This is a genomic window from Lysobacter sp. yr284, from assembly GCF_900107375.1.
Classification (GTDB): domain Bacteria; phylum Pseudomonadota; class Gammaproteobacteria; order Xanthomonadales; family Xanthomonadaceae; genus Lysobacter.
Genome location: NZ_FNPT01000019.1, coordinates 1 through 54,646, shown reverse-complemented (window position 1 = coordinate 54,646; position 54,646 = coordinate 1). Strand labels below are relative to the sequence as shown.

Genomic DNA, 54,646 nt, shown 5'->3' with positions numbered 1-54,646 from the left:
TTCGCGCACTCGCGCGCTGCATCGCAGCATCGGCGCTGCTGTCGGGCGCACTGTGCGCGCAGGGCGCGACCGCCGCGTCCGCCGCCGGCCGCGACCGCGGCGTGCCGGCGACCGGCGTGATCGGCATCGAGGAGGGGCAATTGAACGCCGACTACTGGATCCGCCAGCAGCGCAAGCCCGACGCGGTGATCCTCGACGGCCGCGCCATCGCCCGCCAGAACGCGCGCCTGGCCGAACTCGACGCCTCCGTGCACGACATCGAACGGTTGCCGGCGACGCTGCCGCGCGAGCGCGTGCGCGAGTGGATCGAGGCGATCTCGCAGGCGCGCGACGAACCGCTGTTCGACGAACGCGGCGAGGGCGTATCGGCCGCCATGCTGCGCGGCTTCGACGCCGAACTCGCCCTCGACGCGATCCCGGCGCAGCAGCCCACCCGCTACGGCCTGGTGGTGCGCCGCGCCGACCTGCGCACCTTTCCCACCCGCACGCGCGTATTCAATTCGCGCGGCGATACCGACATCGACCGCTTCCAGGAAAGCGCGTTGTTCCCGGGCACGCCGGTGGCGGTGGTGCACGAAAGCCGCGACGGCAAGTATTGGTTCGTGGTCAGCCCGCTGTACGCGGCCTGGGTCGAGAAGGGCCGCATCGCGCTCGGCGACAAGCCGGCGGTGTTCGCCTACACCCGCAAGACGCCGTACCTGGTCGTCACCGGCGCGACCGCGCGCACCGTGCACACGCCCGAGCGGCCCGGCGTCTCCGACGTGCAACTGGAGATGGGCGTGCGCGTGCCGCTGCTCGCCGACTGGCCGGCGGACCAACCGGTCAACGGCCAGCACCACTACGCCTCGCACGTGATCGAGCTGCCGTATCGCGACGGCGACGGCAGCCTGAAGTTCTCGCCGGCGCTGCTGCCGCGCACCGCCGACACCGCGGCGGATTACCTGCCGCTGACCCGCGCCAACCTGGTCCGCCAGGGCTTCAAGTTCTTCGGCGAGCGCTACGGCTGGGGCCATTCGTACAACACCCGCGACTGCAGCGGCTTCGTCTCGGAGATCTACCGCAGCTTCGGCGTGCAGCTGCCGCGCAACACCCGCGACCAAGCGGTCAGCCCGGCCTACAACCGCATCGATCTGGACGAGACGCTCGGCCACGACGAGCGGCTGAAGATCGTCAAGACCCTGGAAGTCGGCGACCTGATCTACATCCCCGGCCACGTGATGATGGTGGTCGGGCACGAGGACGGCTGGCCGTACGTGATCCACGACACCACCGGCATCACCTTCCGCGACCGCACCGGCGATCTCGCCCGGGTCCACCTCAACGGCGTCTCGGTGACGCCGCTGGTGCCGTTGCTGTTCAACAAGGAACAGCCGACGGTGGACCGCATCACCAGCATTCAACGTATTCGTCCATGAGCCGGCGCCCGAAGCTGCTGGTTTCTGTGGGAGGACCTTCAGGCCCGATGCTCTTGTCTCAGGTCGCGGCGATCCGGAACAAAAGCGTCGGACCTGAAGGCCCTCCCACATAAGCCCGCGCTCCCGGCGCCGCCCCTCCCCAGTCACCCGAACACGACGCACCCCACGACACCATCGACACATGAAGATCACCGACATCCGATTCGGCATGCTGCGGGTTCCGCTCAAGACCCCGTTCAAGACCGCGCTGCGCACGGTCGACACGGTCGAGGACATCGTCGTCACCATCCACACCGACACCGGCCACGTCGGCTACGGCGAGGCGCCGGCGACCGCGCCGATCACCGGCGACACCCACGGTTCCATCGTCGAGGCGATCCGCAAGTTCATCTCGCCGCGCCTGATCGGCCAGGAGATCGCCAACCTCAACCGCATCACCGGCCTGATCCAGGGCGCGATCGAGAAGAACTCCAGCGCCAAGGCGGCGGTCGAGATCGCGGTCTACGACCTGTTCGGCCAGCTCTACGGCGCGCCGCTGTACAAGATGCTCGGCGGCGGCGACCCGGTCATCACCACCGACCTGACCATCTCGGTGGACTACATCGAGAAGATGGTCGCCGACTCGATCGCCGCGGTCGACCGCGGCTTCGAATCGCTGAAGATCAAGGTCGGCAAGGACATCGGCGTCGACATCGAGCGGGTCAAGGCGATCTACGCCGCGGTCGAGGGCCGCGCCCTGCTGCGCCTGGACGCCAACCAGGGCTGGACCGCCAAGCAGGCGGTGTACGCGCTGCAGACGCTGGAAGACGCCGGGGTGCGGCTGGAACTGGTCGAGCAACCGGTCAAGGCGCAGGACCTGGAAGGCCTCAAGTACGTCACCGACCGCGTCCACACCCCGATCATGGCCGACGAAAGCGTGTTCGGCCCGGTCGAGGTGATCGACCTGATCCGCATGCGCGCGGCCGACATCATCAACATCAAGCTGATGAAGACCGGCGGCCTGTCCAAGGCGATCCAGATCGCCGACATCGCCGCCATGTACGGGGTCGAATGCATGATCGGCTGCATGATCGAGACCTCGATCTCGGTCGCCGCGGCGGTGCACCTGGCGGTGGCCAAGTCCAACGTGATCACCAAGGTCGACCTCGACGGCCCCTCGCTGTGCGCGTTCAACCCGGTCGACGGCGGGGTGATCTTCAACGAGTCCGAGATCACCGTCACCGATGCGCCGGGCCTGGGCATCCGCGAGATCCGCGGCCTGGAGACGCTGGCCGCCGCCTGACCTGCGCGCCGGCGCGAAGCCGGCTAGGCTGTAGCCACCGCCGCGCCCGGGACCGGACCCCTGCCGATGTCGCCCCTGCTCAAGATCCGCTCAGAACGCGACCAGATGTCGGCGATCGAACGCCGCATCGCCGACTACCTGCTGGAGAACGCGCACCTGCTGCGCGACTACTCCTCGCAGCAGTTGGCCAACGCGCTCGGGATCAGCCAGTCCAGCGTGGTCAAGTTCAGCCAGAAGCTCGGATTCAAGGGCTATCCGGACCTGAAGTACTCCATCGGCGAGGCGATCGCGCGCGGCGACCGCCACGACGACGGCGCCGGCGCCCAGGCCGCGCCGGCCGATCCCAACCAGGCCCTGGCCGAACGCCTGTGGCACGGCAAGGCGCGCGCCGAGGAAGAGACCCGGCTGATCAATCCGCCCGAACGCATCGAAGCCATCGCCGAGCTGATCCAGCACGCGCGCCGGGTCTACGTGATCGGCCTGGGCGAGGACGGGGTGCCGGCGCGCGCGCTGTCGATGAAGCTGACCATGATCGGCATCCTCAGCATCCACCATTTCGATCCGGTGCTGATGGCCGCCAGCACCGCCAACGCCGGCGCCGGCGACGTGCTGCTGGTGCTGTCCGAGCAGGGCAAGCTGACCTCGCTGTGTCACCTGGCGCGCAGCTTCGCCGGGAGCGGCGGCAAAGTCGTTTCGGCCACCCGGCATACGCCCAACCCGCTGCGCGCGCACGCCGACCACGCGCTGCTGGTGTCGGCACACGACGAGCGCGCGCACGTCGAGCCGCTGCTGTACCACAGCGCGCTGCAGCACCTGCTCGACCTGATCTTCGTGCTGCTGTGCGAACGCGGCCAGGACCGCCTGCGCCAGCTCGACCGCCAGGCCGAGCGGGTGCAGGACATGCTCGACATCTGAGCCGGATCGTTCGCGATGCCGCGCGATCCCCACACCGCACCGACCGCGACGCGGCGCGATCTCCCTGTAGGAGCGGCGCGAGCCGCGACCGCGACACCTCGCTTGCGACGAACGTTGCGCCGCGGGTGCTATGTCGCGGTCGCGGCTCGCGCCGCTCCTACAGCGAGCAACGCGACTGCGCCGCACCACTGTCCAGGAACCAATCCGCCATGTCCCGCTACGTCCCCGCCTTGCTCTTCGCCGCCGCCATGACCCTCGCCGGCTGCGCCAGCACCCGCGCCGACCGCGCCGGGGACGGCGCCGCGCAGCCGCAGCTGGTGCTGGTCACCACCGCCGACTGGAACGCGCCGCAGGGCCGCCTGCAACGTTATCTGTTCGAAGGCGGCCAGTGGCTCGCGGTCGGCGAGCCGGTCGCAGTCAGCATCGGCCGCAACGGCGCCGCCTGGGGCCGCGGCCTGCGCGCCGCGCCCGACGACGGCGGCCCGCTCAAGCGCGAAGGCGACGGCCGCGCGCCGGCCGGCATGTTCGCCGTCGGCACCGCGTTCGGCTACGCCGAGAGCGCGCAGACCGCGCTGCCGTATGCGCCGATGAGCGCCAGCCACTACTGCATCGACGTGCCCGCCTCGCCGCTGTACGACCGCATCGTCGATGCGCGCCGGGTCGGCGAGCGGGCGGTCGAGGGCTCGACCGAACCGATGCGCCGCGACCTGCACGCCGACGGCGATCCGCGCTACCGCCTGGGCTTCGTCATCGCCCACAACCCGGCGCACACGCCCGGCGCCGGCAGCTGCATCTTCGCCCACCTGTGGCGCGCGCCGGGCGAACCGACCGCGGGCTGCACCGCGATGAACGACGCGGCGATGGACGAACTGCTGGCGTGGCTGCGGCCGCAGGCGCGGCCGGTGTTCGTGCTGTTGCCGCAGGCGCAGTATCGGGCGGTGTGGAAGCAGTGGGGGTTGCCGGCGCCGGCTTCGGAGTAAAGCGTCCGCAACGCGAGCACGACTCAGACGACATACCGCGCAACTCTCCTACCGTCATTCCCGCGAAAGCGGGAATCCGGAGACTTCAGAGTCATGTCACGGTAAAGCCCTGGATTCTCGCGTTCGCGGGAACGACGGTAGGAAGGAACGCGACAAATGACGGCTGCGAAGAGCGCGACACCGGCGCGTCCTCACTTCCCGGCGGCGACAGCAACTGCCGCCGCACGCGATCCAGCGCAGCGGCTCAGCCCGCTTTTTCTTCCGCCGCTTTCTTCGCCGCCTTCTTCGCCTTCATCTCCGCCGCCTTGGCCCGGCTCTCCTCGATGAACCGGTCCACCCGCCGCTCCAGCACCGGCAGCGGCACCGAGCCCAGCGCCAGCACCGCGTCGTGGAAGGCGCGGATGTCGAAGTCCGCGCCCAGCGCCTGCTCGGCCTTGGCGCGCGAGCGCTCGATGCTCATCTGGCCCAGGTAGTACGACAGCGCCTGCCCCGGCCAGCCGATGTAGCGGTCGACTTCGGTCTCGATCTCGTGCTCGCTCAGCGCGGTGTTGTCGCGCAGGAACGCCAGCGACTGCTCGCGGGTCCAGCCCAGGTGGTGCACGCCGGTGTCCACGACCAGGCGGCTGGCGCGCCACATCTGGTAGGTCAAGTAGCCGAAGTAGTCGTAGGGCGTGTCGTACATGCCCATCTCGATGCCGAGTTTCTCGGTGTACAGCGCCCAGCCCTCGCCGTAGGCCGAGATGTAGGTATAGCGGCGGAAGTCCGGCAGGCCCTCGTGCTCGGCCGCCAGCGACATCTGCAGCGAATGGCCCGGCGCGGATTCGTGCAGGGTCAGCGCCGGCAGGTTGAACAGCGGGCGCGAAGGCAGGTCGTAGGTGTTGACCAGATAGACGTCGCGGCCACCGCGGCCGGCGGTGTAGAACGGCGCCAGATCCGGCGGCACCGGCTTGATCGCGAACCGCTGGCGCGGCAGCAGGCCGATGTAGTTGCCGATCTCGCCGTCCACGCGCTTGGCCAGCCACGAGGCGCGCATCAGCAGCTCGTCGCCGCTCTTGGGATAGAACTTGGGATCGGTGCGCAGGTAATGCAGGAATTCCGGGAACGTGCCCTTGAACCCGGTCTTGACGATGGTCTGCTCCATCTGCGCGCGGATCTTCGCCACTTCCTGCACGCCGATCTCATGGATCTGCTGCGGAGTCAGGTCGAGCGTGGTGAATTCGCGGATCTTGGCGCGGTAATAGTCCTGGCCGCCGGGCATCTTCTCCGCGGCCAGGGTGGTGCGCGCCTGCCGCATGTACTCGTCCTGCATGAACTTCAGCAGCGTGCGGTAGGCCGGCAACACCGAAGCGTCGATGACCTTGGCCGCTTCCGCGCGCAGGCGCGCCTGTTCGGCGGCGGGGATGTTGGCCGGCATCTTCTTGAACGGGGTGTAGAGCAGGTTGTCCTCGAGCTTGGCGTCGACGACTTCCTTGATCGACACGTCGCGTCCGGCCAGCGTCACCCGCGGCACGCTGAAACCGCGCTTGAGCCCGGCGCGCATGTTGGCGATCTGCTCGTCGAAGTAGCGCGGGATATCGCGCAGCTGGCCGAGGTAGCGCTCGTAGCCGTCGACGTCGCGGAACGAACGGCGCGCGGTGAAGCCCAGGTTGGTCCAGAACGCGCTGTCGCTGTTGAACGGCATCTCGTACTGGCGCACGCGCTGGTTGGCGAGCAGGCTCTGGACCTGCTGGCGGAACACCTCCAGGTTGACCGGGTCCTCGCCTTCGAGCTGGCGCGCGTCGATGGCGTCGAGTTCCTTGAGCACCTGCGCCCAGTAGCGCTCGCGCTCGGCCTGGGTGGCCGGATCGACCTTGGGCAGGCGCGCGGCCGGCTGGCCCTGCGGGCCGTCCTCGTCGTCGCCGCCGGCGAACTGCGCCTGGCGCCATTTCCATTCGCGCGTGTACAACGCCTGGAACCGCGCCGCGGCGCTGTCGGCGGCCGTGCTGGCGGCCTTGTCGGCGGCGGGCGCGGCTTCGGCCGCCAACGCAGACGCGGGAGCGAGCGCCATCAGCACGGCCACGGACAACGCGGCCAGCGGCGCGCGCACGGAAACGGAACGGATCGAAGGCATCGCGGGACCCTGCGGCTACGGATTCGCCCATGATGCGGGAATCGCCGTGCCCGCGGATATGCCTTTAGGGCTAGAAAACAGCCCGGCGCAGCGAGAAGCGAGCCAAGCCCGACCGGCTCGCTCCTCGCGTCTTTGCGCTGTCGGCTGTTTTCAGGGCACCGGGCGGAACTCCGGATACGCCGGGCTGCCGCGGTCGAACAAGCGCGTCGGCCGGCCCTTCAGATGCAGGTCGAAGAACGCGCGGGTGTGCTCGCGCGTCGCCGCCACGGCCTGGGCCGGGGGCAAGCTGCCGTAGACCGCGACGCCGAAGCCGGGCGGCACCGCATCGCCGAGCGCCGGCAGCACCGCGGTGAAATCGCTGAAGGTGAAATGCTCGCCGCGGGCGACGTTGACCTCGCGCTTCCAGCCGCGCTGGCTGGCCCAGAACTGCGGCCACGAAGGATCATGGGAATCCAGATGGCTGTGCACGCCGGCGCCGACCAGCAGGAACGGCCGGTCCAGGCCGAAGCGCGCGGCCAGGGTCGGGCCGTAGGGCAGGTCCTGCGGCGGGCCGTAGGTGGTGGACAGGCGGCCGTCGTAGTCCAGGCCGGCGTCGAAGCGGCGGTCGAAGAACATCGTCTCGGCCGCGGTGGTGCCGCCGTAGGAATGGCCGAGGAAACCGACCCGCGCCAAGTCCAGCCCGCCGCGCCAGCCCGGCGGCAGCCGGCCGTGTCCGGCGCCGGGATAGAAACCGCGGTTCGACAACGCCAGCGCATCGAGCAGATGGCGCGAATCGCCGACCCGCGTGTCGAGCCACATCTGGGTCGATTCCACCGTTTCCACCAGGTCCTGGCCGCGCACCACGCGCCCGCCCGGGAACGCGGTGTAGAAGGCTTCGTGGGTGTGGGTCATCGACGCGACCACGTAGCCGTGGCTGGCCAGGTCGTCGGTCAGCGCGCTGTAGAGTTCGCGGAAATACTGCAGGCCCGGCGAGAACAGCACCACCGGCCAGCCGCGCGGATGGCGCAGCAACGGCGCGCCCTGGATCGCCGGCCGGCGCGCGCCGGCCCAGTCCACCGCCTCCGGCGCGATGCCGTAGCCGGCGGCGGTGGCGCTCCATTCCGGCACCATCGCCGGTTCCAGCCACGGCGCGCGCGGGCCGCGCGCGTGCGGCGCGATCGGATAACTCACCGTGACCATGTACTCGCGCGGCCCACCGACGAAGCGGTCGGTGCGCGCGCGGTCGACGATGTGCAGGGTGAAGGTGCCGACCTTGTACGGCCCGGTGGTCGGCGGCAGGTCGAAGCGCTTGGGCGCGGCGGCCGGCGCCGCTGCGGGCGTTTGCGGCGGCGCCGCCAGCGCGGGCGCGGCGACGAGCAGCGACAGCGCCGGCGACAACAGCGCGGCGGCCAGCACACGCCTGGGCGCGGCGGCGAAACGAGACAAGCCAATGCGGATTGCGCGGAACATGCGAACCTCCTTGGACGGCGTGTTCAGGGAACGCCGCGCGCAAGGGGCGCAGGCCCCCGCGACGGCGCGGCCCACAGCGAAGCGCGGATCGCACGGCCGCGGCCAGTGCCGCAATGCACGGTCGCAGGCGCAAAGCTTGATCGGCCGCGCAGATACGCAGTTCGGTGCAGGACGGTTGCCGCGCGTTGGCGGGTGGCGCCGTGGCTGCGGATTCGCGGTCGCGGCTTGCGCCGCTCCTACAGGGGCTTGGGTCGGTTTCGTATCCGACTGTAGGAGCGGCGCGAGCCGCGACCGCGCGACCTCAACCCCGGCGCATCTCACCTCGCATGCGAATCAATCCGCGAACGGCCGGTCGATCGCCACCGACGGCTCGGTGAACCAGTGCGCCGCGTCTTCGGTCACGAAGAAATGATCCTCCAGCCGCACCCCGAACCGCTCCGGCACCACGATCATCGGTTCGTTCGAGCAGCAGTTGCCGGCCTCCAGCCCGACCCGGTTGCCGCGCACCAGGTACGGCGCCTCGTGCACGCTCAGCCCGCAGCCGTGGCCGGTGCGGTGCGGCAGGCCCGGCAAACGATAGTCCGGCCCCAACCCACCGCGCTGCAGCACCGCGCGCGCCGCGTCGTCGACCGCTTCGCCGCTGACGCCGGGACGCACCGCCTCGAACGCGGCGCGCTGGGCCGCGTGCTCCAGGTCCCAGATGCGCCGCTGGTCGTCGTCGGCGCGGCCGCAGATGTAGGTGCGGGTGATGTCGGAGTTGTAGCCTTGCACCGCGCAGCCGGTGTCGATCAGCACCAGCTCGCCTTCGCGCAGTTGCTGTTCGCCGGGGATGCCGTGCGGGAATGCGGTGGCGCGGCCGAACTGGACGATGCAGAAAGTGGAGCCGTTGTCGGCGCCGAGCGCGCGGTGCGCTTCGTCGATGAAGCGGCGCAGGGTCGCGGTGGATACGCCTTCCTCGGCCAGCCCTGCGGCGAGGCGGTGCACCTGCAGGGTCATCGCCGTGGCCTGCTGCATCAGCGCCAGCTCCGCCGGCGACTTGCGCGCGCGGCAACCGTCGACGATCGCCGCGGCGTCGCCGAGTTCGAGCTGCGGCGCGGCCGCGCGCAGGCCGGTGAAGACCGCGAACGCGGCGCCGGGGTCCAGCGCCAGCCGGCGCGCGCCCCGCTCGCGCAGGGCCGCCGCCACCAGCGCGTGCGGGTCCTCGTGCTCCTCCCAGAACCGCGCCTGCGCCGGCACCTTGAGCACGTGCGAGAGCGAGCCGGCCTCGAACGCCGGGCACACCAGCAGCGGATCGCCGTCGAGGGTCAGCAGCAGCGCCACCAGCCGCTCGCTCGCGCCCCAGGGCACGCCGGCGAAATAGCGCAGCGACGCGCCGGCGCCGATCAGCAGCGCGTCGAAGCCGTGCGCGCGCATCGACCCGCGGGCGCGTTCGAGCCGCTGCTGGTACTCGTCCGCGTCGATCGCCGGCGCGCGTTGCGCCCACGGCGCGAGCTGCGCGCGCGCGCGCTCCAGGGTGAGTCCGCCGATCTGCACCGCTGCGTTCATGCCGTAGCTCCGCCGGTCTTGGTCGCGATGTCGTCCAGGGTCCAGCCGCCGTCGATCCAGCGCGACAGCCCGCCGGGATTGCGGTCGCGCAACTCGTCGGGCAACGCGTCCTGGCGCACGTGGTCGTAGCAATGCAGCGCGGCGAAGCGGCGGATCGCGCTGGGCATGCCGACCGCGGTGAAGCCCGGATGGCCGGTGCTCGGGTACGGGCCGCCGTGGTTCATCGCCGCGCTGACCGCGACGCCGGTGGGCATGCGCCCATCGATCAGCCGGCCCACGCGCGGGCGCAGCGCGCCGGCGAGACGACGCCAGTCGTCGTCGTCCGCGGCGCTGTCGCCGCCGTAGATGGTGCCGGTGAGATTGCCTTCCAGCGCCGCGGCCACCTGCAGCGCTTCGTCGATGCCGTCCACCCGCACCACCAGGCTGGCCGGGCCGAACGCCTCGGCCTGCAGGCGCCGATCGGCGACGAAGGCGGCCGCGTCGGCGCCGAGCAGCGCCGGCCGCACCCGGTAGCCTTCACCGTCGGCCGCCGCGCCGCCGCCGAGCGGCTGCGCGCCGGCGTCGCGCCAGCCGGCCACGCCGGCGCGCAGGTGATCGAGCACGCCTTGCGAGAACATCGTGCCCGCCGGCGCCGCATCGAAACGCGCCGCCGCGGCCGCGACGAAACGATCGCCAGCCTCGCCGCGCGGTACCACCACCACGCCGGGGTTGGTGCAGAACTGGCCGACGCCGAGCGTGCACGAGGCGAAGAACTCCTGCGCCAACGCGTCGCCGCGCTCGCGCAGCGCGCCTTCGAGCAGGAACACCGGGTTGACGCTCGACAGCTCCAGGTAGGCCGGCACGCCGGCCGCATCGGCCGCGGCCTTGAGCGCGAGCCCGGCGCTGCGGCTGCCGGTGAACGCCAGCGCGCCCAGGCGCGCGTCGCCGGCCAGTTCCAGGCCCAGCGCCGGATCCAGGTGGTACAGCACCTGCAGCGACTGCGCCGGCAGGCCGGCATCCAGCAGCGCGCGATGCGCCAGCTGCGCCAGCCGCTGGCTGGTGCCCGGATGCGAGGGATGGACCTTGGCGATCACCGGGTTGCGCGCGGCGATGGCCGAGGCGAAATCGCTGCCGGCCACCGCATTGAACGCGAACGGGAAATTGTTCGGCCCGAACACCAGCACCGGCTTGCGCAGCGGCGCCAGGTGCGAGCGCAGGCCGGCGGCGGTGTCGATGATCGGCTGGGTCCAGCTGCGCTCGCGCGCCGCGCGCGCGGCCTGGCGCAGTTGGCCGCTGGCGCGCGGCAACTCGACTTCGGCCAGGCGCGGCCGCGCCGGCAGCGCGGTTTCCAGGTGCGCCAGTTCGACCAAGGCCTCGGCATCGGCCTCGATCGCCGCGGCGTAGGCGTCGAGGAACGCCGCGATGCGCGCGGGCGCGCATGCGGCCAGTTCCTCGGCGGCCGCGCACGCGGACGCCAACGCAGCGCGCGCGTCCTGCGCGCCAGAGATCGGGAACGCCGGGCCGACCTCGACCGCGCGGGTCGGGTCGAAAGCGCGGAATTCGCCGGCCGCGTCCAGCGACGGCTGCCAGCGCCCACCCACCAACACCGGTTCGCGCGCGCTCATCGTCACAGCTCCGGTCGCTGCGCCTGGGCGCGTTCGATCACCGCCAGCGCCGCCTCGCGCTCGGCGCCGGTCACCGGCAGGCGCGGCGCGCGAACGTGCTCTGCGCCCATGCCGACCTGGGCCTGCACCAGTTTGATGAGCTGCACGAACTTGGGCACGGTGTCGAGCCGCAGCAACGGCAGGAACCACGCGTACAGCGCCGCCGCAGCCGGCGCGCCGCCGTCGCGGGCCAGCTCGAACAAGCGCACCGATTCCTTCGGATAGGCATTGACCAGGCCCGCGATCCAGCCGGTCGCGCCCATCGCCACGCCTTCGACGATGGCGTCGTCCATGCCGACCAGCAGCTCCAGCCGCTCGCCGAGCAACGCGCGCAGCGCGGCGAAGCGGCGCACGTCGGCGGAGGATTCCTTTACCGCCTGCACGTTGGCGAATTCGCCGGCGAGTTCGGCGATCTGCTCGGGCGAGAAGTCGGTCTTATAGGCGACCGGGTTGTTGTAGATCATGCACGGCAGGTCGGTGGCGGCGATCACCGCGGCCACGTGCGCCTTCATCTCGCGCCAGTCGGTCGAGTACACGTACGGCGGCAGCACCATCAGGCCGGCGCAGCCGATCCGCTTGGCTTCCTGGGCCAGGCGCACGGCCTCGGCGGTGGACAGCGCGGCGATGCCCGGAATCACCGGCGCGCGGCCGTCGAGCGCGCCGACCAGGGTGCGCAGGATCGCCAGCTTGTCGTCGAAGCTCAGCGTCGCCGCTTCGCCGAGCGAACCCAGCGGGACGATGCCGGTGCAGCCGGCGTCGATCAGCTCGCGCGCGTGGCGGGCGAGGAAGTCGTGGTCGATCGCGCCGTCGGCGTGGAAGGGCGTGGTGATGGCGGGAATGACGCCGCGCCAGATGGAAGCAGTGCTCATGGAACGGTTCCTTGTGGGGCTGAGTGCGTGATCGGTGCGGACGCCGTCGGCGACGGCGGGTCGTGCGTGTGCGCGCCGTGCGCGGCCAGGGCCGCCAGGCGCACGGGGAAAACGGGCGGACGCGGGCCCGCGGCGGACAGCGAGGGCGCGAACGCCGGCCCGCGCAACTGCGCCAGCGCGGCGCCGCAGATGCGGCCCTGGCAGCTGCCCATGCCGCAGCGGGTGGCGAGCTTGGCCGCGCGCCAGTCGGCATGGGCGTCGAGTTCGCCCAGGCGCACGTCCTCGCAGCGGCAGACCAGCACGTCCGCCGTCGCCGCGGCCAGCACTTGCGGATTCAATCCGAAATACGCCGGCAGCAACGCCGCGAACGCGCGCGCCCGCTCGCGCTGCGGCGCCAGCGCGCGCGCGGCTTCGGGCGCGCCGGCGGCGGCGTGGCCGGCCATCGCGCCTTCGACCAGCGCGCAGTCGCGCCCGCCGATGCCGCAGGCTTCGCCGGCGGCGAACACCGTGGCGACGCTGGTGCGCAGCAGCGCATCGACCTTCACCCAGGCCTGCGCGTCGTGCGTGTGCAGCTCGCAGCCCAGGCGCTGCGCCAGTTCCAGGTTCGGCACCAGCCCGTAGCCGACGGCGAGATGATCGACCGCGATGCGCTGGCCGTCGTTCAACTCGACGTCGGCCACGCGGCCGTCGCCGTGCGCGGCCACGACCCAGGCGCCGGCGCGGTAAGGCGCGCCGGCCAGGCGCGCGCGCAACGCCGCGGCCTGGGCCAGCTTGCCCGGCCAGCGCCACAGCCGCCGCGCGAACGCGTGCAGCTGCGCGGCCGGCGCCTGTTCGCAGATCGCGACCACGCGCGCGCCGTGGCGGCGCGCGGTGGCGGCCGCGGCCAACAGCAGCGGGCCGCTGCCGGCGACCAGCACGCGCCGACCGGCGATCGGCCAGCCCTGCTTGACCAACGCCTGCAGGCCGCCCGCTCCGGTGACGCCGGGCAGGGTCCAGCCCGGGAACGGCAGCAGCAGTTCGCGCGCGCCGGTGGCCAGCACCAAGGCGGCGTAATCCAATTCGATGGCGGTGCCGGCTTGTTCGATCAACACCTGTCCGGGCTCGGCCGCGACCACCTGCGCCTGCCCGAGCCAACGCACGCGTCCGCCGGCGCGCAGCGCGTCGAGGCGCTCGCGCGCCGGATCGGGCGCGGGCCGGCGCACGTCGCGCCGCCACACCTGTCCGCCGGCGCTGGCCTGCATGTCGACCAGCGCGACCTGCGCGCCGTGCGCGGCCGCCGCCTGCGCCGCCGCCAGCCCGGCCGGGCCGGCGCCCACCACCAGCACGTCGCAGCGCTCAGTCATCGCAGGCCACCTGCATGCCTTCGCGCGCCGGCACCAGGCACGAACGCTGGTGGGCGACGCCGTCGATGCGCACCCGGCATTCGAAGCACACGCCCATGCCGCACAGCGGCGCGCGCGGCTGGCCCAGGCGCGAACGGCGGAAGTGCGGCGCAGCCAGCGCCACCGCGGCGGCGACGCTGGCGCCGGCGGGCACCTCGACCGCGACGCCGTCGATGTCGAGGCGGACCGTCGCGGCGCTCATCGCAGCATCCGCGCCGGCGCGTACGGCGCCGGGTCGATGGACGGCGCGCGGCCGAGCAGTTGTTCGACCAGCAGTTGCGCCGTGCCCAGCGCGGTGGTCACGCCGAGGCCTTCGTGGCCGGCGGCGACCCAGGTATCCGGCCGCGAAGGCAACGCGCCGATGTAGGGGCGCCCGTCCGGCGTGCACGGGCGGAACCCGGTCCACACCCGCAGCGCCTGCAGCTCGCGCAGCATCGGCACGAAGGCGAAGGCGCGTTCGAGCATGCGTTGCAGCATCGGCGGCGAGACCGCACGGTCCTCGCAACCGAACTCGCGCGATGAGCCGATCAGGATCTGCCCGGTCGGGCGCGGCTGCACGTTGAAGGCGACGCTACTGTCGGCGTCGCCGTGGGCGCTGTCGGCGTAGCCCAGTTCCAGCAGTTGATGGCGGATGCGGCCGGGGTAGCGCTCGGTGATGACCAGATGGCCCTTGCGCGCGCGCATCGGCAGTTGCGGCAGCAATTGCGGCAGCGCGCAGCCGGTGGCGACCAGCACCGGCCCGCTGAGTTCGGTCCAGTCGTCCAGGCGCGCGCCCTGCGCGGTCAACTCGACCGCACGGCGGCCGAGGTAGGCCTGCGCGCCGCCTTCGCGCGCCAGTTGCAACAGGTGCTGGGCCACGCGCGGCGGATACACCACCGCCTCGCGCGCCACCAACATGCCGCCGCACAGGCCGGGGACGAGATGCGGCTCCAGCGCGTACAACTCGTCGGCCTCGATCCGCCGCGCGTGCACGCCGGCCGCGGCCAGGCGCGCGACCTTGGCCGCGACGCCCTCCAGCTCGCGCGCCTCGCGCGCCACCCACAAGGTGCCGCAGCGGCTGAATTCGGCCAGCGGCGATTCGGCGAAGCGCTCCCACAACTGCAGCGACAGATGCGACAGCGCCAGTTCGGCCGGGTCGTCGTCCATCGCCACCAGGTGCCCCATCGCCGCCGCGGTCGCGCCGCCGCCGACCGGGCCGGGCTCGACCACCGCCACGCGCAGGCCCTGCGCCGCCGCGCGCTCGGCGCAGGCCGCGCCGACGATGCCGGCGCCCAGGACGATGAGGTCGTAGCGGGCCATGGCAGCGGCGCGGCGCGCTCAGCGCGCGCCGATGCCCCAGGCGAAAGGATCGGCCTCGTCGATCAGCAACTGCGCGCGCGCGGTGATGTGGGCGCTGCCGGTGATGGTCGGATGCACGCCGCGCTCGCCGCGGCGGTAGGAGCCTTCGAACACGCTGCCGAGCACGCTTTCCTGGCGCCACAGCGCACCCGGCGCGAGCTTGCCGTCGGCGGCCAGGCAGGCGAGCTTGGCGCTGGTGCCGGTGCCGCACGGCGAGCGGTCGTAGGCCAGGCCCGGGCACAGCACGAAGTTGCGGCCGTCGATGCCGGGCGTGGCCGAGGCGGTTTCCAGTTCGATGTGGTCGATCTGCGCGCCGTCGGCGCCGGTCACGCCGGCCGCCTCCAGCGCGGCGCGGATCGCCTCGGCGAACGCGCTCAGCTCGCGCACGCGGGCCAGCGCGATGGTCCGCGCGACCTTGACGATGAAGAACCAGTTGCCGCCCCAGGCGACGTCGCCGACGACGCCACCGTAGCCGGGCACCTCCAACGCCACCTGCGCGGCGTGGCGCCAGCTTTCGACGTTGTCGACCGACACCCGGCCGTCTTCGTGCAGGCGCGCGCCGACCGTGCCGACCGGCGTGTCGATGCGGTGATCGCCGGGCTGGATGCGGCCGAGGAACTGCAGCGTGCGCACCAGGCCGATGGTGCCGTGGCCGCACATGCCCAGGGTGCCGACGTTGTTGAAGAAGATCGTGCCGGCGCAGGCGCCGGGCGACTGCGGCGGCAGCAACAGCGCGCCGACCACGGTGTCGGAGCCGCGCGGCTCGCAGGCGACGGCGCTGCGCCAGCCGTCGTACTGCTGGCCGAAGCGCAGGCGCTGTTCGGCGAGGCTGCCGCCGCCGAGGTCGGGGAAGCCGGCGACCACCACGCGGGTGGGTTCGCCGCCGGTGTGCGAGTCGATGATGTCGAGGCTGTGCATCCGCTCATGCTCGCGCTCCATGCGCCCGGGGGTCTAGACGGGCTTGCCGGGCGCCGATGCGGAATTCGGCACAATGGCCGGTGCGGTTGCCGGCATAATCGGCAGGGTCTCCGCTGCCTGTCCGCCGCCTCCGCCATGGCCACCGCCCTGCCCGCGCTCCAGCCCGATCCGGTGCGGATCGACGCCGAACTGATGCAGACCCTGTGCGACGCGCTCGCCGACGTGGTGTTCTTCGTCAAGGACGAAGCCGGCCGCTACACCCACGCCAACCTGACCCTGGTGCGGCGGCTCGGACTGAAGCGGCGCGAGGAGGTGATCGGCCGCGACGTCGCCGAAGTGTTCCCGGCGCGGCTGGCCGCGCGCTACGCCCAGCAGGACCGGCGCGTGCTCGACGGCGGCACGATCGAGAACCAGCTGGAAGTGCACCTGTATCCGAACCGCCGCCCGGGCTGGTGCCTCACCGGCAAGCGGCCGCTGGCGCTGCCCGGCGGCGGCCACGGCCTGGTCGGGCTGTCGCGCGATCTCGGTGCGCCGGACGGGCGCGATCCCACCTACGAACGGCTGCGGCGGGTGCTGGAGCACATGCAGGCGCACTACGCCGGGCCGCTGCGCATCGCCGCGCTGGCGCGGCTGGCGGACCTGTCGGTGGCGCAGCTGGAGCGGCATTTCCAGCGCGTGTTCCAGCTCACCCCGCAGCAGAGCCTGACCCGGCTGCGGATCGAGGCGGCGATGCGCGAGCTGTGCGGCGACGCCAGCATCGCCGAGGTCGGGCTGGCCTGCGGCTTCACCGACCAGAGCGCGTTCGCGCGCCAGTTCAAGGCGATGGTCGGGATGGCGCCGCGCGATTACCGCGCGCTGCACCGCGACGGCAAGTGGAGTCCGATCGGCTGAGCGCGGGCGGGCATACGCGGCGGGCGAAGTGCGGCGGCTCGCGCGGCTGCGCTAGCATCGCCACTGGCCCGCGCCGCCCGGCGCCTTCCGGTAGTGCCGATGAGCGCCGTCCCGACCCATGCCGTTCCGTTCGGCGCCGAACCGCAACGCCGTGCCGCCCCCGCCGTAGTCCGCGCCGTCGCGCTGTCGTGCGCGTTCGCGCTGTCGGCGGCGCTGTGGTCGCCGGCCGCATCCGCCGCGCCCGTGCCGGCCGCGCAACAGGCGCCGGTGGAAGCGCGCATCCCGTGGGCGCCGGCGCCGGTGACCGCCACCGACGGCCGCGCGCATCTGGCCTACGAGCTGCACCTGAGCAACTTCTATCGCGCCACCGGGACCTTGCGGCTGGTCGGGCTGGAGGTCTACGCCGACGACGCGGCGACGCCGCTGGCGCGGTTCGAGGGCGAGGCGCTGCGGCGCCTGGACGCGACGCCCGCGCCCGAGCAAGGGCAAGCGGCCAAGGACCTCGCCATCGACGGCGGCCAACGCACGGTGCTGTTCGTCTGGCTCGACCTGCCCGCCGGCGCGCCCGCGCCGAAGGCGCTGCGCCATCGCATCGAATTCGTCGACGCCCACGCCAAGCGCAGCTGGATCGACGGCGCGCCGGTGACGCTGTCGACGGCCGCGCCGATAGTGTTGGGCCCGCCGCTGGCCGGCGGCGCGTGGATGGCCTACGAAGGCCCGTCGAACGCGCAATCGCACCATTGGGGCAGCGTGGTCGCCGCCAACGGCGAGGCCACGATCCCGCAGCGCTATGCGCTGGACCTGATCGGCCTGGACCGGCACGGCCGCGCGGTCGACGCGCACGGCGGCGAACTGGCCAAGACCCGCCACCGCGACTGGTTCGGCTACGGCGCGCCGGTGCTGGCGGTGGCCGACGGCGTGGTCCGCGCCGCCCGCGACGGCCAGGCCGAGCGCGCGCCGCTGTCGCCGCAGCCCGAACCCGCCGCGCTCAGCGCCGACGAGCTATACGGCAACTACGTGATCCTGCAAATCGCGCCCGCGGTGTACGTGCACTACGCTCACTTGATCCCCGGCAGCGTCGCGGCCAAGGCCGGCGAGCGCGTGCGCCGCGGCCAGGTCATCGGCCGCCTCGGCCAGTCCGGCAACAGCGGCGGGCCGCACCTGCATCTGCACGTGTCCAACGCGGCTACCTTCGAACAATCCGAAGGCCTGCCGTTCGTGTTCGAGCGCTTCGACGCGATCGGCCGGCGCAGCATCGGCCAGGCGCTGGCGCAATCGCCGGACCCGGCCTACGCGCCGGCGCCGCAACCGCGCCGCGCGCAGATGCCGCTGGACGGCGACGCGATCGGCTTCGATCCGCCGCGCTGAGGCGCGCGGCGCGGCGCCGCCGTCGCGCGGACGGCGGCGCGGACGCTCGGCCTCAGTAGACCTCGCCGAAGGCGAAGATCGGCTTGCGGTCCTTCCACTTGCCGTCGGTGAAGTCCGGGAATTCGAGCGTGCGGTGCTCGGCGATGGACTGCTCCGACAGCGGCGTGATCGCGCTCCAGGCGACCGCGTCGAAGATGTCGATCGGCATCGGCGCGCCGGCCTTGAGCGCCTCGACGAAGGCGTTGATCACGAACCAGTCCATGCCGCCGTGGCCGGCGCCGGCGGCGGTGGCGCCGTGGCGCTTCCACAGCGGGTGATCGTACTGGTCCAGCCACACGTCGGCCTTGTCCCACTCGTGCGGCTTGCTCTTGCCTTCGATGTGGATCGAGTCGTTGACGTCCATCCACAGCCCGTCGGTGCCCTGCACGCGGAAGCCCAGCGAGTACGGACGCGGCAGCGAGGTGTCGTGCTGCAGCACGATGGTCTCGCCGTTGGCGCAGGCGATCTGGGTGGTGACCAGGTCGCCGAGCTTGAACTTCACCTTGGCGTTGGGATGGTCCGCGCCGCCCTTCTTGACGATGTAGTCGTGCAGCCCGCGCGGCTTGCTCGACATCGCGCTCAGATACGTGAAGCGGTTGCCGCGATGGATGTTGACCGCCATCGCGCAGGGGCCGATGCCGTGGCTCGGATACAGGTCGCCGTCGCGCTCGACCGAATGCTCGGTGCGCCAGCGCGCTTCCGACCACCCCTTCGGCCCGAACTCCACGCCGCTGCCGTAGGGCTGGTCGGGGTTGCCGTTGTTGAACTTCACCGCGCGCAGGTCGTGCTGGTAGCCGCCCTGCAGGTGCACCAGTTCGCCGAACAGGCCCTGGCGCACCATGTTGAGCACGGCCAGCACGTCGCGGCGGTAGCACACGTTCTCCAGCAGCATGTACGGCGTGCCGGTCTTGAGCTGGGTGCGCAGCACCTGCCAGTGATCGTCGAGCGTGATGCCGGCGACCACTTCGCAGCCGACCGCGATGCGCGCCTGCATCGCCGCGATCGCCATCGGCGCGTGGTACTCCCACGGCGTGGCGACGATCACGCCGTCCAGGCCGCCCTTGGCCAGCATCTTGCGGTACGCATCGACGTCGCCGCCGTCGCCGTAGGTGGCGGGCTTGGGCTTGCCGGCCTTGTCGATCATCGCCAGCGCGCGGCCGAGCATGATCGGCTCGATGTCGCACAGCGCGACCACCTCGACATCGTCGCGGCGCACCAGTTCCTTGAGCAGGACCTGGCCGCGCATGCCGGTGCCGATCATGCCCAGGCGCAGCTTGGAGCGCGTACGCGCGAGCGCCGGGGCGAACGCGTTGGCGGCGAGCAGGGTGCCGGCGGTCGCGGAGTTGGCGATGAAGTCGCGTCGGTTCATGCGGGTGCCTCGGTGGATGCGGTGCGGTGGAAAGAGGGATCGTGCGGTGCGCACGGGCGCGGGCGGAAATCGAAATATTTGGCCCGGAAAATCTTTCTAATTTCTTTCGATAAAATATATTACGAGTATCCGGGATGCATTTTGCGCCGCACAATGTGGCATAAGTATCGAATTCATTAGGATGCACCGGTAAGCCCTGGGCAATATCGAAAGCTATCGCTTGAAAACCACAAGGAATCGAAAGATGTTGCTCGGCCGCCCACCCGCGCTGCGCTCGCTCTACGTCTATCCCTGGGACGTGGCCTCGCAGGGCGCGCGCGAGTTCGCCGCGCAGGCGCTAGCACTGGGCATGACCGCAGCGACCTTGGCCCTGGGCGGCCGCGCCGGCAAGTTCGTCAGTCCGCAGCATCGCGGCTGCCGGGTGGTGTTCGCCGAAGAAGGCGCGGTCTGCTTCGAGCCCGATCCGCGCGGCTATGGCGAGATCGCGCCGGTCGCCCACAGCGATCCGGCGCTGCGCCACGTGGTCGAGGATCTCGCCGCCGACGGCCGCCTGCAGCTGCGCGCGAAGCTGCCGCTGCTGCACAACGCCCGCCTCGGCGCGCAGCATCCGCTGCACGTGGTGCGCAACGCCTGGGGCGACGCCTATGCCCACCACCTGTGCCCGTCCTCGCCGGCGGCATTGGAGTACGCGCTGGCGCTGAGCGCCGACTGCGCGCGCCTGCCGCTGCGCGGGCTGGTGCTGGAAGCGCCGAACTGGCTGTCCTATGCGCACGGCCACGAGCGCGGCTTCGCCCAGGCGCGCGGCAACCTGTGGCTGGAGGCGCTGCTGAGCCTGTGCTTCTGCAGCCACTGCCGGCAACGCGCCAGCGCGGCCGATCTCGACGCCGACGCGCTGGCGGCGCGGGTGCGCGCGCGCGTCGACGCTTACCTGGCCGCGCCGGTCGACGCCGCGCCCGACCAGGCCGCGGCGTGGCTGCTGGCCGACCTGCTGGAGATGCCGCAACTGGCGGCGTACCTGGCGTTGCGGCAGGCGCACGTGGCCGAGGCGGTCGCGGCGATCCGCGCGCGCTTGCCGCGCGACCGCGAAGTCTGGGCGATCGCCACCACCCGCCGGCCGACCGCGAACGCCTGGCTCGAAGGCAGCCGGCTCGCCGCGCTGGCGCGCGCCTGCGACGGCGTGGAAGTGCCGTTCTACGAAACCGACCCCGCGCGCGTGGCCGCCGACGCGTTCGACACCGTGCAGCGCGTCGGCGATCCGGCGCGGGTGCGCGCGATCCTGCGCCCCGGCGACGACGCCGGCATCGGCGCCGCGCTGGCGGCGGTGCAGGCCGCGGGCATCGCCGATGTCGGCTTCTACAACTACGGCCTGCTGCGTCCGCACCGGTTGCAGGCGCTGGCCGCGGCGCTGCGCGCCGAGCCGGCCGGCGGCGCGAACCTGACGGCCGGCGCGGCATGAACGCGCCGCGGCCGGCTGCGATCATCGGCGCCGCCGCGATCGTCGCGCGCGCCGCGTCCTGGCGCGCGCGCACAGACCCACCGCCGCGCGCATCGGATCATCGGCGACGGCGCAGCCGCACCGCCTGCGCCGCGCCGGCCGCGCGCGCGTTCGCCCGCGCGGCCGCATTCCCCGCCCCACCGCCAGCGGTCCGGAGACGACCATGAACCAGGCATTGCGCGCGCTGCACACCCAGACCCTGCTGCCCGGCGTCAAAGGCCTGCCGCTGCAGGCGCCGTTGCGGCAGGACCGGATCGCCGCGCAGGGCTATTGCGTGCTCGACGGCCGCCTGTCGTATCCGGTCGCGGTGCTGCGCCAGTCCACGCTCGATCACAACCTGAGGTGGATGCGCGAGTTCGCCGAACGCGCCGGCGCGCTGCTGGCGCCGCACGGCAAGACCACGATGAGCCCGCAGCTGTTCCAGGCCCAGCTCGACGCCGGCGCCTGGGCGATCACCCTGGCCACGGTCCCGCAGCTGCGGGTGGCGCACCGCTTCGGCGTCCGCCGGGTGCTGCTGGCGAACCAGCCGGTGGCCTATGCCGACATCGAAAGCCTGGCCGCGCTGCTGCGCGAAGACGAAGGCTTCCAGGCCTGGGTGCTGGTCGATTCCAGCGCCGGCGCGGCGCGCTTGAACCAGGTCATGCGCGAACACGCGCCGCAGCGGCGGCTGCCGGTGCTGGTGGAACTGGGCCTGGCCGGCGGCCGCACCGGCGCGCGCGGCAGCGACGCCGCGCTGGCGCTGGCGCGCGAAGTCGCCGCCGCCCCGCACCTGCGCCTGGCCGGCATCGAAGGCTACGAGGGGCTGTGGACTGGCGCCGATCGCGCCGCCGACCTGCAACGCGTGCATGGCCTGCTCGCGCAGATGCTCGAAGCGACCCGCCGCTGCGACCAGGCCGGCCTGTTCGACGGCGAGGACATCCTGATCAGCGCCGGCGGCTCGGCCTACTTCGACCTGGTCGCCGACGCGTTCGCCGGCCTCGACGGCCTGTCGCGGCCGCTGCGCCGGGTGCTGCGCTCGGGCTGCTACCTGACCTCCGACCACGGCATCTACCACGGGCTGCAACAGGAGATGCGCACCCGCCACGGCGCCGAGTTCCGCCACGGCCTGCAACCGGCGCTGGAACTGTGGGCGATGGTGCAGTCGCGGCCCGAACCCGGGCTGGCGCTGCTGACCCTGGGCAAGCGCGACGCGTCCTACGACGTCGAACTGCCGCGCCCGCTGCAGTGGCACCGTCCCGGCGAACCGGCGCCGTGGCCGCTGCGCGAGGCGCGCATCGCCCGCATGAACGACCAACACGCCTACCTGGAACTGCCGCCCGAACACCCGCTGCGGGTCGGCGACCTGGTCGCCGTCGGCATCTCGCATCCGTGCACCACCTTCGACAAATGGCCGTTGATGCTGCTCAGCGACGACAGCTACCGCATCGTCGGCGCGATCAACACCTTCTTCTGACCGGCCCCGCCAATGAGGAGCGCACCCTCGTGTCCGACAACCTGATCCCGGCGATCCGCGGCGCGTTGGACGCGCTGCGCCCCGCCGAACGCAAGGTCGCCGCCGTGGTCCTGGCGGAACTGGATTTCGCCGCCGGCGCCAGCATCCGCGAACTGGCCGCGCGCGCCGGCGTGTCCGAACCCAGCGTGACCCGCTTCAGCCGCGCGGTCGGCTGCGGCGGCCTGCGCCAGTTCAAGCGCCAGCTCAGCCACAGCCTGGCCGCCGGCGTGCCCTACCAGGCGGTCACCATCGACACGCGCGACGGCGCGGCGCTGCTGGTGCGCAAGGTCTGCGACAGCATCGCCGCGGCGCTCGAGGAGATGCGCGAACGCACCGATCCGGCCGCGCTCGACGCCGCCGCGGCGCTGGTCGCCGGCGCGCGCCGGGTGTGCTGCATCGGCGCCGGCCCGGGCTGCGCGGCGGTCGCACAGGAAGCCTGCCTGCGTCTGCAACGCCTGGACATCGCCGCCAGCGCGCACAGCGACGGCGAATCGCAGCGGCTGGCCGTGGGGATGCTCGGCGCGCAGGACGCGGTGCTGGCGATCTCGCTGTCCGGCCGCAGCGCGGAAATCGCCGACTGCGTGCGCATCGCCAGGCGCCAGGGCGCGCGCGCGATCGCGTTGACCGCGGCCGGCACGCCGTTGAGCCGCGACGCCGACGTGCCCCTGCTGTTGCCGCCGTCGAGCGCGGCCGCGCCGTACTCGCCGGGCGTGGCGCAGCTGATGCAGTTGGCGCTGGCGGACATGCTCGCCATCGCGGTGGCGTTGCGCCAGCAACCGGCGGTGCGCGAGAAAGCGCGGCGCGCCTCGGTCGAACTCGATCGCGCGCGATCGGCGGGCGCGCCGGGGAGCGCGCGCGCATGAGCCTGCACGCACCCGCGCCGACGAACGCCGTTGCCGCCGCCCGCGCGATCGGCCCCGCGCCGCGCGCCGGCGTGGACCTGCAGCGCGCGCCGGCGCACGGCCTCGACCCGGACGGCGCGCGCGCGGCGGCGGCGCTCGGCTTGCGCGGCCGCGCCGACGACGCCGCAGCGGCGCCCGCCATCGGCAGCCGCGCGGCCGCGACGCGCACGCCGCCAGGCCCGCAGATCGCCCTGATCGGCGTGGACTGGGGCCCGACGCGGGTGCGCGCGCACGCCTTCGACAGCCACGGCGGCGTGCTCGCCACCCGCGACAGCGCGCACGGCATGGCCGCGCTCGCCAGCGCGGACGAATTCTCCGCCGCCCTGGACGAACTGCTCGGCGCCGACCTGGACGACGGCCGCGCGCCGATCCTGCTGGCCGGCATGGTCGGCGCGCGCCACGGCTGGCAGGAAGCGCCGTATGCCGCGTTGCCGGCCGACGCCGCCGCGATCGCGGCGATGTTGCAGCCGCTGCGCTTCCGCGGCCGTCGCGCGGCGATCGTGCCGGGCGTGTGCGGCCCGGCGGTCGCCGCATTCGGCATCGACCCGGCCCGCGCCGGCTTCGCCGATGTGATGCGCGGCGAAGAGACCCAGGCGCTGGGCGTACCGCCCGGCACCGCGCGCGCGGTCGCGCCGGGCGCGCACAGCAAATGGCTGCGCCTGCGCGCCGGCGCCGTGGTCGGATTCTCCAGCTACCCGACCGGGGAACTGTATTCGCTGCTGCTCGAGCGCAGCCTGCTCGGCCGCGGCCTGCCGGCGCAGGCCTGGTCCGAGCGCGGCTTCGCCCTCGGCCTGGACACGGCGCGCGCGCAGCCGGACTGGCTGCACCAGTTGTTCGGCGTGCGCGCCCGCCACGTGCGCGACGCCGCGCCGGCCGAGCAATTGCCGGCGTTCCTGTCGGGCTTGCTGATCGGCTACGAATGCCTCGCCGCGCAGGCCGCCGATCCCGACGACGGCGAAGTCGCCATCGTCGGCGATGCCCGGCCGGCGGCGATCTACGCGCAGGCGCTGCGCCGCTACGGACAGGCGCACTACATCGTCGAAGGCGACACCGCCTTCTGCCACGGCCTGTGGCGCATCGCCCGCGCGGCCGGATACGCATGAGCGCGGCTGCGCAAGCGCGGCACCGGCCTGCCGCGCAGGCTCCCACCCTGCGATCCGGGCGCGCGGCCCGGATCGCGCGAACGCCCAACCTCGCCCGGAGTGTCCGATGAAGATCCCGCACCGCCTCGCCGCCCTGGCCGTCGCGCTCGCCCTGACGGCCGCGTCCGGCGCCGGCGCGGCCAGCGCCGCAACGCCGCGCTTCGCCATCGACGGCGACCGCTTCGTGCTCGACGGCAAGCCGCACCTGATCCGCTCCGGCGAGATGCACTACCCGCGCATCGCGCGCGCGTTCTGGCGCGAACGCCTGCGCCAGGCCCGCGCGATGGGGCTCAACACCGTCACCACCTACGTGTTCTGGAACCTGCACGAGCCCGAGCCGGGCCGGTTCGACTTCAGCGGCAACCTCGACATCGCCGCCTTCATCCGCACCGCCAAGGAAGAAGGCCTGGACGTGATCGTGCGTCCCGGCCCCTACATCTGCACCGAGCTGGACTTCGGCGGCTTCCCGGCCTGGCTGCTGCGCACGCCGGGCCTGCGCGTGCGCAGCATGGACCCGCGCTATCTCGCCGCCGGCGAGCGCTACCTGCGCCGCGTCCACCAGGAACTGGCGCCGCTGCTGAGCAGCCGCGGCGGGCCGATCCTGATGATGCAGATCGAGAACGAATACGGCTCCTACGGCCGCGACCGCGACTACATGCGGACGGCCAAGCGGCAGATGATCGACGCCGGCTTCGACCTGCCGCTGTTCACCTCCGACGGCGCCGGCCCGCAGTATTTCGAGGGCGGGCCGCTGCCCGACGTCGCCGCGACGATCAACTTCGACGGCGACGTCGCCGACGCCGAAGAAGCGTTCGCCGCGCTGCGCGAGTTCCGCCCGCACGGCCCGCGCATGGTCGGCGAATACTGGGCCGGCTGGTTCGACCATTGGGGCGAGCGGCACCACACCACGCCGCCGCAGCGCGCGGCCTCGACCGTGGACTGGTTCCTGGCCCGCGGCATCTCGTTCAACCTGTACATGTTCCATGGCGGCACCAGCTTCGGCTGGATGGCCGGCGCCAACTACAACCGCGACGCGCCCTACCAGCCCGACACCACCAGCTACGACTACGATGCGCCGGTCGACGAAGCCGGCCGGCTGACGCCGAAGTACCGCGCGCTGCGCGAGACCATCGCCCGCCACCTGCCCGCGGGCGAGACCTTGCCGGCGCCGGTGGAGACCGCGACGCCGACGGTCGCGGTGCCGCGTTTCGAACTGCGCGAATCGGTGGCCCTGTTCGACGCCCTGCCGGCGCTGAGCGCGCCGGTGCGCGCGCAGCTGCCGCGCAACATGGAGGCGCTGGAGCAGAACTACGGCTTCGTGCTGTATCGCGCCACGGTGCCGGACGGCGCGCGCGGCAAGCTGGCGGTGGACGAGGTGCGCGACTACGCCAACGTGTTCGTCGATGCGGCCGCGGCCGGCACGCTGGATCGCCGCTTCGGCGAGCGCGAACTGGCGGTGGATCTCAAGCCGGGGGCCCGGCTCGATCTGTTGGTCGAGAACATGGGCCGGATCAACTTCGGCACGCGCCTGGACGAAGAGCGCAAGGGCATCACCCGCTCGGTGCGCGTGGGCGGCAAGGAGGTGCTGGACTGGACCCACTATCCGCTGCCGCTGTCGGACCTGGGCCGGCTGCGCTTCGAACGCGCCGCCGCCGCGCGGCCGGGCCCGGCGTTCTGGCGCGGCGAGTTCCGCCTGGGCGGCGCGCCCGGCAACACCTTCCTCGACACCCGCGGCTGGGGCAAGGGCCACGCCTGGGTCAACGGCCACCACCTCGGCCGCTACTGGAAGATCGGCCCGCAGCAGACCTTGTTCGTGCCCGCGCCGTGGCTGCGCGCGGGACGCAACGAGGTGATCGTGCTCGACGTGGAAGGCGGCGCGGCGACGCGCAGCCTGCAAGGGCTGGCCGATCCGGTCTACGACACCGCGCCGGGGGCGCTGGAGCCGCGCAAGCGCTGAGCGCGCGAGGACACGCGCGCGCCGCGCCGGCTCAACGGCCCGGCGCCGGCTCGGGTCGCGCCGCGGGCTCGGGCAGCGGGCGGTGCGCATAGCTCAGCGCGCGCGTCACCCGCCACTGCTCGCCGTCGCGGCGCCAGACCATGACGAACTCGCCGCGGCCGTGGCAGGCGCCGCCATCGGGCTTGCAGAAACGGTGCTCGCCGATTTCCATCACGCCGAAACCGGGAATCGGATAGGCGCGCAGGCTGCCGGCCACCAGCTCGCGGCGGAACTTGCCGCAGACGTTGCGGCGCACGCTGTCGACCAACGCCTCGCGGGTCCAACTGACGCCGCCGAGGTCGTGATAGAACTCGACCTTCTCGTCGAACAGCGCGGCATGGCGCGCGAGCTGGGCCGGATCGGTGCAGCGGTTGAACGAGTCGAACAACTGCGCATCCAGCCCGGCGACCAGTTCGTCCAGCGCCGCGCCCTGCGGCAGCGCCGCTTCGGCCGGCGCGGACGCGCCTTCGGCGTCGGCGGGCTTGGCGGCCGCATCGGCCCAGGCCGCTTGCGGCGACGCCGCGGCCGCGCACACCACCATCGCGGCCAACGCCGCCTTGCCTGCGAAACCCAACATCGCCACGCCTCCATCGTTGCGGTCGCCGCAGCCTAGCGCGGCCCGGCGATGCGGACCGCGGGGCGGAGGTCACCCTGTCTTTTGGCCTGTGCGCGCGCAGCCGGCCCCGGCGCCGCATCGCGCGCCCATCGTGGCGGCCGCGGTTGCGATGTGGAAACCGCGCATGCCGGCCTGCGGATCACGCGCGAGCGCGCAGCCGGGCGGCTCGCTCCGGCAAGACCCGTCGCGGCCAAGCGCGTCGCTTCGATGGCGCGAGCTTCGGCCGCGCGCCTCAAGCCGCCGGCGTGTCGCCGCGCGCATCGTCGTTGGCCTGCGCCGACGCGCCGTCCTCGACGATGGCCTTGCGGATCTCCGCCAGCATCGGCAACAGGTTGTAGAACGAATTCGCCACCGCCTTGCGGCCCAGCGCGGTGTAACGGTCGCCTTCGCTGAGGGCGAAGAACGTCGCCTCGCGGATGGCCTGGATCGCGCGGTCGGCTTGTGCGGCGGAAACGGATTGGGTGCTCATGGCGGGCCTTCGTCGCGATGTGCGAGGACGATGCGTCCAGCCTAGCCGAGCCCCGATGCACTGCCTGCGACGGCGGCCCGGATTATGCCGGCGCGGACGGCGGCGACGGATCGGCGTTGGGCTGGCGATCAGTTTCGTTCTCTGCGACGCAACGATGGGACGCTGCGCTTGCACCGACCGACGCGCCAACGCGCCAAGGCCGCGACAGCGGACAACGGTGCGCAGCGAACGAGCACCTGCATGAACGAGCGCCGACGAACGACCCACGCAGCGACCGGCATCGATGCGCCATGCGCGTCCTCGGCGCATCGGCGCGGCATCCGCCATGGGCCGCGAGGGCGATGCCTGAAGCAGCTGAAGCGCGGGGCGCAACCGGTGGCCGTCGAGCCGGCTCCGTTGCGCTCGGACGCATGCGGCGGCGGCGGCATCGGATCGGCCGGCGCGGCCAGGCACAGCGGCTCCGGTCGTCTGGCGTCACAAAATCTAACGCCAGATAAACGGCATTTAGTCACAAATTTGTTCTCCAATCGTCAAGTTATTGATCCTAAATAGAAAACAATCAGGACAAAGAACGTATATGAACTACGATTGGGATCACATTTACTCGATCCGAAAAGTTACGATAGCGTCAAAGCGTTGCGCTTTAACTTTTTATTCACATTTGTGAAACCCGGTACAAGGACGCACGGATCAATGAGCGCAGCTCCCGATTTCGCCGCTCTCACGGCGCGGCACCAGCGCCTGCAGCAGTACCTGCAGGCCGACCCGGACAACCTCGGCCTGCTCGCCGACGCTGCCGCCGCCGCCTTCGACGCCCGCCACCTCGACGAGTGCGACGCGCTGATCGCGCGCTATGCGCGCCACGCCGCGCCGACGCCGTCGCTGCGCAACCTCGCCGGCCTGTCGGCGATGTCGGCCAGCCGCTTCGACGAGGCCGAGACCCAGTTCGCCGGCCTGCTGGCCGAGTTCGACGATCCGCAGCTGCGCTTCAACCACGCCTATGCGGTGGCGATGCAGGCGCGCTACGAACAGGCGCTGGACGGGCTCGACGAGGCCGTGCTGGAACAGGTCGCCGAAGCGATCCGGCTGAAGATGCTGTGCCTGTACCACCTCGGCCGGCTCGACCAGGTCGTCGAACTCGGCGAGCGCTACGCGCAGCATCCGCAGGCCGGCGAACAAGTGCGCGGCCTGCTCGCCACCGCGCTGTTCGACGCCGACGACTTCGAGCGCGCCCAGCACTACGCCGCGCTCGCGCCCGACTCGGTCGGCGGCCTCACCGTTCAGGGCCTGCTGGCGCTGAACGAGGACGACACCGCGACCGCGCGGCAACGCTTCGCGCGCGCGCTGGAAGCCGATCCGGCCAGCGGCCGCGCCCAGCTCGGCGAAGGCCTGGCCTGCCTGGCCGATCACGACTTCGCCGCGGCCGCGCCGCGGCTGGACCGCGCCGCGACGCTGCTGCGCAGCCACGCCGGTTCCTGGCTGTCGGCCGGTTGGGCCTACCTGATGGCCGGGCAGCCGGCGCAGGCGCGCGAGCGTTTCGAGCGCAGCCTGCAGACCGACCGCGGCTTCGCCGAAGCCACCGGCGCGCTGGCCGTGGTCGACGCCTTCGAAGGACACGACGAGCAGGCGCGCCACCGCGCCGAAGTCGCCCTGCGCCTGGACCCGGACTGCCTGTCGGCGACCTACGCCCGCAGCCTGCTGCTGGCGCGCGGCGGACGCGAGCAAGAAGGCGCCGCGCTGTACCAGCAGATGCTGCAGCGCCCGCTCGGCGAAGACGGCCCGAGCATCGCCCAGTTGATCGCGCGCCGTGCCTCGCACGGCGCGCGCGACTGAGCGGCCGCGACCGTCCACAGGGGGACCCATGTCGGCCGACCAAGCGCTGCAGCTGATGGAACAGCTGTTCTGGAACAGTTTCCTGATCGCCTCGCCGATCCTGATCGCGACGCTGCTGGTCGGCGTGTTGATCAGCATCGTGCAGGTGGTGACCCAATTGCAGGAGATGAGCCTGAGCTACGTGCCCAAGCTGGGCGTGGCGGTGGTGATCGTGGTCGTGCTCGGCAGTTGGATGCTCGGACGGCTCACCGGTTTCGCCACCGAGCTGTTCAAGAGCATCGCCAACCTGGGCTGACGCGATGAACGCCTATGTCGCCGCGATCGCCCTGCTGACCCTGCGGATCGGGCCGGTGTTCGTGCTGTCGCCGCCGTTCTCGCTGGTGCGCGTGCCGCAACGGGTGCGGGTGTGCCTGGTGCTGGCGCTGGCCGCGCTGCTGGCGCCGGTGCTGCCGATGGCGCTGCCGGCGAGCGAAGGCGCGTTCGTGCTGTCGGCGCTGTCGGAAGTGCTGATCGGCCTGACCTTCGCGGTGGCGCTGCAGATGGCCTTCGCCGCGCTGTCCTTCGCCGGGCGCGTGCTCGACGTGCAGGCCGGCTACGGCCTGGCGCTGGTGATCGACCCGTCCACGCGCGCGCAGTCGCCGCTGTTCGGCACGATCTTCTCGCTGGCCGCGGCGGCGATCTTCTTCGCCAGCAACGGCCACCTGGAGCTGGTGCGGGTGCTGGCCGCCAGCGCCCACGCCATGCCGATCGGCTTGCCGGTGATGGCCGGCACGCCGCAGGCCCTGATCGGCTACCTGGGCCTGCTGATGAGCACCGCGTTCGGCGCGATCGCCGCAGTCACCGTCACCTTGTTCCTGATCGACCTCACCATCGCCCTGCTCTCGCGCGCGCTGCCGCAGATGAACGCGTTGATGCTCGGGCTGCAGGTCAAGACCATCGCCACCCTGGTGATGCTGACGCTCTCCGCCGGCCTGCTGGCGCCGGTGGCGCTGCGGCTGATCCGCCACGCGCTGGACTTCATGGCCGCGCTCGGCCCGGGAGGCGCGCCGTGAGCGAGAGCGACCTCAACAAATCCGAACAGGCCACGCCGTACAAGCTCGAGCAGGCGCGCAAGAAGGGCATGATCGCCAAGAGCCAGGAACTGGGCCTGGTGGTGGCGCTGGCCTGCGCGGCCGGCTATCTGTACGTGCGCGGCGACCTGTTGTTCGCCCGCCTCGGCGCGCTCAACGCGCGCGCGCTGGCCGAAGCCGCCGCGCTCGACGGCGGCGGCCGCGCGCTGCTGCACTGGCTGCAGCGGCTGATGCTGGAGACCGTCGCCGCGATCGCGCCGCTGATCGGCGTGATCGCGCTCGGCGCGCTGGTCGCCAGCCTGGCCCAGACCGGCCTGCTGTTCGCGCCGGCCGCGGTCAAGCCCGACCCGTCCAAGCTCAACCCGATGCAGGGCCTCAAGCGGGTGTTCTCGCTGCAGACCCTGATCGAAGCGGCCAAGGCCTGCTTCAAGATGCTGGTCTACAGCGGCCTGTGCCTGCTGCTGATCTGGCAGGTCGCGCGCACCCTGGCCGACGCCGACCGCAACGCCGCCGGCATCGCCCTGTCGCTGTCCTCGCTCGGCCTGAAGCTGCTGCTGTGGTTCCTGTTCGCCGCGGCGGTGTTCGCCGCGATCGACCAGATACTGGTGCGGCGCATGTTCGCCCGGCGCATGCGCATGAGCAAGCACGAGGTCAAGCAGGAACACAAGCAGCGCGAAGGCGACCCGCGCATCAAGCAGCGGCGCAAGCAGCTGGCGCGCGAACTGCTGCAGCGCGCGCAGAGCATGCGCAACGTGCGCGGCGCCGACGTGCTGGTCACCAACCCCACCCACTACGCCATCGCGCTGAAGTACGAGCCGACCAAGATGCTTGCACCCACCATCGTCGCCAAGGGTTCCGGCGAGTTCGCCCTGCGCCTGCGCAAGCTGGCCTTCGTCTACGGCGTGCCGGTGGTCGAATCGCGCGCGCTGGCGCGGCAGCTGTTCCACAAGACTCCGCTGGAACGCGAGGTGCCCGACGGGCTGTACCGCGACGTGGCCCAGCTGTACCTGCGCCTGCGCCGCGGCGCGGAGGCGCGCGCATGACCGCGCTCGCCTCCAAGACCTGGCTCGGCAAGCTCGGCCGCCACGCCGACCTGGCCCTGGTCGGCGCGGTGCTCGGCATCCTGCTGATCCTGTTCATCCCGATCCCGCCGGCGCTGCTGGACCTGCTGATCCTGGTCAACTTCGCCTTCGCCCTGTCGATCCTGCTGATGACGTTCTACGTCGCCCGCCCGGTCGACTTCTCCACGTTCCCCTCGTTGCTGCTGATCGCCACCTTGTTCCGGCTGGCGCTGAACATCGCCGCGACCCGCCTGATCATGTCCGGCGCCGATGCCGGCAACGTGATCCATTCGATCGGCGACTTCGTGGTGCGCGGCAACTACGTCATCGGCCTGATCGTGTTCTTCATCCTGATCGTGGTCCAGTACGTGGTCGTCACCGCCGGCGCCCAGCGCGTGTCGGAAGTGGCCGCGCGCTTCGTGCTCGACGCGATGCCCGGCCAGCAGATGAGCATCGACGCCGACCTCAACATGGGCCTGATCGACCAGGACGAGGCCAAGCGCCGGCGCAAGGAACTGGAAAAGGAAGCCGGCTTCTACGGCTCGATGGACGGCGCCAGCAAGTTCGTCAAGGGCGACGCCATCGCCGGCATCGTGATCCTGCTGATCAACATCTTCGGCGGCTGGGCGGTCGGCGTGGCGCAGATGGGCATGCAGTGGCACGACGCGCTGCGCACCTTCACCCTGCTGACCATCGGCGACGGCATCGTCACCCAGGTGCCGGCGCTGGTGATCTCGGTCGCCACCGGCATCATCGTCACCCGCTCCTCGTCCGACAACGAGCTCAGCGCCGAAGTGGTGCGGCAGATGGTGCGCTTCCCGAAGATCCAGCTGATGGTGGTGCTGGCGCTGATGGGGCTGTTGCTGCTGCCGGGCATGCCGAAGTGGCCGCTGCCGATCCTGGCGGCGGTGGCGCTGGCGATCTGGCTGCTGCTGCGCAAGATCCAGCGCGCCGCCAAGAGCGAGCCGGCCGCCGAAGCCGAAGACGCGCCGGCCGACGCCGCCGCGGCCGGCGCGGTGGCGCCGATCGAGATCGCATTCGGCCCGGCCCTGGCCGCGGCCTGGCTGCCGATGCGCAGCGTGCTGACCGACCGCATCGCCTCGTTCCGCAAGCACTATTCCAAGGACATGGGCGTGAGCGTGCCGGCGGTGACCTTCCGCGAGGAAGCGATGCCCGGCGCTGAGGACTACCGCATCTACCTGTTCGGCGACCGCTACGCCGACGCCACCGTGCACGCCGACAAGACCCTGGCGATCCACGCCTCGGACAAGGCCGGCAAGCTCGCCGGCGTCGCCACCAAGGACCCGGCGTTCGGCCTGCCGGCGGTGTGGATCGACAACGAACAGGCCGCGCAGGCGCGCCAGCTCGGCTACACCCCGATCGATCCGGTGACGGTGCTGACCACGCACGCGATCGAGGTGATCAAGGCCAACATCGCCAGCCTGCTGACCCGCGCCGAGACCATGGCCATGCTCGAGAGCGTGCGCGCGCGCCAGCCGGGGCTGGTCGAGGAACTGGTGCCGAACGTGCTCGCGGTCAGCGACGTGCAGCACGTGCTGCAAGGGCTGCTGGAAGAGAGCGTGTCGATCCGCAACATCGACCTGATCGTCGAGGTGCTGGCCGACAGCGGCCGCCACGAGAAGGACCCGGCGCGGCTGGTCGAGGCGATCCGCCGCCGCCTGGGCCACGGCATCTGCCGCGCGCTGCAGGGCGAGCGCGACACGCTGTCGGTGCTGACCCTGGATCCGGCGGTGGAGAACCGCATGCTGCAGAGCCTGGCCCAGGCCGGCGACGCCAGCCACGGCTTCGTGCTCGATCCGCGCCTGGCCGAGAGCTTCCTGGCGCGGCTGCTCAAGCTCAACGAAGCGATGATGCGCAAGAACCTGTCGCCGGCGCTGCTGTGCCGGCCGGAGATCCGCCGCGCGCTGCGCCAGTTCAGTCGCCGCGTCGCCCCGCGCCTGGCGGTGCTGTCGATGAGCGAGATCCCGCATTCGATCAGCCTGACCTCGTTCGGCACCGTCGGCGCCGAGCTGCCGCCGGCGCCGGCCGATGCGCCCGCGCCCGCGCCCGCCGCGCCCGTCTCCTTCAAACCCGTCGCCGCCTGAGGATCGCCATGGACAACCTGATGCTGACGGCCACCCAGATGATCGCGCGCGAATCCCAGCGCGTGGAGGTCTCGGCCAACAATATCGCCAACGTCGCCACGCCCGGCTTCAAGCGCGAACTCGCCTTCCACAGCGTGCTCGGCGCGCAGGCCGCGCAGCAACTGCAGCAGCAGGCGCTCGACGCCGCCGCCGGCGTCGCGCCGGAGCCGGAACCGGCGCTGCGCGAAGGCGCGGCGCAGGCGCCGGCGGCGACCCGCGCGATGCAGCGCGCGACCGATTTCGCCGCCGGCAAGCTGCAGCACACCGGCAACCCCTACGACCTCAGCGTGACCGGCCCGGGCTTCCTGCAGTTGGCGACCGAGCGCGGTTTCGTCTACGCGCGCACCGCCGCGCTGCACCGCGACGGCGAAGGCCGCCTGGTCACCGCGCAGGGCTGGCGCCTGCAGGCCGCCGGCGGCGGCGACGTGAGCGTGTCGGGCGAGGACTGGAAGCTCGAGCGCGACGGCACCGTGGTCGACGCCGGCAATCCGGCCAGCGCGGTGCGGCTGGTCGAGTTCGACCAGATCGAACGCCTCACCCGCGCCGGCGGCAACGCCTTCGCCGCGCCGGACGATGCGCGCATGAGCGAACGCCAGCCCGGCGCGCAAGGCGCGGCGCTCGCCAGCGCCGTGCAGCAGGGTTACCTGGAAGCGGCCAACGTTTCGGTCGGCGACGACATGGTCCAGATCATGGAAGCGATGCGCCGCATCGAATCCGCACAGAAGCTCGTCCATGCCTACGACGACATGGTCGGCAGCGCACTGCAACGCCTCGGAGGCATGTAAGCGATGAACGGAATTTTCTATATCGGCGCGACCGGCCTGGACGCGCAGGGCAAGGCGGTGGAGACGGTGGCCAACAACGTGGCCAACATCAACACCGCCGCCTACAAGCGCGGCACGGTGTCGTTCTCCGAGTTGCTCAGCGCCGATGCCGCCGGCGCCAGCGACGCCGACAGCGTCAAGCGCGTCTCCGCCGGGGTCATGGCCAACCCGACCCTGCACGTGTTCGCCCAGGGCGACCTGCGCCCGACCGGCAACGACATGGACATCGCCGTGCAGGGCGAGGGCTTCCTGGAACTGGCCGGCGGCGACGGCCGCACCACGCTGTGGCGCGGCGGCACCCTGCGCATCGGCGCCGACGGCTTCCTCGCCGCCGCCAACGGGCTGCCGCTGGCGTCGATGATCGCGGTGCCGGCCGACGCCGAGGCGATCCACATTTCCAAGACCGGCGCGGTCACCGCCACGATCCGCAACGAGCGCATTCCGGTGGAGATCGGCCAGATCGAGCTGGCGGTGCCGTCCGACCTGCAGCGCATGGAATCGCTCGGCGACGGCCTGTACGCGCTGCCCGACGACGCGCTGTCGGTGACCCGCTCGGTGCCGGGCGAGGACAAGGCCGGGCTGGTCGCGCAAGGGTTCAGCGAAGCCTCCAACATCAAGCTCGCCGACGAGATGGTCAGCCTGATGATCTACCAGCGCGCCTACGCGTCCAGCGCGCGGCTGGTGCAGATCGGCGACGAGCTGATGGGCATCGCCAACGGGCTCAAGCGCTGAGCATGGCCGCCGTCGCGCCCCTGCCGTCTTCGCCGCGCCTGCGCGCCGCGCTGCTGCTCGTCCTCGCCGGCGCGCCGGCGGCGGCGATCGCGGGCGTGCGCCTGGACCGCGTCGACAGCGCCGCCGCGGCCGTTGCCGCCGACGCCAGCGCGCCGCGCGCGGCAGCATCCGACGCCGCCGCGCCGCAACCCGCGGGAGCACGCGACTGCATGCGCGTGCTGCGCGCGGTCGCGCGCGGCCAGGCCTTCGTCGCCGCCGACCTGCGCCGCGAGCGCTGCGGCCGCGAGGACACCGTGCTGCGCGCGCACTACGACCGCGACGCCGGGCTGGTGCGCGCGCCGGCCGATCTCGCCGCCGGCGCGGCGATCGCGCCGGTCGCGCCGACCCTGCTCGCCGATCTGCGCCGCGGCGACAAGGTCGCGCTCATCTACCGCGACGGCGCCATCGCACTATCGCGCGGCGGCGTCGCCGCGCGCGACAGCAAGGCCGGCGCGCCGGTGCGCGTCGCCCTCGCCGACGGCGCGGTCGTGACCGCGCCGGCTTCCGCCGCCGAACCCGCCTCCGCGCCTGCGTCTTCGTCTGTTTCGCCTTTGTCTCCTTCGTCTTCGTCCGGCCCCGGGGAAACGCCATGAACCGCCGCAACCGCGCACCGCTGGCCGGCGCGCTGCTCGTCCTGTCGATCGCCGCGCCCGTCGCCGGGCCCGCCATCGCCGCCGACCTGTATCGCGAGGAAACCTTCCAGCCGCTGACCTCCGACCGCCGCGCCCAGCGCGTCGGCGACCTCGTCACCATCCTGGTCTACGAGAACTCCAGCGCGCGCAACACCGCCGACACCACCACCAAGACCGACGTCGCCATCGGCGGCAACATCAAGACCCTGGGCGACACCAGCTCCGACTTCAGCGTCGGCCTGGGCGACCGCTACGGCGGGCGCGGCCAGATCCAGCGCTCGGGCAACCTGCTCGCGCAGATCAGCGCCACCGTCACCGGCACCTATCCCAACGGCGACCTCGCCATCTCCGGCGAGCAGCGCATCAACATCAACGGCGAGAAGACCCAGATCCGCCTGACCGGCAAGGTCCGCCCCAACGACATCGGCCAGAACAACACCGTGCTGTCCAGCCGCATCGCCGATGCGCGCATCGACTACACCGGCGACGGCTACGTCAGCGACCGCACCAAGCCCGGCCTGATCCCGCGCATCCTCGGCTGGCTGGGCCTGTGGTGAACCTCATGAATCCGAACTTCGCCCTCGCCAGACACACCCTCGCCGCGCTCGCCCTCGCCGTCGCGCTGGCCTTCGCCGCGCCCGCCGCATGCGCGGCCGAAGACGCCGCCGCCGGTTCGGTCCGGCTCAAGGACCTGGGCCGCTTCCTCGGCCGCCGCGACAACATGCTGGTCGGCTACGGCATCGTCACCGGCCTGGCCGGCTCGGGCGACGCGCCGCGCAACCAGGCCACCCGCCAGGCGATGCAGAACCTGCTCTCGCAGTTCGACCTGACCGTGCCGCTCGATCAGATCCAGAGCCGCAACGTGGCGATGGTGATGATCACCGCAACGCTGCCGGCCACGTCCAACATCGGCGACAAGATCGACGTCAACGTCACCTCCACCGGCGACGCGCGCAGCATCGCCGGCGGCACCTTGATCATGAGCGCGCTGCGCGGCCCGGACAAACGCACCTACGCGCTGGCGCAGGGCCCGGTCACCGTCGGCGGCTACCGCTTCGACGGCAACGGCAACCTGCGGCAGAAGAACCATCCCACGGTCGGGGTGGTCTCCGAAGGCGGTACGGTCGAGGTGCCGGTGCGCGCGCAGATCGCCGCGCGCGACGGCCGGGTGGACTACGTGCTCAAGAACAGCGACGCGGTCACGTCCGAGCGCATCGCTGCGCGCATCAACCAGGCCTTCGGCGCCGGCGCCGCGGTGTCGCTGGACCCGGAAACCGTGCGCATCCGCGCGCCGCAGGACCCGGGCCGGCTCAACGCCTTCGTCGCCTCGATCGAGGCGCTGTCGGTGGTGCCCGACGTGGCCTCGCGGGTCATCATCAACGAACGCACCGGCACCGTCGCCGCCGGCGGCGACACCCGCATCTCGCCGGTGACGATCTCGCACGGCGACCTGCGCGTGTCGATCGACACCGAATACACCGCCTCGCAGCCCAACTTCATCGGCGTCGCCGACGATTCGGTGCGCAGCCTGATCGTCGGCAACAGCCGCCTGGACGTGGACGACAGCGGCCAGCGCGTCGCCCAGACCTACAAGCAGACCACGGTGGCCGAGCTCGTCGCCAGCCTCGCCCGCGCGCGGGTCGGCACCCGCGACGTGATCGCGATCCTCCAGGCGATCAAGGCCGCCGGCGCGTTGCACGCCGACCTGGTCGTCCAGTAACCCAACGCCATCGCCGCACCAACCCACAGGGGAACACCATGACATCGCCGGTACTCGAAGCGATCGTAAGCAAGGCCCTGGACGGCCTGCACCTGCGCGAGATCGCCACCGCGCACAACGTCGCCAACGCCTCCTCGCCCGGCTTCGTGCCGGTGCGGGTGAGCTTCGAAGGGCAGCTGCAGGAACTGGCCCACGCCACCGCCGCGCTGGCGCCGCAGCAGCGCGCCGCCGAACTCGCCGCGCTGCAGCCGTCGGTGGCGGCATCGGCCGACCCGGCCGAGCGCAGCGTCAAGATCGACCAGGAAGTCGCCATCGCCTCGGAGACCTCGGCGCGCTACGCGATGCTGATCGGCATGCTCAACCGCAGCCTGCAGATCCAGCAGCTGGCGATCCGCGGGAGCTGACGGCCATGAGCGATACGCTTTTCGCCATCGCCCGCTCCGGCATGGACGTCGAACGCCTGCGCATGGAAGTGATCGCGCAGAACCTGGCCAACGCCAGCTCGGCGCGCGGCGCCGGCGTGGAGGGCTACCAACCCGTGCGGCTGGTGTCCGGGCCGAACGCGGCCTCGGGCTTCGAGCAGGCGCTCGGCGACGCCGCGCGCGGCTACACCGTGCACGCGCCGGGCGCGCTCGCCGGCGTGCGCAGCTACGGCGTGCAGGCCACCGCCGCGCCGCCGCGGATCGTGCACGAACCGGCCAACCCGCTGGCCGACCGCGACGGCAACGTCGCCTACCCCGGCGTCGACCACGCCGGCGAGATGGCGCTGATGGTGCAGACCCAGCGCGTCTACGAGGCCAACGTGGTCATGTACAACTCCGCGCGCAGCATGTTCATGCGCGCCATGGACATCGGAGGCAACAGCCCGTGAGCATCGACGCCATCGCCGCGCTGAGCGCGGCCCAAGCGGCCGTCGCCGCGCCCCAGGCCGCCGCAGCGGCGGCCGCCCCGCCGGCCGCCGGCCAGGACTTCGGTTCGATGTTGCTGGCCAACCTCATGCACGCCGATGCCTCGGTGCAGGCCGCCGAAAGCGCCGTGCAGGCCTTCGCCCTCGACGGCCAGGCGCCGCCGCACCAGGTCATGCTCGCGCTGGAAGAGGCGCGCATGTCGCTGCATTTCGCCCTGCAGGTGCGCAACCGCCTGGTCGAGGGTTACCAAGAACTGATGCGCATGCAGCTCTGACATGGATACCGCCACTCAATCTCCCGCATCCGAAGGCTTGCTCTCGCGCCTTCCCGGCGACCCGCGCCAGCGCCAGATCCTGGTCGCCGTCGCGCTGTCGCTGCTGATCTTCGCCTTGCTGCTCGGCGGCTACCTGATGCTGCGCCCGAACTACATCGTGCTGTTCCGCGGGCTCAAGCCGCTGGACGCGGCGGCGGTGGTGAAGGAGCTGGAGAAGGAGAAGATCCCTTACCGCTATGACGAAGCCGCCAACGCCATCCTGGTGCCGGAAGGCGAGTCCAAGGCCGCGCGGATCAAGCTCGGCAGCGCCGACCTGCGCCTGCAGGACGTGGTCGGCCTGGAGCTGTTCAAGGACTCCGACCTGGGCCTGACCGAGTTCGCGCAGAAGGTGAACTACCAGCGCGCGCTGCAGGGCGAGGTCGCGCGCACGCTGATGTCGCTGGAAGAAGTGGACATGGCGCGGGTGCACCTGACCCTGCCGGAGTCGTCGATCTTCCGCCGCGACCAGGTCAAGCCGAAGGCGTCGGTGACGATCTTCCCCAAGGGCAGCGCGCCGCTGGGCGAGGACAGCATCCGCGGCATCCAGAAACTGGTCGCCGCCTCGGTGCCGGGGATGGCGCCGGGCGATGTGATCGTGCTCGACCAGCGCGGCGCGGCCGCCACCGCCGACGAGATCGGCGAGGTGTCCGATCCCAAGTTCGCGCTCAAGCAGGCGATCGAGCGCAGCTACGAGAAGAAGATCTCCGAGCAGCTGGCGCGGGTGCTGCGCGAGACCGGCGCCACCGTCAGCGTCAACGCCGAGATCAACTTCGACCAGGTCCAGACCACCCGCGAGACCGGCGTCGCGCCGGCGGCCGAAGCGACGCCGCGCGCGCTGCCGCCGCTGCCCGCGGTGGCCGGCGCCGCCGCCGCGCCGGGCGCCGCCGATCCGCTGCCGCCGCTGCCCGCGTCGGCGGCGGCGCCGGCCGCGCCGGTGCGCACCAACCGCGTGCTCGAGCAGATCGTCAGCGCGCCGGGCACGGTGCGCCGGCTCAGCGTGGCGATCGTGCTCGAACGCGAGCAACCCGCCGAAGTGGTGGAGAAGGTGCAGGCGGTAGTTGCGGCCTCGGCCGGCATCGACGGCAAGCGCGGCGACGTGGTGTCGATCGTGGTCCGCGACCCGGCCCTGCCGGTGGCGGCGATGGCTGCACCGGTGGCGGCGCTGCCCGCGCTGGCGACGCCGCGCGCGCAGCCGGCCGCGCCCGCTGCGGCCATATCCGCGGCGTTCGCGGCCAAGGACGCGGCCCTGCTCGGCGCGGCCGGCGCGTTGCTGCTGGTCGGCGGCGTCGCCTGGCGCGCGCTGCGCCGGCGCGGGCCGGCGCCGCGCCGGCTCAGCGACCACGAACGCGACCAGTTCGCCGCGCGCCTGAAGCGGCTGCTGCACGACCAGGGAGACGCGCATGTCCGGCCTTGAACCGATCCGCACCGACCCCGCGCGCGCCAAGTCCGAGCGCGAGCTGCGCCGCACCGTCGGCCGGCTCAGCCAGTGTTCGATCGAAGACATCGAAGCGATCTGGTCGCAACTCGATCCGCGCGAACAGGCGCAGTTGCGGCCGCTGCTGGCCGAAGCCAGCGGCTCGCTGCCGGAGTCGGCGCTGGGCGCGCTGGCGGCCGCGCCGCGGGCGGAGGGCGATGCGGCGCCCGCGGCGCTTCCGCCGGCGTTCGGACACTACCTGGCGCAGTTGCCCGAAACCGTCGCCGCCAGCGTGCTGGCGAGCTTCGATGCGCCCGCGCGCGAAGCGGCGTTGCAGGCGTTGCCGGACCCGGCCGGGCGCGAAAGCCTGCGCGCCGCGGCCGCGCCGCTGCGGCTGCGTCCGGCCGCGCGTCGCGCCTTGAACGCCGCGGCGCTGGCGGCCGCGCGCGAAGCCGCGCCCGCACCGGTCCAGGCGCCGGCTGAAGCCGCGCCGCGCGGCCTGTCGCGGCTGTGGCGGCGGAGCGCGCGCGCATGAGCGGCGCGTCGTCGGGCGGCGTGATCAAGGCCGGCACCGTCGCGGTCAGCGGCGAGCGCCGCTCGACCCTGCGCGATCCCGCACCCGCGGCATTGCCGGCGACTGCGGCCGCGCCCGACCCGCAGGCCCTGCGCATCGCCGAGCTCGAACAGGCCCTGGCCGCCGCGCAGGCGCAGTCGGCGAGCCAGGCCAAGGCCGCCGAGACCCGCGAGAAGCAGGCCTTCGAACGCGGCCGCGCGCACGGCGAGCAAGCCGGCCAAGCCGCCGCGCAACAGCGCTACGACGAACGCGTGCAGGCGCTGACCGAAGCCGTCGAAGGCGCCCGGCAGCGCCTGGAAACGCAGCTCGTCGAGGTCGCCCGCGACTGGTCGCTGCAACTGGCGCAGGCGGCGTTGGCGCGGATCGTCGGCGACGGTTCGCTGCACGCCGAACTGGTCGCGCGCACGCTCGCCCATCACCTGTCCGCATTGAACCGCGACAGCGTGCTGGCGGTGGAAGTCTCCAGCCAGGACTTCCCCGATGCCGATTTCCCCGACCAGCCGGCGCTGCGCGCCGCGCTGTCGCGCTACGCCGCGCTGCCGCCGTGCCGGATCGACGCCGATCCCTCCCGCGCCGCCGGCAGCTGCGTCGTCCGGCTCAAGCTCGGCCGCCTCGACCTCGGCCTGCCGGCGCAACGCGAACGCCTGGACGCGGCGTTCGCGCAATTGCGGGAGCGCGGCTGACATGGCCTTGCGCGCGCTGCTCGACACCATCGGCCGGGTCGATACCGCGACCCGGCTCGGCACCGTGACCCGGATAATGCCGACCTTCATCGAGGCCGACGGCCCCGGCCTGCCGCTGGGCTCGCTGTGCCGGGTGCGCGCGGGCGGCGGCCAGGAACTGCTGGCCGAAGTGGCCAAGGTCGAGACCGGCCGCATCACCCTGGCGCCGTACGGCGCGGTGTCCAGCGCGCACGTCGGCGACGCCGTCGAAGCGTTGCGCGTCGGCGCGACCATCCCGGTCGGCCCGGGCTACCTGGGCCGCATCGTCGATCCGATGGGCGCGCCGCTCGACGGCGGCGGCGCCATCGCCGAATGCGAGCGCGACTGGCCGCTGGCCGGCGCGGCGAGCTCGGCGCTGGACCGGCTGTCGCCGCGCGCGCCGCTGCACAGCGGGCTGCGCGCGATCGACGCGCTGCTGACCCTCGGCGTCGGCCAGCGCGCCGGCATCTTCGCCGGCAGCGGCGTCGGCAAGACCACGCTGCTGGCCGACCTCGCCGGCCAGGTCCAGGCCGACGTGTGCGTGCTGTGCCTGGTCGGCGAGCGCGGCCGCGAAGCCGACGATTTCTGGCGCCATTCGCTCGACGAAGCCGCGCGCCGACGCTCGGTGATGGTGGTCGCCAGTTCCGACCAGCCGGCGATCCTGCGCGCGCGCAGCGTGCTCGCGGCGCTGTCGCTGGCCGAATACTTCCGTGCCCAGGGCAAGCACGTGTTGCTGCTGCTGGATTCGATCACCCGCTACGCGCTGGCCTTGCGCGAGATCGGCCTGGCCGCGGGCGAGCCGCCGACCATCCGCGCCTACACCCCGAGCGTGTTCTCGGCCCTGCCCAAGGTGATCGAACGCTGCGGCGCGTTGCGCCAGGGCGGCGCGATCACCGCGCTGATGACGGTGCTGGCCGAGAGCGACGACATCGACGATCCGATGACCGAAACCTTGCGCGCCCTGCTCGACGGCCACATCGTGCTGACCCGCGCGCTGGCCGAGCAAGGCCACTATCCGGCCATCGACGTGCCGCGCAGCATCAGCCGCGTGTTCGCCCAGGTGACCGCGCCGGAGCATCGCGCCGCGGCCAAGACCGCGATCGCCCAGCTGTCGCTGTACGAAAGCTCGCGCACCCTGGTCGAATCCGGCCTGTACGCCGCCGGCGCCAATCCCGAACTCGACCGCGCCCTGCGCACGCGTCCGGCGCTGATCGACTTCCTGCGCCAGGACAGCGGCCAGGCCGACGAGGCCGCCGGCAGCGTCGAGCGCCTGCGCGCGCTGCTCGCCGCCGGCGAAGGCGGCGGACGATGAACCGCGAACGCCTGGGCCAGCTCGAAGCCATCGCCCAGCTGCAGCGCGTGCGCCTGGACCAGGCGCAGCTGCACGCCGCCGGCCTGCGCCGCGAATTGCAGCGCGCGCAACAGGCCTGCCAGGCCGGTCTGAGCGAGCGCGACGGCATCCAGGCCCAATGGCGGGCCGCGCTGGAGCGCGGCGCCGGATTGGATCTGGCCGCGATCGCCGGCTGGCGCTCGCTCGCCGGCGACGCCCAGCGCCGCTGCGACGAAAACGAGACGGCGCGCCGGCAGGCGCAAGACGCCGTCGACGCGTTCGCGCGCGAACTGCTGCGCCTGCGCACCCAATCCGAACGCAGCGACGAAGACGCCGCGCGCGAGCGCGCCGCGCTGGCGCGCAAGCGCGAAGAAAAACTCGGCGATGCCGCGCTGGAACGGCACAACGCCTTGCTGCACGAAGCGACATCGCGACACGCCCAGGGAGCTGCGCCATGAAGATTTCCGCACCGCCTTCGCCGCCGTTGCCGGCGCCCGCCGCCGGCGCGGCGCCGCGCGGCCAGGAGCGCGGGCCGTTCCAACAGCTGGTGCAACGGCTGGAGCAGGACATGTGGTCCGGCGCCGCCGCGGGCGACGCGCCGGGCGCGGCGCCCGCGCCGCGGATCGGCGCGCGTGCGCCGCTCGCCGCCGCCGCGCCGGCGGTGGTGCGCCCGCTCGCCCATCTGCGCGATCCCGGCCTGCCCGCGGGCGGCATCGAACCGCAACCGCAGTACGGCCTGCGCGACATCGTCGAAGCCAGCGCCGCGGCCGCGGCCGTCGCCGTGCCGGCGGCGGCGCGCGGCAACGGCAGCGGCGTCGCCTTCGCGGCCTTAGTCGCGCCGCCGCCCGCCCGCGCGGGCGCAGCGGCCGGACCGGGCGACGCCGGCGCCGACGAGGCCGCCCGCGTCTTCCACGCCAGCGCCGCGCCGCCACGCGAGGAATCCGCCGGCGACCGCCTGAGCCTGCTCGCCGCGCCCGGCGGCTTCGGCCTGGCGCTGCGCCTGCGCGAGGACCGCCCGCTGGACGCGGACCTGCTCAAGCGCGCGCTGGCGCGGGTGCTGCACGAACACGGCGCCAGCCTGATGCGCCTGACCATCAACGGAACCGACGCAAGCCTTTTCCAAGGGGAAACACCACATGGCGATTAGTCCCATCAGCGGCGGCGGCGGCAGCGTCGGCACCTCGCAGCGCATCGATTCGCTGGGCCTGGACATGCAGTCGCTGCTGCAGATCATCCTGACCCAGCTGACCTACCAGGACCCGCTCAAGCCGGTCGACAACTTCGAGTTCGTCTCGCAGCTGGCCCAGTTCACCTCGCTGGAGCAGAGCCGCCAGCTCACCGACAAGATGGACCAGCTGCTGGGCGTGCAATCGGCGACCCAGACCCTGGGCCTGCTCGGCCGCAGCGTCGACGTGCAGCAGGGCGAGGCGCTGGTGTCGGGCGTGGTCAAGAACGTCTCGTTCAAGAACGGCGCGCCGGAACTGACCATCACCACCGCCGGCGGCGAGTTCCTCGCCAACGCCTCCCTGTCCCAGATCGTGCAAGTGCGCTGAAGGAGCCACCGACATGCTCGACAGCATCTACATCGGCATGAGCGGCCTGACCGCCCATTCCAAGGGTCTGCAGACCATCAGCAACAACGTCGCCAACCTCAACACGCCCGGCTACAAGACCACCACGCCGCGCTTCTCCGACCTGTACTACGGCCAGCGCTTCTTCGGCCAGGGCCCGGATTCGGCGCGCGTGGCCAGCGGCGGCAGCGGCGTGGAGTACGGCTACGGCGCGCTCAACTTCAAGCAGGGCGAGATCCGCCGCAGCGACGGCCAGCTCGACCTGGGCATCGACGGCTCCGGCTTCCTGGCCCTGCTCCAGGACGGCAAGGTGCGCTACGCGCGCACCGGCCAGTTCGTCGTCGACGACGACGGCATCGTGCGCGAGAAAGGCAGCAAGATGGAGCTGACCACGCTCGGCGCCGACGGCAAGCTCGACAACATCCTGATCGACAAGCTGCGCACCAGTCCGGCCAAGCCGACCAGCTCGGTGAAGATCGAAGGCAGGCTGCAGTCCAACGTCAATCCCAACAATCCCGGCGGCGGCAACAACCCGCCCACCGGCACCACGCCGGAAACCTTCTCGATCGCCAACGTCGAGATGTACGACGCGTCCGGGACCAAGATAACCACCACGGTCAAGATCACCCGCGACCTGATCTCGCCGCCGCTGGGCAACAACTCCGCGCGCTGGCAGGTGGCGTTGATCGACAAGGACAACAAGACCATCGGCCAGGGCGAGATCCGCTTCATCAACGCCACCATCGAGCCGGGCGCGGACAAGGTCGCGATCCGGGTGACCTCCGGCAACGGCATGACCAGCGAGGTGACCCTGGACTTCGCGAACATCGGCTATGTCTTCGGGCCCACGGTCAACTCCGACCTCAAGGTCGCCAAGACCGACGGCTACGGCCCCGGCACGATGTCGAGCCTGCGCGTGGACGATGTCGGCGCGTTGGTCATCGACTATTCCAACGGCCAGAAGGAAACGCTGGGCAAGGTCGCGATGGCCGACTTCGCCGACCCGCAGCGGCTGATCCAGCTCGGCGACGGCGTATTCGACGCCTCGCAGTTGCCCGATCCGGCCTACGTCGCCAGCAAGCAGGGCGCCGGCACCTTGTCGTCGGGCGTGATCGAGGCGTCCAACGTCGACCTGTCCACCGAGTTCGGCCGGCTGATCCTGATCCAGCGCGGCTTCCAGGCGTCCTCGCAGGTCATCAGCACCGCCAACGAGATGATCATGCAGCTGTTCCAGATGAAGGGCGGCCAGGGATGAGCGCCGTGGCCGATACCTTCCCGCGCGGTGCCGCCGCGGCGCCGCGCTGGCGCCCGCTCGGCCAGGCCGACGCCGACTGGCTGCGCGAGCGCGCCGCGCCGGCGTTGCGCGCCTGGCAGGACGAATGGCTCGACGCCGGCCTGTTCGAGGTGCTCGACGCGCAGCCGTTCGCCCCCGGCCAAACCCTCGCCGGCGGCGGCGCCTGCTGGCGCGCTGGCGCGGCGCTGGCGGCGCAGACCGAGCCGGGCGCGTGGAAGCGCCATGCGCTGGTGGCGATGGCGCTGTCGGCGCAGGCCGACGCGCAAGCGCCCGAAGCGCTGATCGCGCCGCTGCAGGAGCAGATGCTCGACGCGCTGCTCGCGCGCCTGGCCGACGCCCTGCTCGACGGCGCGTCCGCTGCCCGCACCGGCTTCGAACGCGCCCTGCCCGGCAGCGACGCCGGCTTCGCCGCCGGCGGCGTGCGCCTGCGCATCGGCACCGCGCGCGATCCGCAGCTGCTCGACCTGTACTGCGCCGCCGAACTGGCCTGGGCGCGGCCGCTGGGCGCCGCCCCGGCCGCCAAGCGCGCGGCGCCGGCCGCGCGCGGCGAAGCGCTCGGCGACAACGATGTGCGGCTGTCGGCGGTGCTCGGCCGTTGCCGGCTCACCGCGCTGCAACTCAGCGAACTGGCGGTCGGCGACGTGCTGACCACCGCGCAGTCGCTGCACGACCCGATCGAACTGCGCCTGCATGCCGACGGCGCCGCGCCGCGCACCATCGCCCACGGCCGGCCGGGACGCGCGCAACAGCGGCTCTCGATCGAGCTCACCACCCTCCAGCAGAAGCGAACCCCATGAACACCCCGCTCGGCGTCAGCAAAATCGACATCATGCAGATCGACCTTCCCGAACACGCCGCCGCCGGCGAGCGCGCCGCCGCCGACGCGCCCGGCCAGCGCATCCCGCTGGACATGCTCGGCGAGATCGCGGTCGAGGTCGAAATCCAGCTCGGCACCGCCCGGCTCACGGTCAAGGAACTGATGGCGCTGCAGGCCGGTTCGCTGCTGACCCTGGACCAGCACCTGCTGCAGGACGTGAACGTGCTGCTCAACGAACGCGTGGTCGCGCGCGGCGAAGTGGTCGCGGTCGGCGATCGTTTCGGCGTGCGGATCAAGGAACTCGGCGCCGCCTGAGCGCGCCGTCCGCCGCGGCGGACGGCCCCGGATACCGACTATGTCCATGCAGATCGACTACCTGCGCGTCGCGCTGTCGCTGGCCCTGTGCCTGGGACTGGGCGTGGCCGCCATCTTCCTGCTGCGCTCGCGCTTCCGCGGGCTCAGCGTCGGCCCCGCCCGCGACCTGGCGCTGTTGGAAAGCCTGCGCGTGGACCCGCGCACGGCCGTGCACGTGCTGGCCTACCAGGACCAGCGCCTGCTGCTGACCACGCGCGACAACGCCGTGCACGTGACCGTGCTGCCCGCTTCGGCGACGACGCCGGGCGCGGACGCGGCGCCCGCGGCCCCGCGCGACACCGCCGCCCACGACGCCAGCGACGGAGCGCCCGCGCCATGACCGCCTTCTTCGTCCGCCACCGCCGCCTGCTGTTGCTGGCGTTGCTGATGGGAGTGTTCGCCGCCGCCTCGGCGATGGCCGCCGCGCCGCCGCAGGCGCCGGCCGTGCCCGATCCGTTCCTCCAGCAAGGCGCCGTGCTCGGCGCGCTCAAGGGCGGCACCAGCGAGAGCGTGCGCATCGCCACCGTGCTGACCCTGCTCAGCATCGTGCCGGCGCTGGTGATCTCGATGACCGCGTTCATCCGCATCATCATCGTGCTGTCGATGATCCGCCACGCCTTCGGCATGCCCGAGACGCCGCCGACGCCGGTGTTGATCAGCCTCGGCCTGCTGCTGACCGTATTCACCATGTTGCCGACGCTGGAGAAGGTCAACAGCGAGGCGTACCAGCCTTTCATGAGCGGGCAGATGACGCTCGACGTCGCGCTGGAGAAAGGCAGTTCGCCGGTCAAGGACTTCATGCTGCGGCAGGTGCGCGAGGACGAACTCAAGCTGATGTACGAGATCTCCGGCAAGCCGCTGCCGGACGAGCCGGCGCAGGTCGGCATGCTGCAGCTGACCTCGGCCTTCATCCTCAACGAGCTGCGCGTGGCGTTCCAGATCGGCTTCGTGATCCTGCTGCCGTTCCTGTTGATCGACCTGGTGGTGTCGAGCGTGCTGCTGTCGCTGGGCATGCTGATGGTTCCGCCGGCGACGATCTCGCTGCCGCTGAAGGTGCTGATGTTCGTGCTGGTGGACGGCTGGAGCCTGATCCTGCAGGGCGTGGTGCTCAGCTTCAAATGACCTCGCCGCCCGCCCTCGCCGCCGAAGACGACGCCGCGCCCGCGGCGGAGGCGGCGCTGTGGGCGGCGCTGCGGCGCGACGGCTCGACCGCGGCGCGCGAGGCCTTGTTCCTGCGCTACCAACCGTACGCGCAGGCGCTGGCCGCGCGCATCTACGGCGGCCGCCACAGCCGCGAGGTCGAGTTCCGCGACTACCAGCAACTGGCCTACATCGGCCTGCTCGATTCGATGGACCGCTACGATCCGCAGCAGGGCGCGGGCTTCAAGACCTTCTGCACCCCGCGCATCACCGGCAACGTGCTCGACGGCCTGCGCGCGCTCAGCGAGGCGCAGGAGCAGATCTCGCTCAAGCGCCGGCTGCAGCGCGACCGCCTGAGTTCGCTCAAGGACGGCAAGCCGGCCGGGCGCAAGCTCGACGCGCTGTCGGAACTGGCGGTGGGCCTGGCCATCGGCCACATGCTCGAAGGCACCGGCATGTACGCCGACGGCGAGCAGGCCGACCGCCACGACGGCTATGCCGCGGTGGCCTGGCAGCAGACCTGCCGCAGCCTGCGCCAGGCGGTCGAGCGCTTGCCGGCGGACATGGGCAAGGTCGTGAGCTACCACTATTTCCACTCGCTGCCGTTCGAACAGATCGCCGGCATCCTCGGCCTGAGCAAGGGCCGCATCTCGCAGATCCACCGCGCCGCCCTGACCCAGCTGCGCGAAAAGATCCAATCCCATTCCCTATCGCGGACCACGACATGAGAGACGACCGCTACCCCATCGCCTGCGACGACGACACCCTCGACGCGATCAAGGCGGCGATGCAACGCTCCGACGACGAAGCGCTCGCGCTGCTCGATGCCGCGGTATCGCGCCATCCCGCCGACGCGCGCCTGGCGCTGCTGCGCGGCTCGGTCTACGCCAGCCAGGGCGCCTACCCGCAAGCCTTCGCCGACCTCAGCCAGGCGGTGGTGATGGCGCCGGAGCTGTACGCGGCGCGTTTCATGCTCGGCTACCTGGAGCTGTGCCATCGCGGCGCGGCGCAGGCGATCGCGGTCTGGCATCCGCTGACCCAGCTCGGCGAACACGAAGCGCTGGGCGACTTCGCCCGCGGCCTGACTCTGCTAGTGACCGGCGAGCCGGAGCAGGCGCGCGCGTTCCTGCAGCGCGGGCTGGAGGGCAATCGCGATCATCCCGAACTGTCGCCGTTCGTGCAGTCGCTGATCGAGAAGTCGCACGAGATCGTCGCCGCCGGCGAACCGGCGCCGGTGCCCGGCTTCGGCGCCGTGCCGGACGCGCCGGTCGCAGACGGCGCCAACGACGGCGAAGACGAAGAACCCGGCAACGGCAGCCACCTGTTGCTCGGCGGTTACCTCGACCGTCGCGACCACTGAGCCTGCGCATGCGCACGTACCGCCTTCCGCCGCAACGGCGCGCGCGCGCGCCGTCGCTGGCGCTGGCCGCGCTGCTGGCGTGCGCGCCAGCCGCGGCCGACTGCATCGACGACGCCGCGCGCTACCAGGGCGTGCACCCGCACGTCCTGCGCGCGATCGCGTACCACGAATCGCGGATGAAGCCCGAGACGGTCAACCACAACAAGAACAGCACCCGCGACATCGGCCTGATGGGCATCAACACCGTGCACGGCGGCGAACTCTCGCGCTACGGCATCGGCCCCGAGCGCCTGTTCGATCCCTGCGTCAACGCGTACGTGGGCGCGTGGCTGTTGCGGCGCAAGGTCGACAAGTACGGCGCCACCTGGAAGGCGGTGGCGGCGTATCACTCGGAAACCCCGCAGATCGGCGAGGCGTACATGCGCCGGATCCAGGACGTGATGCGGCGCTGGGGCTTGTTGCCGGCGATGGCGGCGGCGACGCCCGCAGCGGCCGCTGCCAAGCCCTCCGCGAGCGCTGCGAACGAGGCGACGGCCACGACGGCCGTCGCGCCTGTCGCCTCAGCCGCTTCGGCCCGCAACGGCAGCGGCGAACTCGACGCGCTGGCGACGATCCGCTGACCCGCCCGCGCGCGCGGCGCCTGCGCCGCGCAACCACGCGCCGCTGCGCGGCCCTCAGGCTTCCTCGACGCAGGCCCGGCACAAGGCCCAGGCTTCGGCGTCCTCGTTCAACACCGAGACCACCACCGCGATGGTCTGGTGGAATTCGGCCGAATTGGCCAGCTCGTCGCCGAACTCCTCGGCCAGCAGCCCTTCGACCAGGCGCCCGACCAACACTTTCTCGTCGCCCACGCCGGCGGCCTTGAGCGCTTGCACCGCCTGCAGCGGCGACTGCCGCCCGGCCTCGCGCGTGGGCGCGCCGTCCTGGCGCTGCGTCCGCGCGGCGGTGGCGCCGCCCTGCTTGCGCAGGTGCACGCGCAGCTGCGCGATGAGGCGGTCGAGACGGGAGATGTCGGTCATCGCAGGCGTTCGGGTTCGAAGAGCGGCGGAAGGGAGCAGCGGCGCCTTGCGACGGCGAGACGGCCCGGCGCGCGCCGACGGACGACGCGCAACCCTCGCCCTAGTATGCGCCATGGCCGCGCGGCAGCGGCGATCCTGGCCGGACGCGACGCGGCTTAATGGCCCTGTCGCAGCCCTCGCGCGGCGCGCACCGTGTAGCCCCGCCTCCATGAGCCGCAGGCATGCACGCACCCCGCTCCCCGTCCCGTCGCCGCGTCCTCGTCGACGCTTGCGCCGGCGCCGCCGTCCTGGGCCTGTCGCCGCTCGCTTTCGCCGGCACCGGCGCCAGAACGCTGCCGGGGAGCGGCATCGCGCTGCCGACCGGCGACGTGCGCGACTTCGATTTCTTCGTCGGCCACTGGTCGTTCCGCAATCGCCGCCTCAAGCAGCGCTGGATCGGCAGCGACGACTGGGACGAGTTCCCCGCCTCGCTGCGCTGCGAAAGCCGCATGGGCGGCATCGTCAACCTCGACGAAGGCGCGTTCCCGACCAAGGGCTGGCAGGGCATGACCGTACGCGTGTTCAACCTCGCCGAAAAACGCTGGTATCTGTATTGGATCGACAGCAGCACCGGCCGGTTGTTCCCGCCGGTGGCCGGCGGTTTCGACGGCGACCGCGGCACTTTCTACGGCGACGACAGCGACGAAGGCCGGCCGGTCAAGGTGCGCTTTATCTGGACCCGCATCGACGCCGACCACGCGCGCTGGGAACAGGCGTTCTCGCGCGACGGCAAGGCGTGGGAGACCAACTGGACGATGGAGCACACGCGGATCGCGGCATGAACCGGCGGCGCAAACGCGGCCGCCGCGCCGGCGCTCCGGCGTTTCCCCGCGCGCGTCGCGGCGGCAAGGCGAGGTCATGACAACCATCATGCGCGGCCCCCATCCGCGCCGGCTACGCTATCGGCATGGCCAAACATGCCGGCTCCGTGTTCAGCGTCGACGTCACCGGGCTGGAACCCGACGCCGGCCAGCCCGCCTATGCCCGCATCGGCGAACGCATCCGCACCGCGATCCGCAGCGGCGCCCTGCCGCCCGACGCGCGCCTGCCGTCGGCCCGCACCCTGGCCCGCGACCTCGGCGTCGCCCGCAACACCGTCGACTGGGCGCTCGACCAACTCGTCGCCGACGGCTACATCGTGCGCCGCCGCGGCGCCGGCAGCTTCGTCGCCGCGCGCCTGCCCGAGCGCGACGCGCCGCCGTTGCGCCCTGAGCGCAGCCGCATCGCCGTCCCCGATTCCGCCCCGCGCCGGCTTTCGCGCCGCGCCGAGGCCTTGCGCGCATATCCCGGCCACTACGCACCGGCCGCCTCGGTGCCCTTCGCGCCATCGCTGCCGCCGACCGACCTGTTCCCGCGCGTCGCCTGGAACCGCCTGCTGCAACGCGAAGCCGCGCGCAGCGGCGACGACTACTGGCACTACGGCGCCAGCAACGGCCTGCCCGCGCTGCGCCGCGCCATCGCCGCGCACGCCTCGGCGATGCGCGCGGTGCGCTGCTCGCCCGAGCAGGTGGTCGTCGTCACCAGCACCCAGCAAGCGGTCGAACTCGCGGCGAAGACCCTGGCCGATCCGGGCGACCGCGCGTGGTGCGAATGGCCGGGGTATCCGCCGGTACGCCATGGGCTGCGCAGCGCCGGGCTGGAGGTGGCGGACGTTGCGGTCGACGAACACGGCCTGGATGTCGCCGCGGGCCTGGCCGCCGCACCCGACGCGCGCTTGGCCTACGTAACGCCCGCGCATCAATACCCGCTCGGCGTCGAGCTCTCGCTGGCGCGCCGCCGTACCCTGCTCGACTGGGCGCACGCGCGCGACGCCTACGTGCTCGAAGACGACTACGACGGCGACTACCGCTACGAAGGCCGGCCCATCGCCTCGCTGCAGGCCATGGACGAGCATGGACGGACGATCTACATCGGTAGCTTCAACAAGATCCTGTTCCCCGCACTGCGCATCGCCTACGCGATCGTGCCCGAACCGTTGGTGGATGCCTTCGTCGACGCCAAGCACATCGCCGACGGCCATACCGCGTTGCTGATGCAGGGCGTGCTGGCGGCCTTCATCGAGGAGGGCCACCTCGGCCGGCACTTGCGCAAGACGCGGGCGGCTTACGACCAGCGGCGGCTGGCGTTCCTGGAACACGCGCGGGTGTTACGGCCGTGGCTGGACTTCGGCCCGGCCGTCGCCGGCATGCACGTGGCGGCGCGGTTTACCGATGCCGCCGCAGGGCTGGACGATCGCGCCGTCGGCGCGGCGTGCGGCGAAGCCGGAGTCGTCGTCCACCCCTTGTCGAAATACGGCGAGACCGGGCGGGGCGGGTTGGTGTTCGGATTCGCGTCGGCGCTGCCGCATCGCATGCAGAGCGGACTCGACGTCGTCCGCAAAGCACTCACGAACTGTGGTTCGCGGGTTTGACCTTCTCCAACTACTTATTGGGCGCGCATCATGGAAACTGTGAGCTGATACGCTTTTTCCGCCGCCGGAAGCTTTGAGACCGGTGAGCTTGGATAACGCGGCCCACCATCTTCACGCTTGTGCTCGATAGATATGCTCGCTTTCGCCATCGAATCGCGCGCGATGTATTTGGAAATCGTGAGCCCCGTTACTTCCTTGTCTTCAAACAACGCACGCTTGGCACCCGCCCAATCGCTGAAGCTCGCCTTTGCCTGGGCCGAATAAAAATTATCCATCGCCGCATCTGACTTTATCCACCCGTGCCCTCGAACTCAGCCGCCCATTCCTTATGGCGGGCGATAGCCTCATCCAGCGTCAGCAACGATGTGCCGCCATCGACCTGAGTTATCAAGCCGTTCTCAGACTGCACCCCAAAGTAACGAACGCCGTCTATAGCCCGCGCGTCGCCCCCCGTAATAGTGACCTGCGGATCGAAGGTCTTCATTACCATGCACGTCTGCGCCGGCGTGCAGGCCACGTCTGCCGGCCCAATAGCTCCGCTGATTTGGGCCGACTTGAATTTTTCCAGACTATCGCCGACCTCGACCCGGACACTTGCATTGGGCATGGGCGCCGCCTCGCGAAAAGATAAATACATCACCGCTGCCATCAGAATCACTAGCGAACTGAGAATAGATTTTTTCATTTCTGACGATTTCTCTTATCCAGGATTCACCTGAGGCCACCAGTGATTTTTTGCTGCCCGCTTCGCATTCGAATTTATCCTGGCGAACGAGATCGGATCAGCTCCGCGACCTGCCAGCGAGACGGAAACTTGGTGAAGTCATTGGATTTGCACCCGTCGCGGGGAACAATCTTGATGTCCGGCTTCACATTGACGACATAGCCCGCACCCAACTTACCCTCCGCATTCCCGAGCAGCCACTGACTCCCCTTAAAAAGCGCATTCACGCCCAGATGATCGTATATAGGCTGCAGCACATCGCGCTGCTCATCATAAAGAAGCAACTTTGCGGCCGACCATTGCCCCGCAGTCCGCGCCTCGGCATCTCCTGCCGCAAATCCAGTTTGCGAACGTCCGCGCGCGCTCCGTAAGATTTCGCGACCAACTCGCCGATGCTCTCGTTCGGGAAGATCTCACGAGCCGCGTGAGCCGCCGCATCGGCTCCGTACTTGTCGTAGATCCTTAACAGGGGGACGATATTCATGTATACGTCCTTCTGTCCTTGCAGTATTCGCAATGCGGTCTTGTCGTCGCCCGTGAATGTGGATGTGGGCGTGCCCAACGGCAGCCTCTGCAGACCGCTTAATGAAAAACTCGCCGCTTCGCTCGCGTTCAAGAGAGGCATCAGGGTAGGCGAAGCCGCGGTTGCCGGCCTGGTCGTAGGCGAGCTTGATCCGGCCCTGTTCGTCGTAGACGTAGCGCGAGAATCCGGGCGCCCAGTTCTTCACGCTCTGGTTGCTGGCCTGGACCATGATCTGGGTCTGCTTGGCGCCGTCGAACCAGACGTAGTCGTAGCTGGTCTTGACCGTGGTCGCCTCGCCGTAGGTCTCGGTGAAGTCGACCGTGCCGTCGTTCAGACGATAGGTGATGGTGCCGGTGTTGGCCTGGTTGTCGTGCTCCTGCATCAGCAGGCTGTCGTTGTCCCAGTAGCGCGTGCTGCTGCTCTTGAGCGCGCCGCCGGCGTCGTACTCGTAGTAGTCGCCGACCCGGCCGGCCTG

57 protein-coding genes (1 of these 57 cut by a window edge) are annotated in these 54,646 nt (G+C 71.7%); 41 read left to right on the top strand and 16 right to left on the bottom strand.

Going from position 1 to position 54,646, the window contains the following annotated elements:
• From BLV01_RS20680 to BLV01_RS20665, 4 genes are all read left to right on the top strand, one after another.
• Positions 1 to 1,415, top strand: partial view of a C40 family peptidase gene (locus BLV01_RS20680; protein ID WP_091804638.1) — the 3' portion only. The gene continues 37 nt to the left of window position 1, outside the view; only the last 1,415 of its 1,452 coding nucleotides appear in the window; its start codon lies off the left edge, out of view; the stop codon is at positions 1,413 to 1,415.
• 181 nt (positions 1,416 to 1,596) lie between these two features.
• Entirely contained in the window at positions 1,597 to 2,697 is a 1,101-nt protein-coding gene (locus tag BLV01_RS20675; protein ID WP_057949172.1) for a dipeptide epimerase, read from the top strand.
• A 66-nt stretch (positions 2,698 to 2,763) separates the two neighbouring features.
• Positions 2,764 to 3,612: a MurR/RpiR family transcriptional regulator gene (locus BLV01_RS20670; protein WP_091804526.1), complete on the top strand. Its 849-nt coding sequence runs from the start codon at positions 2,764 to 2,766 to the stop codon at positions 3,610 to 3,612.
• A 209-nt stretch (positions 3,613 to 3,821) separates the two neighbouring features.
• Entirely contained in the window at positions 3,822 to 4,592 is a 771-nt protein-coding gene (locus BLV01_RS20665) for a L,D-transpeptidase family protein (RefSeq protein ID WP_091804523.1), read from the top strand.
• Positions 4,593 to 4,836: 244 nt separating this feature from the next.
• Here BLV01_RS20665 and BLV01_RS20660 read toward each other — a convergent pair whose 3' ends face one another.
• The 9 genes from BLV01_RS20660 to BLV01_RS20620 form a co-directional block, all read right to left on the bottom strand.
• Positions 4,837 to 6,639, bottom strand: a complete 1,803-nt coding sequence (locus tag BLV01_RS20660) for a DUF885 domain-containing protein (RefSeq protein ID WP_254782711.1) — start codon at positions 6,637 to 6,639, stop codon at positions 4,837 to 4,839.
• Positions 6,640 to 6,852: 213 nt separating this feature from the next.
• Complete coding sequence (locus BLV01_RS20655; protein WP_091804519.1) at positions 6,853 to 8,151, bottom strand: alpha/beta hydrolase family protein; 1,299 nt, start codon at positions 8,149 to 8,151, stop codon at positions 6,853 to 6,855.
• Positions 8,152 to 8,484: 333 nt separating this feature from the next.
• Positions 8,485 to 9,696 (bottom strand): M24 family metallopeptidase, encoded by a 1,212-nt coding sequence (locus BLV01_RS20650; RefSeq protein ID WP_091804516.1) that lies wholly within the window; start codon positions 9,694 to 9,696, stop codon positions 8,485 to 8,487.
• A complete protein-coding gene (locus tag BLV01_RS20645) occupies positions 9,693 to 11,300 on the bottom strand; it encodes an aldehyde dehydrogenase family protein (RefSeq protein WP_091804513.1) in 1,608 nt (535 codons plus the stop codon). The genes BLV01_RS20650 and BLV01_RS20645 overlap by 4 nt, the downstream gene beginning before the upstream one ends.
• 2 nt (positions 11,301 to 11,302) lie before the next feature.
• Positions 11,303 to 12,208: a dihydrodipicolinate synthase family protein gene (locus tag BLV01_RS20640; protein ID WP_091804510.1), complete on the bottom strand. Its 906-nt coding sequence runs from the start codon at positions 12,206 to 12,208 to the stop codon at positions 11,303 to 11,305.
• A complete protein-coding gene (locus tag BLV01_RS20635; RefSeq protein WP_091804507.1) occupies positions 12,205 to 13,551 on the bottom strand; it encodes an FAD-dependent oxidoreductase in 1,347 nt (448 codons plus the stop codon). The genes BLV01_RS20640 and BLV01_RS20635 overlap by 4 nt, the downstream gene beginning before the upstream one ends.
• On the bottom strand, positions 13,544 to 13,792 hold the full coding sequence (locus BLV01_RS20630) for a 2Fe-2S iron-sulfur cluster-binding protein (RefSeq protein WP_091804504.1): 249 nt from the start codon (positions 13,790 to 13,792) through the stop codon (positions 13,544 to 13,546). The genes BLV01_RS20635 and BLV01_RS20630 overlap by 8 nt, the downstream gene beginning before the upstream one ends.
• Positions 13,789 to 14,889 (bottom strand): NAD(P)/FAD-dependent oxidoreductase, encoded by a 1,101-nt coding sequence (locus BLV01_RS20625; RefSeq protein ID WP_091804501.1) that lies wholly within the window; start codon positions 14,887 to 14,889, stop codon positions 13,789 to 13,791. Before BLV01_RS20625 ends, BLV01_RS20630 begins: the two co-directional genes overlap by 4 nt.
• Positions 14,890 to 14,907: 18 nt before the next feature.
• Positions 14,908 to 15,846, bottom strand: a complete 939-nt coding sequence (locus BLV01_RS20620; protein WP_091804635.1) for a 4-hydroxyproline epimerase — start codon at positions 15,844 to 15,846, stop codon at positions 14,908 to 14,910.
• A gap of 192 nt (positions 15,847 to 16,038) precedes the next feature.
• On the opposite strand from BLV01_RS20620, the gene BLV01_RS20615 reads away from it, so the two are divergent.
• On the top strand, positions 16,039 to 16,737 hold the full coding sequence (locus tag BLV01_RS20615; RefSeq protein ID WP_091804632.1) for an AraC family transcriptional regulator: 699 nt from the start codon (positions 16,039 to 16,041) through the stop codon (positions 16,735 to 16,737).
• A gap of 99 nt (positions 16,738 to 16,836) precedes the next feature.
• Positions 16,837 to 18,105, top strand: coding sequence for a M23 family metallopeptidase (locus BLV01_RS20610; protein ID WP_091804498.1), 1,269 nt, complete (start codon positions 16,837 to 16,839; stop codon positions 18,103 to 18,105).
• Positions 18,106 to 18,157: 52 nt separating this feature from the next.
• Here BLV01_RS20610 and BLV01_RS20605 read toward each other — a convergent pair whose 3' ends face one another.
• Positions 18,158 to 19,513: a Gfo/Idh/MocA family protein gene (locus BLV01_RS20605; RefSeq protein WP_091804495.1), complete on the bottom strand. Its 1,356-nt coding sequence runs from the start codon at positions 19,511 to 19,513 to the stop codon at positions 18,158 to 18,160.
• Positions 19,514 to 19,757: 244 nt separating this feature from the next.
• On the opposite strand from BLV01_RS20605, the gene BLV01_RS20600 reads away from it, so the two are divergent.
• From BLV01_RS20600 to BLV01_RS20580, 5 genes are all read left to right on the top strand, one after another.
• Positions 19,758 to 20,969 carry a hypothetical protein gene (locus tag BLV01_RS20600; protein WP_091804491.1) on the top strand — a complete coding sequence of 404 codons (1,212 nt, stop codon included), beginning with the start codon at positions 19,758 to 19,760 and terminating at the stop codon, positions 20,967 to 20,969.
• 202 nt (positions 20,970 to 21,171) lie between these two features.
• Positions 21,172 to 22,461, top strand: coding sequence for an amino acid deaminase (locus BLV01_RS20595; protein WP_091804488.1), 1,290 nt, complete (start codon positions 21,172 to 21,174; stop codon positions 22,459 to 22,461).
• 29 nt (positions 22,462 to 22,490) lie between these two features.
• Positions 22,491 to 23,363: a MurR/RpiR family transcriptional regulator gene (locus BLV01_RS20590; RefSeq protein ID WP_217633554.1), complete on the top strand. Its 873-nt coding sequence runs from the start codon at positions 22,491 to 22,493 to the stop codon at positions 23,361 to 23,363.
• Positions 23,360 to 24,505, top strand: coding sequence for a 2-dehydro-3-deoxygalactonokinase (locus tag BLV01_RS20585; RefSeq protein ID WP_091804482.1), 1,146 nt, complete (start codon positions 23,360 to 23,362; stop codon positions 24,503 to 24,505). The genes BLV01_RS20590 and BLV01_RS20585 overlap by 4 nt, the downstream gene beginning before the upstream one ends.
• A gap of 106 nt (positions 24,506 to 24,611) precedes the next feature.
• Positions 24,612 to 26,501, top strand: a complete 1,890-nt coding sequence (locus BLV01_RS20580) for a glycoside hydrolase family 35 protein (RefSeq protein ID WP_091804479.1) — start codon at positions 24,612 to 24,614, stop codon at positions 26,499 to 26,501.
• Positions 26,502 to 26,532: 31 nt separating this feature from the next.
• Here BLV01_RS20580 and BLV01_RS20575 read toward each other — a convergent pair whose 3' ends face one another.
• Together BLV01_RS20575 and BLV01_RS20570 are read right to left on the bottom strand one after the other, a co-directional pair.
• A complete protein-coding gene (locus tag BLV01_RS20575; protein WP_254782710.1) occupies positions 26,533 to 27,117 on the bottom strand; it encodes a nuclear transport factor 2 family protein in 585 nt (194 codons plus the stop codon).
• 271 nt (positions 27,118 to 27,388) lie between these two features.
• The gene (locus tag BLV01_RS20570) at positions 27,389 to 27,625 is read right to left on the bottom strand and encodes a hypothetical protein (RefSeq protein WP_091804476.1); all 237 of its coding nucleotides are present in this window, start codon (positions 27,623 to 27,625) and stop codon (positions 27,389 to 27,391) included.
• 693 nt (positions 27,626 to 28,318) lie between these two features.
• Between BLV01_RS20570 and BLV01_RS20565 the strand changes: the two genes are divergently transcribed.
• Genes BLV01_RS20565 through BLV01_RS20430 form a run of 28 tightly spaced genes read left to right on the top strand, consistent with a single transcriptional unit; the run spans position 28,319 to position 50,076 of the window.
• Positions 28,319 to 29,458, top strand: coding sequence for a tetratricopeptide repeat protein (locus tag BLV01_RS20565; RefSeq protein ID WP_091804473.1), 1,140 nt, complete (start codon positions 28,319 to 28,321; stop codon positions 29,456 to 29,458).
• Positions 29,459 to 29,486: 28 nt separating this feature from the next.
• Positions 29,487 to 29,753 (top strand): flagellar biosynthetic protein FliQ, encoded by a 267-nt coding sequence (locus tag BLV01_RS20560; protein WP_057949191.1) that lies wholly within the window; start codon positions 29,487 to 29,489, stop codon positions 29,751 to 29,753.
• A 4-nt stretch (positions 29,754 to 29,757) separates the two neighbouring features.
• Positions 29,758 to 30,510: a flagellar biosynthetic protein FliR gene (locus BLV01_RS20555; protein ID WP_091804470.1), complete on the top strand. Its 753-nt coding sequence runs from the start codon at positions 29,758 to 29,760 to the stop codon at positions 30,508 to 30,510.
• The gene (locus BLV01_RS20550; protein ID WP_091804467.1) at positions 30,507 to 31,571 is read left to right on the top strand and encodes an EscU/YscU/HrcU family type III secretion system export apparatus switch protein; all 1,065 of its coding nucleotides are present in this window, start codon (positions 30,507 to 30,509) and stop codon (positions 31,569 to 31,571) included. Before BLV01_RS20555 ends, BLV01_RS20550 begins: the two co-directional genes overlap by 4 nt.
• A complete protein-coding gene (locus BLV01_RS20545; RefSeq protein WP_091804464.1) occupies positions 31,568 to 33,694 on the top strand; it encodes a flagellar biosynthesis protein FlhA in 2,127 nt (708 codons plus the stop codon). The genes BLV01_RS20550 and BLV01_RS20545 overlap by 4 nt, the downstream gene beginning before the upstream one ends.
• Positions 33,695 to 33,702: 8 nt before the next feature.
• Positions 33,703 to 34,518 (top strand): flagellar hook-basal body protein, encoded by an 816-nt coding sequence (locus BLV01_RS20540; RefSeq protein ID WP_091804462.1) that lies wholly within the window; start codon positions 33,703 to 33,705, stop codon positions 34,516 to 34,518.
• Positions 34,519 to 34,521: 3 nt separating this feature from the next.
• Positions 34,522 to 35,289, top strand: a complete 768-nt coding sequence (locus BLV01_RS20535; RefSeq protein WP_091804459.1) for a flagellar hook-basal body protein — start codon at positions 34,522 to 34,524, stop codon at positions 35,287 to 35,289.
• Between the two features lie 2 nt (positions 35,290 to 35,291).
• Positions 35,292 to 35,921, top strand: a complete 630-nt coding sequence (locus tag BLV01_RS20530) for a hypothetical protein (protein WP_091804456.1) — start codon at positions 35,292 to 35,294, stop codon at positions 35,919 to 35,921.
• A complete protein-coding gene (locus BLV01_RS20525) occupies positions 35,918 to 36,517 on the top strand; it encodes a flagellar basal body L-ring protein FlgH (protein ID WP_091804453.1) in 600 nt (199 codons plus the stop codon). Before BLV01_RS20530 ends, BLV01_RS20525 begins: the two co-directional genes overlap by 4 nt.
• 5 nt (positions 36,518 to 36,522) lie before the next feature.
• Positions 36,523 to 37,680, top strand: coding sequence for a flagellar basal body P-ring protein FlgI (locus tag BLV01_RS20520; protein WP_091804450.1), 1,158 nt, complete (start codon positions 36,523 to 36,525; stop codon positions 37,678 to 37,680).
• 38 nt (positions 37,681 to 37,718) lie between these two features.
• A complete protein-coding gene (locus BLV01_RS20515; RefSeq protein WP_091804447.1) occupies positions 37,719 to 38,084 on the top strand; it encodes a flagellar basal body rod protein FlgB in 366 nt (121 codons plus the stop codon).
• Between the two features lie 5 nt (positions 38,085 to 38,089).
• Complete coding sequence (gene flgC / locus BLV01_RS20510) at positions 38,090 to 38,551, top strand: flagellar basal body rod protein FlgC (RefSeq protein ID WP_091804444.1); 462 nt, start codon at positions 38,090 to 38,092, stop codon at positions 38,549 to 38,551.
• Positions 38,548 to 38,862 (top strand): flagellar hook-basal body complex protein FliE, encoded by a 315-nt coding sequence (fliE, locus tag BLV01_RS20505; RefSeq protein WP_217633553.1) that lies wholly within the window; start codon positions 38,548 to 38,550, stop codon positions 38,860 to 38,862. The genes flgC and fliE overlap by 4 nt, the downstream gene beginning before the upstream one ends.
• A 1-nt stretch (position 38,863) precedes the next feature.
• Entirely contained in the window at positions 38,864 to 40,315 is a 1,452-nt protein-coding gene (gene fliF / locus BLV01_RS20500) for a flagellar basal-body MS-ring/collar protein FliF (RefSeq protein ID WP_091804440.1), read from the top strand.
• On the top strand, positions 40,302 to 40,850 hold the full coding sequence (locus BLV01_RS20495; RefSeq protein WP_091804437.1) for a hypothetical protein: 549 nt from the start codon (positions 40,302 to 40,304) through the stop codon (positions 40,848 to 40,850). The genes fliF and BLV01_RS20495 overlap by 14 nt, the downstream gene beginning before the upstream one ends.
• Positions 40,847 to 41,572 carry a FliH/SctL family protein gene (locus BLV01_RS20490; RefSeq protein WP_139178951.1) on the top strand — a complete coding sequence of 242 codons (726 nt, stop codon included), beginning with the start codon at positions 40,847 to 40,849 and terminating at the stop codon, positions 41,570 to 41,572. Before BLV01_RS20495 ends, BLV01_RS20490 begins: the two co-directional genes overlap by 4 nt.
• A gap of 1 nt (position 41,573) precedes the next feature.
• The gene (locus BLV01_RS20485) at positions 41,574 to 42,902 is read left to right on the top strand and encodes a FliI/YscN family ATPase (RefSeq protein ID WP_091804431.1); all 1,329 of its coding nucleotides are present in this window, start codon (positions 41,574 to 41,576) and stop codon (positions 42,900 to 42,902) included.
• The gene (locus BLV01_RS20480; protein WP_091804428.1) at positions 42,899 to 43,378 is read left to right on the top strand and encodes a hypothetical protein; all 480 of its coding nucleotides are present in this window, start codon (positions 42,899 to 42,901) and stop codon (positions 43,376 to 43,378) included. The genes BLV01_RS20485 and BLV01_RS20480 overlap by 4 nt, the downstream gene beginning before the upstream one ends.
• Complete coding sequence (locus BLV01_RS26440) at positions 43,375 to 44,067, top strand: hypothetical protein (protein ID WP_091804426.1); 693 nt, start codon at positions 43,375 to 43,377, stop codon at positions 44,065 to 44,067. Before BLV01_RS20480 ends, BLV01_RS26440 begins: the two co-directional genes overlap by 4 nt.
• Positions 44,057 to 44,473, top strand: coding sequence for a flagellar hook capping FlgD N-terminal domain-containing protein (locus tag BLV01_RS20470; RefSeq protein ID WP_091804423.1), 417 nt, complete (start codon positions 44,057 to 44,059; stop codon positions 44,471 to 44,473). Before BLV01_RS26440 ends, BLV01_RS20470 begins: the two co-directional genes overlap by 11 nt.
• Positions 44,474 to 44,486: 13 nt before the next feature.
• The gene (locus tag BLV01_RS20465; RefSeq protein WP_091804420.1) at positions 44,487 to 45,746 is read left to right on the top strand and encodes a flagellar hook-basal body complex protein; all 1,260 of its coding nucleotides are present in this window, start codon (positions 44,487 to 44,489) and stop codon (positions 45,744 to 45,746) included.
• Positions 45,747 to 45,751: 5 nt separating this feature from the next.
• Complete coding sequence (locus tag BLV01_RS20460; protein WP_139178942.1) at positions 45,752 to 46,582, top strand: FliM/FliN family flagellar motor C-terminal domain-containing protein; 831 nt, start codon at positions 45,752 to 45,754, stop codon at positions 46,580 to 46,582.
• Positions 46,579 to 46,917 (top strand): FliM/FliN family flagellar motor switch protein, encoded by a 339-nt coding sequence (locus tag BLV01_RS20455; protein ID WP_091804414.1) that lies wholly within the window; start codon positions 46,579 to 46,581, stop codon positions 46,915 to 46,917. Before BLV01_RS20460 ends, BLV01_RS20455 begins: the two co-directional genes overlap by 4 nt.
• Positions 46,918 to 46,957: 40 nt before the next feature.
• The gene (locus tag BLV01_RS20450) at positions 46,958 to 47,296 is read left to right on the top strand and encodes a hypothetical protein (protein WP_139178939.1); all 339 of its coding nucleotides are present in this window, start codon (positions 46,958 to 46,960) and stop codon (positions 47,294 to 47,296) included.
• Complete coding sequence (fliP, locus tag BLV01_RS20445; protein ID WP_217633552.1) at positions 47,293 to 48,078, top strand: flagellar type III secretion system pore protein FliP; 786 nt, start codon at positions 47,293 to 47,295, stop codon at positions 48,076 to 48,078. The genes BLV01_RS20450 and fliP overlap by 4 nt, the downstream gene beginning before the upstream one ends.
• A complete protein-coding gene (locus BLV01_RS20440; protein WP_217633551.1) occupies positions 48,075 to 48,824 on the top strand; it encodes a sigma-70 family RNA polymerase sigma factor in 750 nt (249 codons plus the stop codon). The genes fliP and BLV01_RS20440 overlap by 4 nt, the downstream gene beginning before the upstream one ends.
• Positions 48,821 to 49,456, top strand: coding sequence for a tetratricopeptide repeat protein (locus BLV01_RS20435; protein ID WP_091804408.1), 636 nt, complete (start codon positions 48,821 to 48,823; stop codon positions 49,454 to 49,456). The genes BLV01_RS20440 and BLV01_RS20435 overlap by 4 nt, the downstream gene beginning before the upstream one ends.
• 8 nt (positions 49,457 to 49,464) lie before the next feature.
• Positions 49,465 to 50,076, top strand: coding sequence for a lytic transglycosylase domain-containing protein (locus BLV01_RS20430; RefSeq protein WP_091804405.1), 612 nt, complete (start codon positions 49,465 to 49,467; stop codon positions 50,074 to 50,076).
• A 54-nt stretch (positions 50,077 to 50,130) separates the two neighbouring features.
• On the opposite strand, the gene BLV01_RS20425 is transcribed toward BLV01_RS20430, so the two are convergent.
• A complete protein-coding gene (locus BLV01_RS20425) occupies positions 50,131 to 50,475 on the bottom strand; it encodes a hypothetical protein (protein WP_091804402.1) in 345 nt (114 codons plus the stop codon).
• Between the two features lie 221 nt (positions 50,476 to 50,696).
• On the opposite strand from BLV01_RS20425, the gene BLV01_RS20420 reads away from it, so the two are divergent.
• Entirely contained in the window at positions 50,697 to 51,296 is a 600-nt protein-coding gene (locus tag BLV01_RS20420; RefSeq protein WP_217633550.1) for a hypothetical protein, read from the top strand.
• A gap of 125 nt (positions 51,297 to 51,421) precedes the next feature.
• Positions 51,422 to 52,924 (top strand): MocR-like pyridoxine biosynthesis transcription factor PdxR, encoded by a 1,503-nt coding sequence (locus BLV01_RS20415; protein WP_091804399.1) that lies wholly within the window; start codon positions 51,422 to 51,424, stop codon positions 52,922 to 52,924.
• A 14-nt stretch (positions 52,925 to 52,938) separates the two neighbouring features.
• Here the strand turns inward: BLV01_RS20415 and BLV01_RS25750 are convergent, their stop codons facing one another.
• From BLV01_RS25750 to BLV01_RS26435, 3 genes are all read right to left on the bottom strand, one after another.
• Positions 52,939 to 53,199, bottom strand: coding sequence for a hypothetical protein (locus tag BLV01_RS25750; protein WP_139178936.1), 261 nt, complete (start codon positions 53,197 to 53,199; stop codon positions 52,939 to 52,941).
• Positions 53,200 to 53,213: 14 nt separating this feature from the next.
• Positions 53,214 to 53,609 (bottom strand): hypothetical protein, encoded by a 396-nt coding sequence (locus tag BLV01_RS20410; RefSeq protein WP_139178933.1) that lies wholly within the window; start codon positions 53,607 to 53,609, stop codon positions 53,214 to 53,216.
• A gap of 452 nt (positions 53,610 to 54,061) precedes the next feature.
• Positions 54,062 to 54,646, bottom strand: a 585-nt coding sequence (locus BLV01_RS26435) for a hypothetical protein (protein ID WP_175486148.1), incomplete at its 5' end; no start/stop codon positions are given.

Excerpts from the sequence above, each read along its gene's own strand:
- BLV01_RS20630 (WP_091804504.1), bottom strand. The coding sequence starts at position 13,792 with ATGAGCGCCGCGACGGTCCGCCTCGACATCGACGGCGTCGCGGTCGAG.
- BLV01_RS20540 (WP_091804462.1), top strand. The coding sequence starts at position 33,703 with ATGGACAACCTGATGCTGACGGCCACCCAGATGATCGCGCGCGAATCC.
- BLV01_RS20490 (WP_139178951.1), top strand. The coding sequence starts at position 40,847 with ATGAGCGGCGCGTCGTCGGGCGGCGTGATCAAGGCCGGCACCGTCGCG.
- BLV01_RS20495 (WP_091804437.1), top strand. The coding sequence starts at position 40,302 with ATGTCCGGCCTTGAACCGATCCGCACCGACCCCGCGCGCGCCAAGTCC.
- BLV01_RS20565 (WP_091804473.1), top strand. The coding sequence starts at position 28,319 with ATGAGCGCAGCTCCCGATTTCGCCGCTCTCACGGCGCGGCACCAGCGC.
- BLV01_RS20480 (WP_091804428.1), top strand. The coding sequence starts at position 42,899 with ATGAACCGCGAACGCCTGGGCCAGCTCGAAGCCATCGCCCAGCTGCAG.
- BLV01_RS25750 (WP_139178936.1), bottom strand. The coding sequence starts at position 53,199 with ATGGATAATTTTTATTCGGCCCAGGCAAAGGCGAGCTTCAGCGATTGG.
- BLV01_RS20605 (WP_091804495.1), bottom strand. The coding sequence starts at position 19,513 with ATGAACCGACGCGACTTCATCGCCAACTCCGCGACCGCCGGCACCCTG.
- BLV01_RS20645 (WP_091804513.1), bottom strand. The coding sequence starts at position 11,300 with ATGAGCGCGCGCGAACCGGTGTTGGTGGGTGGGCGCTGGCAGCCGTCG.
- flgC (WP_091804444.1), top strand. The coding sequence starts at position 38,090 with ATGAGCGATACGCTTTTCGCCATCGCCCGCTCCGGCATGGACGTCGAA.
- BLV01_RS20635 (WP_091804507.1), bottom strand. The coding sequence starts at position 13,551 with ATGACTGAGCGCTGCGACGTGCTGGTGGTGGGCGCCGGCCCGGCCGGG.
- BLV01_RS20465 (WP_091804420.1), top strand. The coding sequence starts at position 44,487 with ATGCTCGACAGCATCTACATCGGCATGAGCGGCCTGACCGCCCATTCC.
- BLV01_RS20665 (WP_091804523.1), top strand. The coding sequence starts at position 3,822 with ATGTCCCGCTACGTCCCCGCCTTGCTCTTCGCCGCCGCCATGACCCTC.
- BLV01_RS20415 (WP_091804399.1), top strand. The coding sequence starts at position 51,422 with ATGGCCAAACATGCCGGCTCCGTGTTCAGCGTCGACGTCACCGGGCTG.
- BLV01_RS20585 (WP_091804482.1), top strand. The coding sequence starts at position 23,360 with ATGAGCCTGCACGCACCCGCGCCGACGAACGCCGTTGCCGCCGCCCGC.
- BLV01_RS20535 (WP_091804459.1), top strand. The coding sequence starts at position 34,522 with ATGAACGGAATTTTCTATATCGGCGCGACCGGCCTGGACGCGCAGGGC.
- BLV01_RS20555 (WP_091804470.1), top strand. The coding sequence starts at position 29,758 with ATGAACGCCTATGTCGCCGCGATCGCCCTGCTGACCCTGCGGATCGGG.
- fliP (WP_217633552.1), top strand. The coding sequence starts at position 47,293 with ATGACCGCCTTCTTCGTCCGCCACCGCCGCCTGCTGTTGCTGGCGTTG.
- BLV01_RS20530 (WP_091804456.1), top strand. The coding sequence starts at position 35,292 with ATGGCCGCCGTCGCGCCCCTGCCGTCTTCGCCGCGCCTGCGCGCCGCG.
- fliF (WP_091804440.1), top strand. The coding sequence starts at position 38,864 with ATGGATACCGCCACTCAATCTCCCGCATCCGAAGGCTTGCTCTCGCGC.
- BLV01_RS20660 (WP_254782711.1), bottom strand. The coding sequence starts at position 6,639 with ATGGCGCTCGCTCCCGCGTCTGCGTTGGCGGCCGAAGCCGCGCCCGCC.
- BLV01_RS20625 (WP_091804501.1), bottom strand. The coding sequence starts at position 14,889 with ATGGCCCGCTACGACCTCATCGTCCTGGGCGCCGGCATCGTCGGCGCG.
- BLV01_RS20515 (WP_091804447.1), top strand. The coding sequence starts at position 37,719 with ATGACATCGCCGGTACTCGAAGCGATCGTAAGCAAGGCCCTGGACGGC.
- BLV01_RS20450 (WP_139178939.1), top strand. The coding sequence starts at position 46,958 with ATGTCCATGCAGATCGACTACCTGCGCGTCGCGCTGTCGCTGGCCCTG.
- BLV01_RS20620 (WP_091804635.1), bottom strand. The coding sequence starts at position 15,846 with ATGCACAGCCTCGACATCATCGACTCGCACACCGGCGGCGAACCCACC.
- BLV01_RS20425 (WP_091804402.1), bottom strand. The coding sequence starts at position 50,475 with ATGACCGACATCTCCCGTCTCGACCGCCTCATCGCGCAGCTGCGCGTG.
- BLV01_RS20560 (WP_057949191.1), top strand. The coding sequence starts at position 29,487 with ATGTCGGCCGACCAAGCGCTGCAGCTGATGGAACAGCTGTTCTGGAAC.
- BLV01_RS20545 (WP_091804464.1), top strand. The coding sequence starts at position 31,568 with ATGACCGCGCTCGCCTCCAAGACCTGGCTCGGCAAGCTCGGCCGCCAC.
- BLV01_RS20655 (WP_091804519.1), bottom strand. The coding sequence starts at position 8,151 with ATGTTCCGCGCAATCCGCATTGGCTTGTCTCGTTTCGCCGCCGCGCCC.
- BLV01_RS20650 (WP_091804516.1), bottom strand. The coding sequence starts at position 9,696 with ATGAACGCAGCGGTGCAGATCGGCGGACTCACCCTGGAGCGCGCGCGC.
- BLV01_RS20420 (WP_217633550.1), top strand. The coding sequence starts at position 50,697 with ATGCACGCACCCCGCTCCCCGTCCCGTCGCCGCGTCCTCGTCGACGCT.
- BLV01_RS20485 (WP_091804431.1), top strand. The coding sequence starts at position 41,574 with ATGGCCTTGCGCGCGCTGCTCGACACCATCGGCCGGGTCGATACCGCG.
- BLV01_RS20600 (WP_091804491.1), top strand. The coding sequence starts at position 19,758 with ATGTTGCTCGGCCGCCCACCCGCGCTGCGCTCGCTCTACGTCTATCCC.
- BLV01_RS20410 (WP_139178933.1), bottom strand. The coding sequence starts at position 53,609 with ATGAAAAAATCTATTCTCAGTTCGCTAGTGATTCTGATGGCAGCGGTG.
- BLV01_RS20595 (WP_091804488.1), top strand. The coding sequence starts at position 21,172 with ATGAACCAGGCATTGCGCGCGCTGCACACCCAGACCCTGCTGCCCGGC.
- BLV01_RS20435 (WP_091804408.1), top strand. The coding sequence starts at position 48,821 with ATGAGAGACGACCGCTACCCCATCGCCTGCGACGACGACACCCTCGAC.
- BLV01_RS20640 (WP_091804510.1), bottom strand. The coding sequence starts at position 12,208 with ATGAGCACTGCTTCCATCTGGCGCGGCGTCATTCCCGCCATCACCACG.
- BLV01_RS20675 (WP_057949172.1), top strand. The coding sequence starts at position 1,597 with ATGAAGATCACCGACATCCGATTCGGCATGCTGCGGGTTCCGCTCAAG.
- BLV01_RS20610 (WP_091804498.1), top strand. The coding sequence starts at position 16,837 with ATGAGCGCCGTCCCGACCCATGCCGTTCCGTTCGGCGCCGAACCGCAA.
- BLV01_RS20440 (WP_217633551.1), top strand. The coding sequence starts at position 48,075 with ATGACCTCGCCGCCCGCCCTCGCCGCCGAAGACGACGCCGCGCCCGCG.
- BLV01_RS20580 (WP_091804479.1), top strand. The coding sequence starts at position 24,612 with ATGAAGATCCCGCACCGCCTCGCCGCCCTGGCCGTCGCGCTCGCCCTG.
- BLV01_RS20615 (WP_091804632.1), top strand. The coding sequence starts at position 16,039 with ATGCAGACCCTGTGCGACGCGCTCGCCGACGTGGTGTTCTTCGTCAAG.
- BLV01_RS20575 (WP_254782710.1), bottom strand. The coding sequence starts at position 27,117 with ATGTTGGGTTTCGCAGGCAAGGCGGCGTTGGCCGCGATGGTGGTGTGC.
- BLV01_RS20455 (WP_091804414.1), top strand. The coding sequence starts at position 46,579 with ATGAACACCCCGCTCGGCGTCAGCAAAATCGACATCATGCAGATCGAC.
- BLV01_RS20430 (WP_091804405.1), top strand. The coding sequence starts at position 49,465 with ATGCGCACGTACCGCCTTCCGCCGCAACGGCGCGCGCGCGCGCCGTCG.
- BLV01_RS20470 (WP_091804423.1), top strand. The coding sequence starts at position 44,057 with ATGGCGATTAGTCCCATCAGCGGCGGCGGCGGCAGCGTCGGCACCTCG.
- BLV01_RS20570 (WP_091804476.1), bottom strand. The coding sequence starts at position 27,625 with ATGAGCACCCAATCCGTTTCCGCCGCACAAGCCGACCGCGCGATCCAG.
- BLV01_RS26440 (WP_091804426.1), top strand. The coding sequence starts at position 43,375 with ATGAAGATTTCCGCACCGCCTTCGCCGCCGTTGCCGGCGCCCGCCGCC.
- BLV01_RS20520 (WP_091804450.1), top strand. The coding sequence starts at position 36,523 with ATGAATCCGAACTTCGCCCTCGCCAGACACACCCTCGCCGCGCTCGCC.
- BLV01_RS20525 (WP_091804453.1), top strand. The coding sequence starts at position 35,918 with ATGAACCGCCGCAACCGCGCACCGCTGGCCGGCGCGCTGCTCGTCCTG.
- BLV01_RS20670 (WP_091804526.1), top strand. The coding sequence starts at position 2,764 with ATGTCGCCCCTGCTCAAGATCCGCTCAGAACGCGACCAGATGTCGGCG.